Genomic DNA, 57,671 nt, shown 5'->3' on the forward strand with positions numbered 1-57,671 from the left:
ACATGTGCTATTCGGAATTTAACGATATGATAGAAAGCATCGCTGCTATGGATGCCGATGTGATCACCATAGAAACCTCCCGTTCCCATATGGAGTTACTCGATGCCTTTGTCAATTTTAAATATCCAAATGAAATAGGACCGGGTGTTTACGATATCCATTCGCCCCGCGTTCCGAATGTGGAAGAAATGGAGACCTTGTTGAATAAAGCATCAGAATTGATCCCGGTACGAAACCTTTGGGTCAACCCTGACTGCGGACTAAAAACCCGTGGTTGGAAAGAAACCGATGAAGCCCTTCGGGCAATGGTCGATGCCGCCAAAAGACTTCGAGCTAAATTTCAAGTAGAAGCTTGATTTATTTTTGAATCACTTTCAATAAAGAAGGTGTCTTCTAAAAAGTAATTCAAATTAGATATTGTCAGGTTGAGCGCAGTCGAAACCTATTGATTTTCAATAGTTATTTAGTTCTCGACTGCGCCTGTCTGCCGACAAAGGCAGGCTCGAACTGACATAAAACAGTCTTTTTAGTTTATTAATAAAGCCGTCAATTCGAGTGGTTTTTACGGAGTGATAACGCAGTAAAAAATGTATCGAGAAATCGAGGATTCAGCGTAGCTAATAGGCTTGAACGAAAACTCAGAAATCCCAAATTCCAAGTACCAAATTCCAAACTACAACTAAAAAACACCAATCCGTCTGTACATCCCTGAATAAGGTTGACCGTTGAATTTGGGATTTTGATTTAAGTACTAAATAATAATAAAAGCAAAAAACGGCTCTTCCTTTGTAACGAAACCAGTCAGTGCAGGGAAATGTTTAACCAGTAGGAAAGTATTAGAAAAACAATTTGCTCCACTCGATAGGAAAAGGAAAGGTCTGTCTTGAATATGTTTCACAAAATGGAAACGAAACACAACCCTTTTCCTCAGGATAGGGGCAGCAAAGCTCCGAGATTCAGCGGAGCTTGCGGAGCGCGGAGTTTGCAAACCGGTTCAGCCGATTGTAAAAAGGTCAAATCTGGTTTAATAGTTTAAAGGGCTGAAATCCCTTGGAAAAGGCGTCTTTTCTTTGGTTCGTTTCTTTGGACGAGCAAAGAAATGAACAGAAGCATGAAACAAAGACGAAATGCTAAAACAATAGCGAAGGAGCCAGGTGGCGTGCAGGCAAATAAAACTTATTTTCACAACAGATTTCACTCCCTTCACAACAAAAATTCTATCCTTGAGTAGAAAAAACATACTTTAGGAGGAAATAAATAGATACAAATACCCCATTTACGGAATCCCGTAAGGATTATTAAAATAGATTTGATTATTTCCAGAGAGAAAAAACATATAAAACCTGTGTATAGCCCGCCATATTTTTGGGATAAACAGTAAAAATATGGGGATATAAATAAGTTGTAGCTAATGCCAAAAAACAGAACTCAAAATTGAATGATAGCATAAATTAATAATTATCTTTGAAAAAACTTAAAACTGAATGAATAGAAGCAAATATTTTGAATACATAGATGAAAAAATTCATACACTTGCTCATCGAATTCAAACGAAAGGAAAATTAAATATTCTTAATCTTCACTTGCATTCAGAGAATTTCTATCTACATTTTTTCAATTTATTATATGGCTATGAACTAATTAATTTAAATAGTAGTGCTCAAAATGTTGAAGCTATTGATTTAATAGACCATAAAAACAAAATAATTTTCCAAGTATCAGCTACTTGCACTAAACAAAAAATTGAATCTACTTTATCAAAAGATATTTTTAAAAAATATAAAGACTATAACTTTAAGTTCATTTCAATTTCAATAGATGCCACAGATTTAAGAACAAAAACATTCTCAAATCCTCATTCAGTAAGCTTTGACCCAAAGAATGATATCTTCGATATAAAGACAATTTTGAATTATATTCTCACAAAGAACATAAAAAGTCAAAGAGAACTTTATGAATTCATAAAAGATGAACTTGGAGGAGAAGTTGACATAATAAAATTAGATAGCAATTTAGCAACAATAATAAATATTCTATCTCTTGAAAAATGGGATGATTCGCATATTGACGACAATTCTAATAGTTTTGAAATTGAAAGAAAAATTCAATTTAATGAACTTGATGATGCACGAGAAGTAATTGAAGAATTTTGCATCTATTATAAAAAAGTAGATGAAAAGTATACAGAATTTGATTTATTAGGTGCAAATAAAAGTAACTCAGTTCTGAATTCAATAAAAAAGGAATACAGAAAATTAAAAAAAACAGATAACAAAGATGATATCTTTTTTAACACTATAGAAAACATTAAAAATAAAGTTTTGATTAGCAGTAATCTAAACAATATACCTATTGACGAAATTGAATTGTGTATTGATATATTAGTTGTTGATGCATTTATCAGATGCAAAATATTTGAGAACCCTAAAGATTACAAATATGCTACTACCTGATAATATTCATCCAGAAAATAGCATATATTTTAATGCATCACTAGTTTTAGAAACTCTGCAAGAGTTTGATAAACTAGATATGCTTGATTTATATCATAAAGTAACTAAAAACAAAAAAATGTCATTTCCAGTTTATATTTTATGTCTAGATTGGCTATATATAATTAATGTGGCTGAATTAAATAAAGGAGAAGTAAAATTATGTTCTTAAAATCACTTCAAATAATAAATATTAAATATTCCTCTGTAATACGTGAAATTACATTTCGCAATGGTATTAACTTAATTGTAGACGAAAGTGAAGAAAGTATTACAGGCAATAACATTGGAAAAACAACTGTTTTAAAACTAATTGACTTCTGCTTTGGAGCTAACAAAAATAATGTATGGCAAGACCCAGAAAACCCAAAAGAAGTATATAATCTAGTAAAAGACTTTCTAATAGACAATGAAGTTTTAGTGGTGCTTACTTTATCAGAATCATTAACTTCAAAGGAAGAAAATGATGTGGTAATAGAACGTAATTTCCTTAGTTCAAGAAAAACAGTTATTAGAAGAATAAATCGTCAGCAATATACAGATGAAGAATTTGAAGATGTACTAAAAGAATTATTTTTCCCAAACCTAGTAGCAGAAAAACCAAGTTTTCGTCAAATCATTTCGCACAACATTCGCTACAAGGATTTAAGCATTAATAACACTTTAAAAACATTAGATAAATTTACTTCTGATGCTGAATATGAAACGTTATATCTATATCTACTAGGCTGTGAGTTTAACGAAGGAAATCAAAAACAAGAGATACTTCAACAGATAAGACAAGAAGATAATTTTAAAAAGCGTTTAGAGAAATTTCAAACTAAATCGGCATACGAAACTACACTTTCTCTTATTGAAAACGATATTGAGGAATTAAATGTCAAAAAATCCAATTTAAACTTAAACGAAAATTTTGATTCTGATTTAAATAAGTTAAATCAAATCAAATATGAAATCAACAAATTGAGTTCCGAAATAAGTAAAATAAATATTAGAAAGGAATTAATAATTGAGGCAAAAAATGATTTAGAAGCAAATAAGTCAGAAATAGACCTTCCACAACTAGAACAAATTTATAATCAAGCAACAGACATATTAGGAGAATTACAAAAATCTTTTGAAAATATGGTAAACTACCATAATCAAATGATAACAGAGAAAGCAAAATTTATCAATAATGAATTACCTAATTTAGAGCAAAAACTTGAGCAAAAAAACAAAGAACTTGACAGGTTGTTAAGTCAGGAATCAGAACTATCTAAGATTATAGCTAAGAGCGATTCATTTGAAGAATTAGAACTTTTAATTAGTGAATTAACTGAGAAATACAGAATAAAAGGAGAATATGAAAATACAATCCAACAACTGCAAGAAGTTGAGGACAATCTGAATTCTTTTAACAATGAACTAAAAGAAATTGATGAAGCATTATTTTCTGATGAATTCGAAGAAAAAGTAAAAACTCAATTAAACAAATTCAATAAATACTTCTCATCAGTATCTGAATACTTATATGACGAGAAATACGCATTGAAATATGAGAAAATAACCAATAGAAAAGGACAACGATTATATAAGTTTTCCGCTTTCAACACAAATTTTAGTTCAGGTAAAAAACAAGGTGAGATTTCTTGTTTTGATATTGCTTATATCCTTTTTGCGAGGAATGAAGAAATGCCAAGTATGGATTTTCTATTGAATGATAAAAAAGAGCTAATGCACGACAATCAATTAGTGAAAATAGCACAGTTTGTGAATGAAAATGATATTCAATTCGTTGCATCAATTTTAAAAGACAAGTTGCCTGTTGAATTAAATCATTCTGACAACTTTATATTGGAACTATCAGAAGACAACAAACTCTTCCGAATTGAAAATAATTAAAAGCACTAGCTACAACAACGTATCCTATGAAAAGCACTAGCCCAGTTCTCCAAAGTTAATATAGGGGATACCCCCTCCCCGATACCCCTCTGACCCCTTCCAAACATCTTTTTGACCATTAAAATCATTCTTAGAAGGATGAAAATCATTGTTGTTGGGCCTGTTATAGGTAGTTGTAAGGCCGGAAAAAGGTCTTTTTAAGGCTTATCCAAAAGGATATTTTTGATTTTTTAAGGGTGATACCCCTACCCGATAGGGGTAACAATGATCAAAAAGGTCATTCGAAATACCTTTTTCATGGTTATAAGAATGCTTTTAACGCTTGGAAAGGTGGCGGACAGGGTCGATAACCCTGAACAAGGTGCTCATAAATGTTATTTCTAAGCCTTTTAGGTCCTTTTTAAGGGCTTAGACCCCTACCGGGGAGGGGCAACAACTATCAATTTGATGATTGGAAACACCTTTTTGAGGCTTAAAAGGCTTAAGGGGATAACTATAAAGATACTGAGAAGCATATTTTTGATAAGAATGGGGAAACCTAAAACTTAAGCTAAACAGTCTTTATCCGTTTTCAACAGCTTCTTCTTCTGTTGAAGATTTATGGAACAATACTTTCATGTCCTGATAAACCGTACCTGCGCCCGGTTCGTTTTCTTCGGAAAGAAAGCGCACCATACGGTAAAAAGTAAGGGCATTGTTGTAGTTGTCGTGATCCAGCAGGGTTTTGGTGTCCACCAATTGCTGGGTCAGGTTTTCCAAAGCCTTTACGCGGTCTTCCACAGCGGTACGGGCTTCGTAGTCGCGGTCAAACTCTTTTTTGTCCACAAAACGCGGCACCCAGTCCGGATGGGTTTCCATGTACTTTTTGGCTTTGTTTACAATAAGTTTGTTCTGGTTGGCAATACGCCCGTACTGTCCCCGTTCTTCGGGGGTAAGGTTAACGGTCTTGTCTTTCAAAACCGCTTTGATCCCTTTTAAATGGTTGTCCAATTTGACAAGCTCTTCTTTGGTAAAGCTTACACTGATAAGATTGTCTAATGCCATAGGCTATAAGATTTAAATGATTAATAATAGCGACTAACATAGAGAAAATTATTATAATATAAAGGTTTGTACCACCTTAATTTCTATGAGTTGCAGTCAAAAATATGTTATAAACTATGTAGAAAAGCCCAATAGCACCATTTTTTTCACTAAAAGGAAAAAAGGTTATATTTGAAGGAGAAATATAATATGCCATTGTGCATATCCATCCGGTTTAGGGGGGATATGCGGTGTTACATTGGGTATATAAATAAGTTGGGCGTCAGCATAGGCGAACACCACGTAAAAAAATGAAACCAAAGAAATTAAAGATATGAAGACACTCTTTTTGACATTGATTTTTGCATTGACGACAATGCTAACTTTTGCTCAAACATCAGAGCATCTATCTTTCAAAGATGTTCCTATTGACGGAACACTTGACGAATACGTTTCTAAAATAAAAAAAAGTGGTTTTTCACACTTAGGGACAGAAGACGGTACCGCAATACTAAATGGAGATTTCGCAGGTTACAAAGACTGCTACGTTGGAGTTTCAACACTAAAACAAATGGATTTAGTTAGCAAAATCGTTGTTAAATTTCCTGAACCTAACAATTGGTCTTTTCTTTCGTCCAATTATTTTTCACTAAAGGAAATGCTAACTGAAAAATATGGCGAACCATCAGAAAATGTAGAGAAATTTGATTCATTTGAGCCGGAAGATGATCTTTCTAAAATGATTAAGGTCGGGCTAGGAGAATGTAAATATTATGCAATATACGAAACAGAAAAAGGGAGCATTAAGTTATCAATATTTGGTGATATATCGAATCATTCTGTGCTACTATCGTATTTTGACAAATTAAAAGGAGTTGACAAAAAAGATAGATTTAGAGCTTTGAAAGCATCAAATCCGTCTGACTTATCGTTAATGAATCTCTTTTTAATGTCCTTAAAAGATGAGGACTATGAAATTTGCGAAGTAGCCAACAGATTATTGAAAGAAAGAGGTCTTGAATTTAAATCAGACAAATGGTAAATGCCGAACGCCCAACATTGGCTACAAGCCATGGCTTCCCCTCGCCCACTCGGAAAATCCTGCGGATTTTCCTATGGTACGGTTCATTTTTGCTAAATTCGTCACAAAACCCTGCCTGCCGCAGGCAGGCACGCCACAGCCCACAGCCGTTAGGGAACATTTACAGAAACGAAATAAATGAGAAACTACATTTTATTGATTATTATCTTTTCATCACAACTGACATTTTCGCAGTCTATAGGAAGCTATAATATCAATATTAACAAATACGACAAAAACGCTAACATAACTCAAATTATAGAAAAAACAAGTTTTTATAATTCAGATGGAGTCAAAACGGAAATTGAGCATAAGAGCTTCAATAAATCAATGCAACTAACAAGTTTAAAGAGGTTTGATGACAAAAATAAATTGATTTGGTTAAACATCTACAAGTATGACAGCTTACAAAGGAGAGTTAGACTTGATAACAAAAGATGGATAAATATTATTGGGTATCAAACAAAACACACCGAGTACAAATACGATTCAATCAGTAATTTTGTTCAGGTAGATTATAATTCTAAAAAACAAATTTTAAACATTTCCCAATATTACTTTGACAAGGAAAAGAACTTAATCAGACTTGAAAATTTTACTGGAAATGGTGATTTAATTGGTTATGAAACCGCAACTTACGATTATGAAAATAATATAATGGTTGTTAATCAGTATAACAATCAGAACGAATTAGTTAACTCTAACAATAGAGCTATAAATCATTCTGGAGACAAAAAACAAAAGCCTTTAAATAAATATAATGAACAAGGTGATTTAATATTTTATGAAAGAAATTGGAATGACAATGATAATATTTGTTATACTATTGAGTATAAGTATGACAAAAGTGGAAATTGGATTTCTATAAAAAGATATAGCCATATAAAAACTGAAGGTGGAAAGCTGAAAAGGAAAAAAATTAAAATGGCTAAAACAAGAAAAATTAAATATAGAGAATAAAAAACGCACCCTAACAACGCCTCCTATGAAAAGCTCTGCCCGTAAATAAAATCGGTACTTGAAATTTTTACTTGTTCATCCCTTAAAACCCAATCAACTTTTATCAAAACTAATACTATCCCCAACTTTCAATCCCCATTGTTGATTTAGCCCACCGTTGACTTCCAGGACATATTGCGCCGGAAATTGGGAAGGGAGGGAGGCTTCATTCATGGGGTCGGCATTTTTTATGATGCTTACCACTTTCATATCGCTGTTGATGTAGATGATGTCCAATGAAATCTCCGTGTTTTTCATATAGAAATGGCGCGGTTTTTCATCTTCAAAAACAAAGAGCATTCCCTGATTGTCTTCCATGGAAGCACGGTACATGAGCCCGGTTTGCCGCTCATATTCATCATCGGAGATTTCGATATTGAGGTTTTGAACGACCAAAGAATCTCCTTGATAAACATTTAATTCCCCGTCTTTACTAAAGGAAATTTCTTCTGTTTTCACTTCTTTTTTGTTTCCGGTTTCACAACTGATGAGGGAAAGGCAGATGAAGACCAAGAAAAGTATTAATCTGACTATAAAATGAATCATTGTGTTTTAATTGATGATGGTGATGGTCTAAATATAAAATAGAATCCTACAAGGATAAACGGAATACTGAGCCATTGTCCTGTAGAAAGCAAGCCTAAAGCAGATTCAAATCCGCCTTGTGATTTTTTATAGAACTCTGCGATAAAACGAACGGCCCATAAAAGTATCAGGAAAACGCCGAAAATATAGCCGAGTTTGTCTTTTTTATCGGTTTTCCAATAGATAAACCATAGTGCAATAAAAACAAAGACATATCCAAAAGCTTCATAGAGTTGTGCCGGATGACGCGGGAAACTTTCTCCCAATTGTTTGAAAATAACGCCATAATCAGAATTTGTGGGTTTTCCTATGATTTCTGAGTTGAAGAAATTTCCCAAACGTACAAACACACCGCCAATGGTGATAGGGAGTACGATTCTGTCCAGAATCCACAGGATAGGTTTTTTGATCACTTTTTTACTATACAGATACATCGCAATAATGATTCCGATGGCCGCACCGTGACTGGCAAGCCCTCTAAAGCCTGTGAGTCTGAATTTCGGACTGAACTCAAAAGGCAGAAAGATGCTCAATGGGTCTTCCAGAAAAACATGAGGCTCGTAAAAGATAAAATGTCCGAGTCGGGCTCCGATCAAAGTTGCGAGTACAGTGTATATAAAAAGGGAGTCCAAGGCTTCATTGGATTGTCCTTCGTTTTTGTATATTTTTTTCATGATGAACCAACCCAGCAAAAAAGCGACGACGAACATCAGGCTATAATAACGCAGTTGGAAAAAGCCTAAATCTAAAAAGACCCCATCCGGATCCCAGGTAATACTCAAAAAGTGCATGTTTTGTTTATTTATCAGGTAAATATAGCCAATTGCGTTATTCTGCTAAAGATAATTTTGTGTTAAATGATAAAAGGTTGAAGTGTAAAGGAATAATGGATGAGGGAAGGTGTTTTTTTGAAAGAAGGATAAACTTATTTTATAAATAAACCGTAAATTAGCATGTAGTGTCAAAACCTAAACAGGATATTATGGTAACAACATTAAAACAAGGAGCAACAAAAAAAAGTATTAAAAGCATTCTGGAGGAATTAACCAAAGGGTTAAAGCCTAGAGGTGTTAAAGTATATGATTACTGCGGAAAGATAAGTTTAAAAAAAGATGCTTTAGCTATACAAAAAGAGCTCCGTAATGAATGGGAATAAACTGTTTTTAGATACTAATATAATTCTGTATCTGCTGAATGGGGATGAGACATTGGCAGAGTTGCTCAATGATAAACAATTATATATCTCCGTTATTACGGAACTTGAGCTTTTGGCTTTTAAAGGAATTACAAAGAAGGAAGAAAAAATTATTATTGATTTTATAGATCAATGTAAAAGAATAAATATAAATACTGCTATTAAGCAGGAAACCATAAGAATAAGAAAGGCATATAATTTAAAACTCCCGGATAGTATTATAGTTGCTACAGCCTTGTATTTGGGGTTGCCTTTGATTACTTCAGACATTGAATTTAAAAAAGTTGAAGAATTAGTAATGGTACAATATGATATTGAACTCTAAACTCAGAACTTTGAATTTTAAACCTTGAACCTTAAATCTTAAACTTTTTAACTATCAAGGCACCGGATCATAACCACTACCTCCCCATGGATTGCAACTCACAATCCTTTTTACAGCCAACCATCCACCTTTGAATAGACCGTGTTTTTTTAAAGCCTCTACCGTGTATTGAGAACAGGTAGGGGAGTATCTGCACGTAGCCGGAGTTATGGGCGATATAACGGTTTGATACACGCGTACCAAAAAGATAAAAGGCGCTATGAGTATTTTTTTAAACAAATGTTTTATTTACTGCAAACTAAAAGTCGTTCCGTCTTTTCCATCTTTGAGCTGTACACCCAATTCCGCCAGTTGATCTCTAATTTTATCAGAAGTGGCAAAATCTTTATTGGCCCTTGCTTCAGCACGCAATTTGATAAGCAATTCCACTGTTCCTGTAAGTTTATCTGATGAACTGTCTTGAACATTTCTTTCGTCTTGCAAACCGAGTACGTCAAAAATAAAATCGCTTAAACTTGTTTTGAGTTCGCTGAGGTCGTTGGCAGTGATCGTTGCTTTTTCTTCTTTAATCAGATTGATCTGCTTAACGGCTTCAAACAAATTCGCAATAAGAATCGGACTGTTGAAATCGTCGTTCATGGCGTTGTAGCAGTCTTGCTTCCATGTTTTGATATCAAAGCTTGTGGAATTACCTGTCTTTAGATCACCCAATAGGTGATAGGCATCCATCAAGCGGTTAAATCCTTTTTCAGAAGCCAATAACGCATCGTTACTAAAATCCAAAATGCTGCGGTAATGCGCCTGTAACATAAAGAATCGCGTCACTGAAGGCGTAAAAGGCTTGCTTAGGGTATCGTTATTTCCGGTGAATATTTCATGTGGTAAAATATTGTTTCCGGTCGATTTCGCCATTTTTTTACCGTTCAGCGTCAATAAATTGGCATGTAGCCAGTAATTAACAGGTGAAGTGTTTGTTGAAGCCTCTGCCTGTGCTATTTCACATTCGTGGTGTGGGAATTTCAGGTCCATTCCGCCACCGTGAATATCAAAGTGATCGCCCAGATATTTGGTGCTCATGGCAGTACATTCCAAGTGCCAACCCGGAAAACCGTCGCTCCATGGCGAAGGCCAGCGCATAATATGCTGTGGTTCGGCTTTTTTCCAAAGGGCGAAATCCTGCGGATTTTTCTTTTCTGATTGTCCGGCTGTTTCGCGGGTATTGTGGATAAGATCTTCGACTTTACGTTTACTTAATTTGCCGTATTCGTGTGTTTCGTTGAATTTAAGGACATCAAAATAAACCGATCCGTTCACGACATAGGCGAAACCTTTTTCAATAATCTCATTAATAATTTCTATCTGCTCGATAATGTGTCCGGTTGCCGTAGGTTCAATACTTGGCGGCAGGTTGTTGAACTTGTTCAAAGTATTGTGGAAATCAACGGTATAACGCTGCACTACTTCCATGGGTTCAATCTGTTCCAAGCGTGCTTTTTTAGCGATACGGTCTTCACCCTGGTCGGCATCGTTTTCCAAATGCCCGGCATCGGTGATGTTACGCACATAGCGCACTTTGTACCCCAAATGCTTTAGGTAACGAAAGACCAGATCAAAAGAAATAAAGGTTCGGCAATTACCCAAATGAACATTGCTATAAACCGTAGGACCGCATACATACATGCCTACATAGCCTTCGGTAATGGGGGTGAATACTTCTTTTTCTCCGCTAAGCGAATTGTAAATCTTAAGTTCCTGATCTTTAAACAGCATTTATAATGAGGTGTTTTTTCAAAAAAAATGAGTGATAACGGTAAAAATAATTATTACAGATGAACTAATTGTCAAGATTTTGATATTAAAAGGTGGTATCCAGTTTTATGTAGTCCAAAAATTCCCGACGGACGGCTTGATCTTTGAATTTACCACCAAATTCTGAAGTCACCGTGCTACTTTCAATATCCCTGATACCGCGGGAGTTGACGCAAAGGTGTTTGGCGTCGATCACACAGGCAACGTCTTTGGTGCCCAATACTTTTTGAAGCTCTTGAACCACTTGCATGGTCATACGTTCTTGTACTTGCGGCCTTTTGGCAAAATAATCCACAATTCGATTCATTTTGGAGAGTCCCACCACATTTCCGTTGGAAATATAGGCGATATGGGCTCTTCCTACAATGGGAAGCAAATGGTGTTCGCAGGTAGAATAAACAGTAATGTTCTTTTCGACCAGCATTTCACCGTACTTGTATTTGTTTGAAAATGTAGAGGCTTTTGGCTTTCTGTCGGGGTGTAAGCCGGAAAAAATCTCTTTTACAAACATTTTAGCCACCCTCTTTGGAGTCCCCCTCAGGCTATCATCGGTCAAGTCCAAACCAAGCGTCTCCATAATGTTGTACACCTGAGTTTGAATTTGCTCTATTTTTTCATCATCAGAAATGTCAAAAGCATCATCGCGCATTGGAGTTTCCGCGGCAGAAGATGCGTGGTCATTCCCAATCTCTTCAAAATGCTCTTCTAAAGTGTTATCTATTTTCATTTGCTTATTTTCATTTGCTTTAAACGTCTAAAAACCTTGGTTGTGGACGTTTTATCCCTCTAAGTTATAATTTTAATGGCGGAAAACCATATCTTAATCCTTTAGCGTATATAATACCAAAAGAAAATGCCGTCATTAAAAAAATTGACAGCAAAGATACATATTTATAGCCTATTACCGTTACTGACTAAGTGAGATTTTAATACTCTGAAGCAGCTCCGATGTATCGAGGGATAAGACCTACTTAGTGGAATTGTAAATTGTATCTCCGTTCTCATTAGTAGTAATTTCTACCGGGAACTTTCAAATTTTTAACAGGCTTTTTCTTAAAATAAGGGGATTGGCTGGTGATTTGGATGAATTGAGGCGGTATTTTTATCAGAAAAATAAAACCCTAAGCTGATATCGAGTGTGTTATTCTGAAGGACATCCTATATTTCCTACATAGTTAAGGGGGACTACGGACTCCCCTCCTTTGGATTTATCCTGATCATAGCATCAGGAGGGGTTACCTGCCTTCCGGTAGGCAGGGGGGAGGGTTTTGGGGAGGACTTTTTAGCTGATAAGTTAAATTTGAAAACAAAATTTTTAAATAGATGAAAGATCAGACAATTATTGTAGAGACTACTGTTGATGCCGATGTAAAAACGGTTTGGAGTGCTTTGACGAATCCTGAAAAAATGAAGGCATGGTATTTTGTGGTCAACAATTTTGAATTGAAGCATGGAAACGAATTTTATTTTTACGAACCCGGCGGAACCAATTTCAAACATGTGTGTAAAATATTGGAAATTATTCCGGAAGAACGCCTGCGCCATACGTGGAGCTACCCGGAATTATCCAAAGGGATCTCAGTGTTGAACTGGCAACTGCGTCCACACGGTAAAAAAACAAAGTTAAAACTAAAGCATAGCGGCATCGAGAATCTTGCCGACGGCGGAAGTGATTTTTCAAGGGAAAATTTCATTGCCGGATGGGAAGAAATACTAAAAAAGAACTTAAAAGATTTTCTTTTTTGGGAAAAGGGGTAGCTGAAGGAAAGGGGGTGAAAAGTAATGAAAATTGAATGTTGTCAGTTCGAGCGCAGTCGAGAACTAAACAATCTTTGCGAGTCAAACAAAATAAGTTTCGACTGCGCTCAACCTGACAAAAAATGGTCTTTTGGATGCTGTCTTATAAATTAAACGTAAGCGATAAAGTCACGTTTGTATTTTTACTATCTACGGCAGCGGTAGAAACCAATCCTGTGTCATACAACTGCGGATTGTAATCGCGTTGCGCCTGACTGAATCCGAGGTCGAGTTTGGTGGAACCAAAACTGTATCCCGCTCCTAAGGAATACCCGTTCAGGTCGCCTATGGTTGTTTCATTTTCATACGGACTTCCTTCAAAGCGATAACCGGCTCTTAAGCTCAATCTATTGATCTTCCATTCACCTCCAAGTCGCATTGTGGAAACTGCTTTGAATTCATTTTCAATTTCCTGATTTTCTTGAGCAAAAAACTCGTCAGAAGTGGGTTTTAATTTGGCATTCGACATGTCTTGATATCCGTAATCAAAGCTCAGTAAGCCATTTTGCCCAAAAACAAGAGCCATACTTCCGGTTATTTTTCCCGGAATCTGTATTTTGTAATCGGGGAATACCATCACCGTATTTGGTGCTACTTCTGCAAAGCTGGTTTCGGCATCGTCCGGATTGGCATAATAATCGGTATTGATACTTTGTGTGAGTTCGTCGGTCATATTATACCATGTTGGCGATTCATAACTCAAACCTACACGAACCATATCATTGAGTTTGGCAATTCCCCCGATATTGAACGAAAATCCATTTCCGTAGGTAAAGAGGTCGTTGTCGAATTGAACATATTGCAAGTTCGAATTTTCATCATAACCATATTCATCAAATTGGGTAATCTTTCTGCGTTCGATACCGTGGATATTCAATCCCATTCCCATATAGAAATTTTCGGTGTATTGCGAAGCAAAATTCATGGTGAATTTGCTGTCATAACCGGAAGTGATAACCAATTGTTCTTGCCCGATGGCGTTGGTGTAACTCCCATTGGAAACATAGGAGCTACCTCCTTCAGTAGTAGGGTTTATCACAAAAGTTTGATACCCCAAAAAACCTTGTTGGGCGTTGTAGCCCAAATCCTGACCGATGTTGATGTAGGCATCGGTTAATGACTCTCCTTCCAAAGTCTGGAGGTCGCTTTCAGGAAAACCATCAGCATTGTTTATAAAATACTGGGCAATAGAAGTGTTTCCATCACCTACAGCAAAATATTCGTTTTCAAAATTGTTGTTGAGTTCGTAGTTAAAAGCCATGGTGAACTTTTTCCACAGAGAATTTTGTGCGCTATTTTTAAAAACAAGCGCTCCCCCAAGCTGATTGAATTTCAATTTTGAAAGATCAGATTCACTGGTTCCATTGAAATATTGGGTGCTGTTATCGGTGTGGTAATTGGTTGCCGAAAGTGTGATCAAGGTGTTGTTGAACACTGCCGAACCGGCCGGATTGATATTGATGGCAGACATATCACCACCCAAAGCACCAAATGCTCCGCTCATACTTTGATATCGGGCCGTTCCGTTAAGATTGTTTGTGCTGTATGCAGCCACATCATTTTTGGTTTGCGCAAAACTTCCCACTGTGGCGAGAGCCGCCACGATATATAAAAATTGCTTTTTCATTTTGATTAAATGCTTATATTGTTATGAAATTTTGTTATAACAAATTATCATCCGCCTCTTCTGCCACCGCCGCTACGTGAACGCGTACCTCCGCTAGAAGATCTGGTAGAGCCGCTGGAAGACCTTGTTGTGGTTCCCTTGCTTCTGGTTGAAGAAGATCGGGAATATGTACTAGGACTACGTCTTGTTGAATTAGATTTTGAGTAAGTTGAATTACTTCTTCTGGTACTCGATGATCTTGAATATGTCGAGTTGGAATTTCTTCTCGTAGTAGTTGTTTCCCGGGAATAACCGGATGACCTCCTCGTGCGACTGTCTACACCAACTCTTGAACTGTTGGAATATCCCCTTCGGGTAACAGTACTTCGACCTCTGGTTTGTCCGGTAGCTGTAGTAGCTCGTGAATACCCTCTGGAGGTTCTGCCTACAGTATTGCTCCTTCGTGCTATTCGTTCGTTTCTGTCAGCAATAGCAGCTGTATTTCTTCCATAATATCCTCTTCGTGAGGTGGTGTATGCATAGTTGCGATTTCTATAACGGTGTCCGTAATAAGGGTAATACCCATATCCGTAGCCATACCAACCGGATCTATAATGCCATGGGTTGTAGTAGCTCCATCCCCATCCGTGTCCGTACCAGCCACCATAACCGTAGCCATAACCATACCATCCGCCGTAATAAGGGCTCCAATAAGGGTCATACCAACCGCCATAACCCCATCCGTAACCACCGTAGCCCCAACCACTGTTGTAGACATTTACAATAGTTCGGTCCGGATTTTCACCCCATCCGGGATATCCTTGGTCGTAATCGAGAACATTATAATTTTGGGATACATCAGTGCTGTCTGCCGATGTACTTGAATAGTCTTCAACATCGGTAAAAATTTCATTCTCTTCTTGATATTGGATAGCTTTATCCAACATTTTGGCCCTGTTGCCAAAATAACCCTCATAATCGGTTATAACGACATTGGCCGGAGCGGCCTCTTCCTCAGTTTCAGTATTGGGTTCTTGAGTATCTTCATAATAAGCAATATCATCACTATATATTCCATCATTATCATAATAGGAAGCTTCCTGAAAAGAACCACAGGAGGCCACAAGAATTCCAATGATTAAAACAAGTCCAGAGACTTTAAATCTTGTAAGAAAGTATTGTGTTTTCATCATTGTAAAATTTTATTGTTGAACATAGCAAAAATAGTTAGTTTTGTCAAACTATTTTTTACATTTAACTAAGGTACAAGATTTGTGCCAAACTACACGGAATGAGCAAAAAATTAACGAAGCGAAGCGAAGATTATTCAAAATGGTATAACGAGCTGGTTGTTAGGGCCGATCTTGCTGAAAATTCAGCTGTTAGAGGTTGTATGGTTATCAAACCGTATGGGTATGCAATTTGGGAAAAAATGCAGGCTGAATTGGACAGAATGTTTAAAGAGACCGGTCATCAAAATGCATATTTTCCATTGTTTATACCAAAATCATATTTGAGTAGGGAAGCCGATCACGTTGAGGGTTTTGCCAAAGAATGTGCCGTGGTGACCCACTACAGATTGAAAAATGCTGAAGATGGTAGTGGGATAGTGGTCGATCCGGATGCCAAACTTGAAGAGGAACTTATCGTAAGACCTACTTCAGAAACTATTATTTGGGATACTTATAAAAAATGGGTGCAGTCTTATCGGGATCTTCCTATTTTGGTCAACCAATGGGCCAATGTTGTGCGTTGGGAAATGCGAACCCGATTGTTTTTACGTACTGCCGAATTTTTATGGCAGGAGGGACATACTGCTCACGAAACCAAAGAAGAGGCTGTTGCTGAAGCTGAGCAAATGATGAATGTGTATGCCGATTTTGCTGAAAATTTTATGGCAGTACCCGTAGTAAAAGGAACCAAAACCGATAGCGAGCGTTTTGCCGGAGCCTTGGAAACCTATTGCATCGAAGCTTTAATGCAAGATGGAAAAGCGTTACAGGCTGGGACTTCACACTTTTTAGGGCAGAATTTTGCCAAGGCGTTTGATGTGAAATTTGCCAATAAAGAAGGAAAACAAGATTATGTTTGGGCGACTTCCTGGGGTGTTTCTACTCGTTTGATGGGAGCGCTGATCATGACACATAGCGATGATAATGGCTTGGTATTACCGCCTAAGCTGGCGCCAATTCAGGTGGTGATCGTTCCTATTTATAAAGGACAAGAGCAATTGGACGCCATTAGTGAGCGTGTAGGGCCTCTGTTGAAAACATTACGGACAAAAGGGATAAGTGTTAAGTTTGACAATCGTGATACCTATAAACCGGGTTGGAAGTTCAATGAATATGAATTGAAAGGAGTGCCTGTACGCCTTGCGATTGGAATGCGGGATATGGAGAACAATACTTTTGAAGTAGCCAGAAGAGATACTTTGTCTAAAGAAGTGGTTCCGACAGATGATGTTGTAGAGAAGATCGAAACACTTTTGGAAGAGATCCAAAACAACGTTTATCAAAAGGCCTTGGATTACAGAGAGGCTCATATCACTAAGGTGGATACTTTTGAAGCGTTTAAAGAGTTGTTGGAGTCCAAAGGCGGATTCTTGTCGGCTCACTGGGATGGGACAGCAGAAACAGAAGAAAAAATCAAGGAATTGACTAAAGCCACGATACGTTGTATTCCTTTGGAAGCTGAAGAAGAAAAAGGGGTTTGTATCTATTCAGGAAAGCCTTCAGAAGGCAGGGTACTCTTTGCAAAAGCTTATTGATATTTCCTTAATTGGCTAAAAAATTGTTCTTTTGAGCCCGCTTTTTATTTTTCCATAGCGTTGCTATGTAACTCAAAAAAAGCCTTCAATCAGACTCAAAATAGCTAATTCTCGCTTCAATTAAAAAAGTTTAAATGAGTTCGATTTTAAAAAATTAAAAAAAAGTATTCAACGTATTGCATGATTTAAAAATAGTTGTATTTTTGCATCCGCAATTGAGAAAAAAAATGGTCCGTTCGTCTAGGGGTTAGGACGCCAGGTTTTCATCCTGGTAACAGGGGTTCGATTCCCCTACGGACTACTAAAGAAGTTTAGTTCATTAAAATAAGGCGGATTAACCCGCTTTTCGAAAATCCCGGTAATTGTCGGGAAATTGGTCCGTTCGTCTAGGGGTTAGGACGCCAGGTTTTCATCCTGGTAACAGGGGTTCGATTCCCCTACGGACTACTATTTAAAAAATAACATGAAGAGTAGGATAAGGTTGTCCTGCAATTTGTAAAAATTAGGAAAGATGGCAAATCATAAGTCAGCATTAAAAAGAATCAGAAGAAACGAAGCAGTTCGTTTGAGAAACAAATACCAGCACAAAACTGTTCGTAATGCGATCAAGAAGCTGCGTAATACAGAAGATAAAAAACAAGCAGAAACTTTGTTGCCTTCAGTTGTTGGAATGATCGACAAATTAGCAAAGAGAAACATTATTCACGCTAACAAGGCAGGGAACTTGAAAGCTGGATTGACAAAAAGGGTAAATGCTCTTTAATTTTTGTTATTCATAAAGTATTATGGACGCTCCACCCTTGTGGGGCGTTTTTTTGTTAACCGTTAAAAAATATTTTTGATATGGAAAACGAGTTCGAATCAGCAGCCGGGTTTGAAAAAACCGAAAGCGGCTTGCTTTACAAAGTGATTCAAAAAGGTGATGGTCCTAAAGCAGAAAAAGGAAAAAATGTATCTGTACATTACAAGGGGCAATTGGAAAACGGACAAGTTTTTGATTCCTCTTACAGCAGAAACCAGCCGATTGATTTCACCTTGGGAATCGGTCAGGTTATTTCCGGTTGGGACGAAGGAATTTCCATGTCGCAAGTGGGTGATAAGGCCCGTTTTGTGATTCCGTCCCATTTGGCTTACGGTTCCAGAGGAGCCGGTGGGGTTATTCCTCCAAATGCAACACTGATTTTTGATGTGGAACTTGTTAAGGTAGGTTAACGATTTTTTAAATGTATTATTAATCCTGTTATGCTATGGTGTAACAGGATTTTTTTATCTTTCCTCTGTAAAAAAAAGCCGCTTTGAGTATGACCGAAAAAGAACTTGAACTATTGCGATATCCTATTGGGAAGTATGAAGCTCCGAAGAATATTTCAGCGAAAGATATTAAGAAGTGGATTAAAACCATTGATGACTTTCCGGACTTGCTGGAGAATCTGGTGGAGGATTTTGATGATGAGCAATTGGATACCCCATACCGTACGGGTGGATGGACCGTAAGACAGGTGATTCACCATTTGGCAGATAGCCATATAAACAGCTACATACGTTTTAAATGGGCACTTACCGAAGACAAACCACTTATCAAGGCTTATTTTGAAGATCGATGGGCGCTTCTTGAAGATGGAAAAAATGCAGACATCGATTTATCCTTAAACTTGATTGAATCGCTCCATAAACGCTGGACGGAAATGCTTAAAAATTTAACCGATGAGCAGTTGAAGCGAAGCTTTGTACATCCGAAAAGTGGTGCTGAAATTTCATTAGATAAACTCATTTCTTTATACGATTGGCATTGCAGGCATCATTATGCACATATCAAAGCTTTAGCCAAACGTGAAAAGTGGGTGTAGGTAGGGAAGAAAGGTAACAATTATTGTCATGCCGAGCCTGTCGAAGCAATTTTAAAGCAACACTTCAACAAGCTCAGTGTGACATGGTAATAAATTTTAATTCAAATTAGGCTGTGGTGTTAACCGTAAATAAGGTTTCACTTCCTTAAAGCCTTTGGTGAAAATGTTCTTAGCGTCTTCGTTAGAGACAGCCGGACTAATAACCACCTCGTCTCCGTGTTTCCAGTTTGCCGGAGTAGCTACTTTGTGATAGGCAGTCAACTGAAGTGAATCCAATACACGGATCAATTCATCAAAATTACGTCCGGTTGATGCCGGATAAGTAATCATCAGTTTAATGGTCTTATCGGGCGCAATCACATATACCGAGCGCACGGTAAGCGTGTCGTCGGCATTAGGGTGAATCATATCATACAGATTTGCGATCTTGCGATCTTCATCAGCAATGATGGGGAAATTTACACTGGTGTTTTGTGTTTCATTAATATCGTTGATCCATCCCTTGTGTGATTCAATACCATCAACGCTAAGCGCCATGACTTTGGCGTTTCGTTTTAAAAATTCATCTTTATACTTGGCTACAGTGCCCAATTCTGTTGTACAAACAGGGGTGTAATCTGCCGGGTGTGAGAATAAAATTCCCCATCCGTCTCCTAGGAAATCATAAAAATCGATTTCCCCTTCTGATGTTTGTGCCGTGAAGTTCGGCGCTTTGTCTCCTAATCGTAGTGTTGCCATCTTGGTTCTGGTTTTAATTATTACTCTACAAAGTTAGTAGATTAATAAATCAAAACCTTACCTTGAATGATAAAAGATTGTTAATTAAGATGTTGTAAGTACATAAAGTGTTTGGTACAATCTAACTTTCCTTCCATTTTATATTACACCCAATACTTGGTTTTTGGGTTTTATAGATGTTTTTACCCATACTGGCAGCATCAATCGCCGTCCTGATGTCCCTTCCGGTGATTGGGGTACTGTTCCCGGGACGTGAATCGTCAAATTGGCCTCTGTAAACCAGTTCTAAGTTTCTGTCGAATACATAAAAGTCGGGAGTACAAGCTGCATCATATGCTTTGGCCACTTCTTGGGTTTCGTCGTATAAATAAGGGAAGGTAAAGCTGTTTTCTTCAGCATTGATCTTCATCTTATCGGGAGCATCCTCAGGATAGTTCTCAGCATCATTACTGGAAATGGCTACAAAGCCTACATCTTTACCAGCATAATCCTTCGCAAGCTTAGCAATTTCCTTATTCAGATGTTTTACAAACGGGCAGTGGTTGCAAATAAACATGACAACCGTAGCCTTTTCTCCATAAACATCACTTAATTTCAACTTTTTCCCTGAAACTGTATCAGGGAGATTAAAGTTAGGCGCCTTGGTGCCAAGTGCCAACATATTACTTTCTGTTCTTGCCATGGTATATCATTTTCTTGAAAATTACAAATAAGAAATCGCATTCAAAAAGATCGGACTTACTTTTTACCCACTAAGTGTGATTTGTTATGTGCATACGCTAGCATGTAAATGTTTTTTGGGTTTTCCGCCTAATGTCTAATGTACTTTTCCTTAAATAATTTTCCCGGAATATTGTCATAAAAAATAAATTGAAACCTTGTGATCTACTTTTAAAGTTCGTAACTTATTATTTTTCAATTAAATAATGTGAAAAATGGAAAGATCGTACGAGAGTCTTTCACTGGCGATAAATGCGCTGAGGAAGGAAGGATATACCGAGGACTTCAATCTTTGTGATGCCGGAGTGGAGAACAAGACCAGGAAAACTTTGCACGAACCGGTTGATCTGAATATGATACGTTATTACAGGTTTGAAGGGAAAACAAATCCGGACGACAGCTCTGTGTTGTATGTGATAGAAACAACCAACGGAGAAAAAGGACTGTTGCTCGATGCTTATGGCGCATACAGTGGAAATATTTCAAAAGAAATGATTGATAGATTGAAAGTTAAATAGCATATTTGTTTTCCTAATCGGAAAGGAAAATGCTATGGCAGAAATCAATTGGAATGACTTTCAGCAAGTAGAGATGCGTGTGGGGACGGTTATCGAAGTCCGTGATTTTCCGGAAGCACGTAAACCGGCTTTTAAGTTGGTTGTCGATTTCGGGAAAGAGATAGGTGTTAAGAAAACCTCGGCACAGATTACAAAACGCTATAAAAAGGAAGACCTTTTAAACAGGCAGGTGATAGCTGTGGTCAATTTCCCCAAAAAGCAGATTGCCAATTTTATGAGCGAATGTTTGGTGATAGGTGCAGTGGGAGAGGGTAACGACGTGGTTTTGTTAAGCCCTGATTTTAAAGTGGAAAACGGATTGAGGATAAGTTAAAAAGAATAGGTGACTGTCTATTAAGGAATAGAAGCCATATTTGTCAGTTCGAGCGCAGTCGAGAATTAAATAACTTTCGACTGCGCTCAACCTGACAGTAGTATTTTTATAATCAATGATTAAATATCGTCAAAATCGATATCCGTAAACTTTTCTGTAGTGACTTCTTCATTAGAATCTTCACCATTTTGAGAGAAATTTTCTTTCTTAAAGTCTTTTTGATGACGTTCTGAAATTACTTCTTCTCCCTTTTCATCAATTATAAAGTCGATCATTTCTGTTAAGTTGTCCTTAAAAGCATTAAAATCTTCTTTATATAGATAAATTTTGTGTTTTTTGTAGTGGTAAGACCCGTCATCGTGTGTAAACTTTTTACTTTCAGTAATAGTTAGGTAATAATCACCTGCTTTTGTTGCCCTTACATCAAAGAAATAGGTTCTTCTTCCGGCTCTCAACACTTTAGAGAATATCTCATCTTTCTCTGCAAAACCTTTATCGCTCATAATTCCTCTAAATACTTTTTTTAATAGTTAACAGAACCAAAAGTGTGAAAAAAAATGAAATGAAACAACAAATTTTCTAGTTTTCTTTCTCGGATAATTGATTTAGGTATAACTCTTGATAGTGTCCTTTTTGGTTTATGAGTTGATTATGAGTGCCTTGCTGTATGATTTTCCCTTCTTCTAGAACAATGATTTTATCGGCATTTTTAACTGAAGAAATTCGATGACTAACAATAATCGTCGTGCTTTTTTCGGAAACTTTCTGTAAATTACTAAGGATTTCTTCTTCTGTTTCTGTATCCACAGCCGAAAGGCAATCGTCAAACAAATAGATCTTTGGTTTTTTGATGAGTGCTCTTGCGATAGACACCCGTTGTTTTTGTCCACCACTTAGTGTGATGCCCCTTTCCCCAAGAACGGTGTCATATTTTTTAGAGAATTCGATAATGTTTTGATGTACTGCAGCCTGTTCAGCCGCTTGCTCTATTTCTTCTTGTGTAGCGTATTTATTGCCAAATTTGATGTTGCTTTTTATGGAGTCTGAAAACAGGAATGCATCCTGAGGTACAGCACCGATTGCATTCCTCAGGTCCTCGAGGTTGATTTTGTCGATAGGGTGGTCGTCTATCAAGACACTCCCTGAAGATACGTCATAGAGTCTGCCTATCAGATCCAACACAGTCGATTTTCCCGAACCGGTTTTTCCAATGACACCCAGTGTTTCTCCTTGATCAATGGTGAACGAGACATTGTTTAGCGCCGTAATATTCGTATCGTCATAGGTAAAAGTCACATTTCTGAATTCAATTTTCCCTTTTATATCGGCAGGATCGTTAGTCGGACTTGCAATATTGGGTTTAATGCTTAGGAATTCGTTGATTCTTTTTTGGGAAGCTTCCGCACGTTGAACAATAGAAGTAACCCAGCCAACCGTAGCAACCGGCCATGTAAGCATGTTTACATAGATAATGAACTTCAGGATAACTCCTGTGGTTGCTATTTCACCACTTATATATTGAATACCTCCTATGTAGATCACAAAAATATTGCTTATACCGATAAGTAAAATCATTAGTGGGAAGAACCAGGCGTTTACTTTGGCCAGGGCCATGTTGGTGTTTTTCCCCTCTAAAGCTAGTGCATCTACTTGTGTTCCTATTCGGGGTTCAATACTGTAGGCTTTGATGACCGATATGCCTGAAAAAGACTCTTGTGTAAAGGTGGATAATTTGGAAAGGTATTGTTGTACCTTCGTACTTTTTTTATGCATCACCTTACTGATCTTGTAAATCAGTACAGATAAGATCGGTAACGGAATCAAGGTGTAAGCAGCGAGTTTTGGTGCTGTATAAAACATAAGGGGGATAACGCACAAAAACAGCGTGATGGTTTGTATACTGTAAAGAATAGCCGGTCCGGCATACATACGAGCCTGTCCAACATCTTCACTGATCCTGTTCATAAGGTCGCCTGTTCTGTTTTTTTTGTAGAAACCAAGGGAAAGCCTTTCGTATTGTTCGTACACTTCGTTTTTAAGGTCGAATTCGATGTATCTCGAAATGTTGATGATGGTTTGCCGCATCAAAAAAGTGAACAAAGCCGAGAGTGTGGCAGAACCTATGATGATCAAAATATAGTTTAAGAGTTTGGCTTTTACCTCGTCAAGACTTGATGCCTCTTCAAGAATAAAAGCTTCTACGGCGTCTACAGATTGCTGGATATATTCCGGTAGAACAAGCTTGAAAACGGTGGCAAGAATGGTGATAAACACCCCAACAACCAATTTCCATTTATATTTCTTAAAGAATTTGTTAATATATCTAAGCTCCTTCATTGTTTTTCTCTAGAATCAATTTTATTGATAAATCTTCAATTTTAGGGTTAAATTTAGCTTTCAAATTGAAATATTCGTATTTTTGCACATATATTTTAAGGATATTAAAATAATAAACGTAAAAAACAAATATATGGTATCAGAAATTACAGCTCCAACAGAACTTAAAAAAGTTGATCCGGTTTTCGGTCAACTTTCCTTCAACGATCATGAGCAAATAGTTTTCTGTCAGGACAAAGATACAGGATTAAAAGCAATAATAGGAATCCACAATACAGTTTTAGGTCCTGCTTTGGGTGGAACAAGGATGTGGAATTATGCCAACGAATGGGAGGCTTTAAATGATGTATTGCGTCTTTCCCGCGGAATGACCTACAAATCGGCTATCACAGGTTTAAACCTCGGTGGGGGGAAAGCCGTGATCATCGGGGATGCAAAAACCCAAAAAACACCCGAATTGATGAGACGTTTTGGTGAGTTTGTGGATTCATTAGGCGGAAAATATATCACCGCCGAAGATGTGGGTATGGAAACAGCAGATATGGATACCGTTCGTGGGGTAACTCCGTATGTAACCGGGATATCAGAAGAAAAAGGAGGTGCAGGAAACCCATCGCCAATCACTGCCTATGGTGTTTTTATGGGCATGAAAGCCGCTGTGAAATATCAATTTGGTGATGATACCCTTGAAGGAAAGAAAGTCTTGGTACAGGGTGTTGGCCATGTGGGAGAAACTTTGGTTGATCATTTGTATAACGAGGGGGCTCAGTTGTATATTTCAGATATTAACGAAGCCAAATTGGAGGAATTGAGCAAAAAATATAAAGCAACTGTTGTTGATGGCAATGAAGTCTTCAATCAGGCATTAGATGTATATGCTCCCTGTGCTTTAGGTGCTACCATCAACGATGCTACCATACACGAGATTAATGCCAAGGTAATCGCTGGTGCGGCCAACAATCAGCTTGCCGATGAAAAAGTGCATGGCGCTATCTTGAAAGAAAGGGGAATTGCTTATGCACCCGACTTTTTGATCAATGCCGGAGGGATCATCAATGTGTATGCCGAGTTGGAAGGCTATGGTAAAAAGGAGATTATCAAAAAGACTGAAAATATCTTCAATACAACCTTAGATATCTTCAATCATGCCGATACGCATAACTGTACGACACACGAAGCGGCTTTGAGCATTGCACAAAATAGAATTGATAACCGAAAATTAGCATTGAAAAAATAAGCAGGTTTACAAAATAATTTTATTTTTGCAGGGCGAAAGGGGAGAATACCTTTCGCCCTCATTTTTTTAATATAGGCAAGTAAGTTCTTTAGGCATGTTAACAAGAAGACACATCAGGGTTAAGGTAATGCAATCCATATATGCATTTGTTCAATCAAAAAACACTGATCTGGATAAAGAAGAAAAATTTTTATCGGCAAGTATGGAGAATATGTATAATCTGTACTTAAACTTATTGAGCTTGCTGGTGGAGGTTCAAAAAGTGGCTGAACAACAACAAAGGCTTTCCCAAAAAAAATACCTTGCCACCAAGGAAGAGAAAAATCCCGTTAGAAAATTCGTAGACCATCCTGTTTTACAAAAACTGACCAATGATAACATATTGGCTGAAAAACTGGCCAACCGAAAGTTGAGTTGGGAATTGGATGAAGAATATGTTAAAATTATATACAGGGCTATTGTTGAAAGTGAATTGTACAAGGAATACATAGCTGATGGGAATTCCGATTTCAAAGAAGATAAAAAGTTTTTGATCCGATTGTATCAGAAGGTTATTGCACCAAACGATAAGCTTTATGAATATATTGAAGATAAAAAATTGACGTGGATCGACGATCTTCCGTTGGTGAATACACTTTTGGTAAAAATGATGAAAAAGCTGAAACCTGATTCGCCGGAAGATTATTTCCATCCTTCTTTGTTTAAGGATGAAGACGACAAGGTATTTGCCAGTGAATTGTTCAAAAAAACCGTATTGAACGACGAGAAGATATTACAAGCCATAGAAGGAAAAACTCCAAACTGGGACACCGACCGTATTGCAGAATTGGATGCGATCTTGCTTAAAATGGCTATTTGCGAATTTTTGAAATTCCCATCCATTCCTGTGAAAGTGACCATTAATGAATATTTGGAGATTGCAAAAGAATACAGCACGCCAAAAAGCAGTATTTTCATCAATGGTATTTTGGATAAGTTGGTCAAGGAATATCAAGCAAACAATTCGTTAAATAAGTCGGGCAGAGGGTTGATGTAAAAAAATATTGCTACTTTTGACCTTGATTAAAAATAAGGAAAACCTCAAATTTGAATATTAACCACTTGTTTTTTTAAAACAGTAAAAACCTTTTAAAGATGAAAAAAGTTTTTTTGATACTAACTATAGCAGCGACAGTTAGTTTTACTTCATGTAAAGAAAACGCTGCGAATAAAGTTAAATCGGAAAATGTAGCAAAAGCCGAGCAACGTGATGAAGCAGCTAAAAGATTGCCGGTAATGACGTTTGAAGAAACAGAGTACGATTTTGGAAACATTATTCAGGGAACCCCGGTTGAAAAAACCTTTAAGTTTAAAAATACCGGAGAAGCGCCATTGATTATAACCAATGCTAAAAGTAGTTGTGGTTGTACAGTACCTGAATATCACAAGGATGAGGCAATTGCGCCGGGTGAAACAGGTGAAATTGTAGTGAAATACAATGGAAGCGGTAGAAACCAGGTGACAAAAACTGTTACTATTACTGCCAACACAGAAAAAAGAACCGAACAAATAAGAATTAAAGCCTTTGTAGAGCCAAAAGATGCTGCTGCAGGGCAACCTAAAGCGTAAATAAATAATTTTAATGGAATCACTTAATCAATTTGCACCTTTTATATTGATTTTAGCGGTGATGTATTTCTTTATGATACGTCCGCAAATCAAAAAGCAAAAACAGGAGAAAAAATTTGCACAAGAATTAAAAAGAGGTGACCGTGTGGTAACCAAAAGCGGGTTACACGGTAAAATAATAGATCTCAACAACAACGACAATACTTGTGTGATCGAAACAATGGCAGGGAAAATGAAGTTTGAGCGTTCTGCGCTTTCATTAGAACTTTCAAAAAAACTGAACGCCCCTGTAGAGAAAAAGAAATAGGCGTTCATAGCATAAAAATAAAAAAGCACCGTTTTTGCGGTGCTTTTTTTGTTGAAGCTTAGGTAAGACCTGACAGGTCTATCTTTTTTTATACTTATCATACAGCCCTTCTCCTTTTTTGATCAAAGGAATGATTTTTTCCAAACGCTTTTGCTTAGTGGCATCCCGTTTGGCCTCTAGGATATATTCATGAAATTCCCTTTGTTTGGCTTCCGTAAACAGTAAAAAAGCTTTTTTTAGTTCCTTGTCTTTAGGTAGCATTTTCGTTAGCAGTTCTGCGGAAACTGTCTTTTTCTTTTTCGGAATAATCACCTCTCGCCCTTCCTTTTGGTTTTGGATGGCTTCAAGCAAATAGGCTTTAATAAGTTTTGCGTCTATTTCACTTTCAGTATTAAACCGCCATTGTCGCATAGCTACTGTTTTCCCTTCCTGAGCGTTGATCAAGACCCTGGCTTCGTCTTTCAGTAAAGCACCGTTAAAAAACCAAAGTCCGGCATAGGATTTAAAAGCGCCCATGCCCACTACGTTTTTATTGTTGATGGTGTAGGCTGGAGCCCCCCACTTGATGGTTTCTTCCAGTTCGGTTTCCTTCAAAATACTTCGAAGTTGCTTCAGGATAGTATCCCATTCCGGGTGTTGTTCAATATAATGATTAACTGTCTTGCTCTTCATCTTTATAATGTCTTGCGGTGAGTTCGATAATCTTAACGATCACATCGGTTGCTCTTTTCATGCTTTCAATAGGAATATACTCATATTTTCCGTGGAAATTATGTCCCCCGGCAAAAATATTGGGGCAGGGTAGTCCCATGTATGAAAGCTGTGCCCCGTCTGTTCCCCCGCGAATGGGTTTTATGATCGGTTCTATATCCAATTCGAGCATAGCTTCCTCAGCAATATCCACGATATGCATGAGCGGCTCGATCTTTTCTTTCATGTTGTAGTATTGGTCTTTGATCTCCAGTTCGATGATATTGCCAAAGCGATCTATCAAGTCAGAGGTGATGCGTTCGATCAGTTCCTTTCGGGCATCAAAATTACCCCGGTCATGATCCCTGATGATTCCTTTGACTACGGCCAGTTCTACATTACCCTTGATGTCGTGGAAATGAAAGAAGCCTTCCCTGTGGAAAGTGTATTGTGGCATTTCTTTTTTAGGGATCATCGATAAAAACTCTGATGCGATCATCACGGCATTGATCATTTTTCCCTTGGCATAGCCGGGGTGAACGCTTCTTCCTTTTACGGTGAGCGTTACACCTGCCGCATTAAAATTCTCATATTCCAATTCCCCTATTTGGGAGCCATCCATGGTATAGGCCCAGGCGGCATTAAATTTTTTGACATCAAATTTGTGGGCACCACGACCTATTTCTTCATCCGGGGTAAAGGCTACGCGTACATCGCCGTGGTGGATATGCGGATTGTTGATGAGGTATTCCATAGCGGTTACGATCTCGGCTATGCCGGCTTTATCATCGGCACCGAGTAGGGTGGTGCCATCGGTAGTGATAAGTGCTTGACCTTTGTATTGTTTGAGATCAGTAAATTGGTCTGGTGACATCACAATATCTTTTTCGACGTTCAGGACAATATCCTTTCCGTCGTAACTTTCAATAATCTGCGGATTAACATGAGTCCCACTGTAGTCGGGAGAAGTGTCAAAATGTGAAATAAAACCAATGGTAGGTACTTTTCGTTCCATATTGGAAGGCAAAGTGGCCATGATATAGGCATTTTCGTCTATATTGACGTCCTGCATCCCGATAGCTTTGAGTTCTTCCACCAATTTATTGGCTAAGTCCCATTGTTTTTCTGTACTTGGGGTGGTTTTGCTGTTGGGGTCAGACTGTGTGTCGATCTTTACATAGCCTATAAAACGATCTACAATGTTTTGCATAGCGTAAAACTAGTTTTTCTCAAAAATAGCATTTATTAATAAGTTTCAAAGTTGAAAGTCCATAAATGCTGATTTTAGGATTTAGTACTTGTCCCTAGACTTCGATGTGGAATTTGTTTAATACCCACTATCCACAAAACACCAACCAGCATCTTAATACTCCGCACTATTTTACTATTTTTGCCCAAACAAGATCAATTCATGTACAAATTCATTATACGCCCCATACTTTTCCTTTTCGACCCTGAAAAAGTGCATCATTTTACTTTTTCTGCACTTAAGATATTCAATATAATACCTGGCGTTCCGGCTTTGATCCGTTCCCGTTATGTGGTTGATGATAAGCGACTGGAGCGTGAAGTCTTTGGCTTGAAATTCAGGAACCCTGTAGGCTTAGCAGCCGGCTTTGATAAGGATGCAAAATTGTACAATCAACTGCATAATTTTGGTTTTGGTTTTATTGAAATAGGGACATTGACGCCCAAAGGACAACCCGGGAACCCCAAAAAAAGATTGTTTAGGCTGAAAGCTGATAAAGCTATCATCAACCGAATGGGCTTTAATAATGGGGGCGTGGAAAAAGCTGTAAAACGTTTGAAAAAGAATAAAGGTGTATTGATCGGGGGAAACATTGGTAAAAACAAAGTGACACCCAATGAAAATGCCGCTGACGATTATACGGTTTGTTTTGAAGCGCTTTATCCGTATGTGGATTATTTTGTGGTGAATGTAAGTTCACCCAACACACCCAACCTTAGAGCTTTACAAGATAAGGAACCTTTGACTGCCCTTCTGAAAGAATTGCAGGCCCTGAATGCTGAAAAACCTGTTGCTAAACCTATACTTTTAAAGATTGCACCCGATCTGACTGACGAACAACTTTTGGATATTATCGATATTGTAAAAGAAACCAAAATAGCTGGAGTGATTGCCACCAACACCACTATTGGTAGGGAGGGATTGACTTCTGAAAACAAGGAAGAAACCGGAGGTTTAAGTGGAAAACCATTAACACGGCGATCTACGAAAGTGATTAAATTTCTGTCAGACAAAAGCGAAGGTGCTTTCTCAATTATTGGAGTCGGGGGTATCCACAGTGCACAAGACGCAGTCGATAAACTAAATGCCGGGGCCTCTTTGGTACAGGTCTACACCGGATTTATTTACGAAGGGCCTTCCCTTGTGAAAAAAATAAACAAAGCAATTCTAAAAGTCTGGTTTTGAATTGGGAAATCCTATACGCTTTTATCATTTCAACAGCAGTTTTGGCGGCTTCTCCCGGACCGGATAATATTTATGTGCTTATGCAAAGCATGGTACATGGAGTAAAAAACGGCTTGGCTACTGTCGCCGGATTGATGACCGGGTGTTTGATCCATGCCACTTTGGTGGCTTTTGGGGTGTCTGTCTTGATAAAGCAGATTCCGATTTTGTTTACAGTCTTAAAAACAGTCGGAGCACTATATTTGCTCTTTTTGGCATACAAAGCATATGGGAGCAGCGATGACATCCGTTTAGAGAATGGAAACCTTCCTCAAAAAACATATAAGGCACTTTTTGTACAGGGCTTTTTTATGAATGTCCTAAACCCAAAGGTGTCCATCTTTTTTCTTGCCTTTTTTCCGGGGTTTTTGTTTAGCGAAACCATGAATACCGTAGTTCAGTTTTATGTGCTGGGCGGAATTTTTATCGTGGTTTCTTTTGTAATCTTTTCTTCAGTTGCCTTGCTCGCAGGAAAAATATCCGGTTATTTAAAAGCACATAAAAATACAGGCCGTATTCTTAAATGGTTACAGATTATTGTTTTTGTAGGGATAGCCGCTCTTTTGTTCTTCGGATGATTGAATTTTGGGTTTGAGGATTGAATATTTGCCCACTGTTTACTATTTATTGAAAAATGGCATAACTTCATAACAAAAATGCTTCGACAGACTCAGGATGACATCTCGTTTTATTCCCGACAACCAGTCCCCCGATTTGCTCAATTACCCAGTTAACCAATTCTCCTTTTTGAAGTTTGAAATTAATGCTTGTGAAAGCTGTTTAGGTTGTTTACCTTTGATTTAAACGAACTAATTTTGATTAAGGATCATTTTATTTTTGATATGGATGGGGTTCTTGTGGACAGTGAGCCCGTACATCAACAAATATTAAACAAGGTTTTTGACGAACTGAATTTGGAGTTTTCCGTAGACTACCACCATACACTTGTCGGTATGGCGGCTGTGCCCATGTGGGGGAAAATAAGGAATGACTTTGGGATAAGTATCGATGCTAACGAACTCGTGTCTTTTCACAAGGAAATGTTCTTTGCGGAGACCGAAAATATAAAAGTGCCTCCGGTAAATGGAGTGTTGGACTTTCTAAAACGTTTGGAAACTTTGAACTTTAATATCTCTCTGGCCTCATCATCACCGGTAAAGCTCATCAACCGTTTTGTAGATGAATTGGCAGTAAGGTCGAGTTTCGATTATTTAGTAAGTGGAGAAGAGGTAGGACGCAGTAAACCCTTTCCGGATATTTTTTTTAAGGTATCAGAAAAGTATAATGTAGACCCTTCCCGGTTTTTGGTTATTGAAGACAGTCATAATGGTGTAAAAGCAGCAAAGGCGGCTGGAATGACTTGCATCGGTTATCAAAATCCGAATTCCGGGAACCAAGACCTTTCGGCAGCTGATTATATTGTTAATGATTTTTCTGATATGGATATTCAAAAAATCAAAGAAATAGCTTCTTGATGGAGTCCTTGAAAGTCATAGAATGCCCACGGGATGCTATGCAAGGGATAAAAACCTTTATTCCAACTGAAAAGAAGGTACAATACATCCAGGCTTTGTTACGATGTGGTTTCGACACCATAGATTTTGGAAGTTTTGTATCGCCTAAAGCCATTCCGCAGATGGTAGATACAGCAGAAGTCTTGGCAAATCTTGATCTCTCGCAAACAGAAAGCAAGCTTTTGGCAATCGTTGCCAATGTTCGCGGAGCGGTGGACGCTTGTAAACACCCGGAAATCGATTATTTGGGCTATCCTTTTTCCATTTCAGAGAATTTTCAGATGCGGAATACCCATAAAACCATAGCCGAAAGTACAGTGGTGCTTTCAGAAATCCTGGATAATGCCTTTAAGGTCAATAAAAAAGTGGTTGCCTATTTGTCCATGGGGTTTGGAAATCCTTATGGAGATCCGTGGAATGTAGATATTGTGGGCGAATGGACAGAGAAATTATCAGCGATGGGAATTGAAATATTGTCGCTTTCCGATACCGTGGGGACATCAACACCGGAAACCATTGACTATTTGTTTTCCAATTTGATTCCCAAATATCCGAAGATAGAGTTTGGGGCACATTTGCATACCACTCCCACTACGTGGTTTGAAAAGGTAGATGCAGCTTATAAAGCCGGTTGTAGGAGATTCGACGGAGCCATTCAGGGGTTTGGGGGTTGCCCAATGGCAACAGACGAACTTACGGGGAATATGCCGACTGAAAAATTACTCTCCTATGCCACTTCCGCGAAGGTTAACAGCGGTGTAAAAGCAATGGACTTTGAAAGTGCTTATAATGAATCGATTAAGATTTTTAGCAATTATTATTGATTTTCAAGTTTTCATGATTTTTATCGCGGTTTTTGGAGATATTTTGAGGGGAGGGTTAAGATATTCATAAAATGAGAAATAAGCTCATTCTAAACAAAAAAAGCAGTATATTTGCGTGCAACTAAATTAGAAGTTGCAATATGGAAGCTCACAATGCAAAGTTTGTTGGCGAAGGTTTAACTTATGACGACGTTCTTCTCGTACCAAATTATTCTGAAGTTTTACCACGCGAAGTCAACATTCAAACGAAATTCACAAGAAATATTACGATCAACGTACCAATTGTCTCTGCGGCAATGGATACGGTTACCGAAAGCCGAATGGCTATCGCAATAGCGAGAGAAGGAGGTATTGGTGTTTTACACAAAAACATGACTGCGGAAGAGCAGGCGCTTAAAGTGAGAAAGGTAAAGCGTGCCGAAAGCGGAATGATTATCGATCCGGTGACGCTTCCATTATCAGCTAAAGTAGAAGATGCAAAGGATAATATGCGCGAGCACAGCATTGGTGGAATTCCTATTGTAGATGGTAATGGTTTTTTAAAAGGAATCGTGACCAATCGTGACCTTCGTTTTGAAAAAGATAATGATCGTCCTATTGTGGAAGTGATGACAAGCGAAAATCTTGTCACTGCTGCCGAAGGGACATCGCTAAAGGATGCTGAAGAAATCCTTCAGCAACATAAAATTGAAAAACTTCCTGTGGTAGATAAGGATAACAAACTTATCGGGCTTATTACCTTCCGTGATATCACTAAACTTACCCAAAAACCTATAGCCAATAAAGATAAATTTGGACGATTAAGGGTTGCCGCAGCCATTGGAGTTACCGGCGATGCGGTAGACCGTGCTACGGCTTTGGTAAACTCGGGAGTAGATGCAGTTGTGATTGATACGGCTCACGGACATACCCGGGGTGTTGTTACCATATTGAAAGAAGTAAAAAAAGCATTTCCGAACCTTGAGGTTGTAGTTGGAAATATCGCTACGCCAGAGGCAGCAAAATATTTGGTTGAAAACGGGGCTGATGCTGTAAAAGTTGGAATCGGACCGGGATCTATTTGTACTACACGTATCGTTGCCGGAGTTGGGTTTCCACAATTTTCAGCAGTATTGGAAGTGGCTGCAGCCTTGAAAGGTTCTGGAGTTCCGGTGATTGCTGATGGCGGAATCCGATACACTGGTGATATTCCAAAAGCAATTGCAGCGGGAGCCGATTGTGTGATGCTGGGGTCGCTATTGGCAGGAACCAAAGAATCGCCCGGAGAAACCATTATTTACGACGGAAGAAAATTTAAATCCTACCGCGGAATGGGTTCTGTGGAAGCCATGAGAAAAGGAAGTAAAGATCGTTATTTCCAAGATGTGGAGGACGATATCAAGAAATTGGTACCCGAAGGAATTGTAGGACGCGTACCATACAAAGGTGAGCTTTATGAAAGTATGCATCAGTTTATTGGCGGACTAAGAGCCGGAATGGGGTATTGTGGTGCAGACAGCATTCAGAAATTAAAAGAAAACGGCCGTTTTGTTAAAATCACTTCCAGTGGAATTCACGAAAGCCACCCACATGATGTCACCATTACCAAGGAAGCGCCAAATTACAGTAGATAAGCAAGTTTTTTAAACTTTTGAATAAATTTTTAGACAGCCATTCCAAATAAAATAAAAGGAATGGCTGTGCTTTTTTCTTATAAACCCCATATCAATTTAAGCTAACGTAATGGGGCTAGGATATTTGAGTATATATCTTAAAAAAATGATATTCTTTACGTTAGCAAGTGTTAAATTAAAATTTAAATAAAATAATAAGTCATAATGTGCTGTTAAGTATCTTATAGCGCTGTTAAAAAGCTTGACTTATATGGCCTAATTGTTATTTTTGTCCGAATTAAAGCCCAGGCTTTAAGAATTAACTGAGAATGCGGAATAATATTATCATAGTTTTTGTTTTGTTCTTGTTTGTTTCCTGTGGGTTGAATTCCGGAGAGGAAGAAAACGCAGTAGCAAGAGTAGGAGAGACTTATTTATTGGAAGCTGAAGTGGGAAAATTGCTGGATGAAAAAACATCCAAGGACGATAGTATAATAATAGTAAACCATTATATTAGAAATTGGGCACAACAGCAAATACTGCTGGAAAGGGCACAAATGAATTTGCCGGAAATAAAGCAGTCTGAGTTTGAAGCGCTGGTCAGACAATATAAGGCAGACCTCTATTCCAATGCCTACAAGGAAGCCCTGGTGTCTCAGTCGATGGACACTGCTGTGTCTGATGAGGTTCTCGAGGCGTATTACGAAGAAAATAAGGTTAATTTTAAGTTGAATGAAGATTTGCTAAGATTGAGGTACATCAATGTTGCCAAAGATTATACCGAACTAAATGCCGTACGGAATGCCTTCAGAAGATATAATGAACAAGACAAAGCTTATTTGTATAATTCTACACTTAAGTTTAAGTCTTATTCTTTCGAAGATTCCACTTGGGTAAAATCATCGAATGTTATTAAGCAAATTCCGGGACTTAATACTGATAACAGTCATCGATACCTAAAAAAATCATATTTTTTTGAGCTTTCCGATTCTTTAGAAGTATATTTGGTGATTGTTAATGAAGTGCTTGGCCGTAGTGAAACGGCTCCTTTGGAATACGTAAAGCCTACGGTGAGAAAGATTATCTTGAACAAGAGAAAACTTGAATTTATCAGAAACCTTGAGAAAGACCTTTTGGATGAAGCCACTCGTAATAAAGAGTTTGAAATATTTGATGAGAAGAAAAAGCAGTAAAAATATTGAGATGAAGAAAATATTGTATATAGCGGGATGTTTGTTGATGGGTGTTGTAAGTCCGCTTATGGCACAAGAAGAAGAAACAGTCGATACATTGACAACCACCACCATAAACGAACTGGTGGTTGATGTTGATAATAATGAATCCATAGTTGATACTGCTGTTAAGGCTGTGGATACTGTCACGACCCAGACCATGCGTGAAAAAGTGGATGGGGTTTCTGCGGTAGTAGGGGATTATGTGATTCTGGAATCAGATATCGATAAGAGTTTTATCGATATGCAAACACAAGGGGTTTCCATAAAAAATATTACCCGTTGTCAGGTATTGGGAAGATTAATGGAAGATAAGCTCTATGCCCACCAAGCTGTTCAGGACAGTATCCTGATTTCAGATGCGGAGGTAAACGCAACTGTCGATCGACAGTTGAATTTCTTAGTGAGTGAAATTGGCTCTATGGAGAAAGTGTTGACGTTTTACCGCAAGGAAGATGAGCAAAGTTTTAGGGAGGAGTTATTCGATATCGTTAAAGCACAGCAATTATCGCAAAGAATGCAAGCGAAAATTGTGGAGGAGATCGAAATCACTCCGGAAGAGGTAAGACAATGGTATAACAAACTTTCAGAAGATGAATTGCCGGTATTTGGTGATGAGGTAGAGATCGCTCAAATCGTAAAAATCCCGGAACCGAGTGAGGCAGAAATTGAAAAAACGATCAATAAACTGAAAGAATACAAACGCGATGTCGAGGAGAATGGTTCGAGTTTTGCTATCAAGCAGACCTTATATTCTGATGATCCTGGAAAATCTCAAAACAATGGGATTATTAAGCTCTCCAAGAATAGTGGATTTGTTCAGGAATTCAAAGATGTTGCTTTCAGTACAAAAGAAGGAGAAATATCAGAGCCTTTTAAATCGGAGTTTGGGTATCATATCATTTACGTAGAAAGGATAAGAGGACAGGAACGCGATGTGAGACATATTTTATTGCGTCCGGAAATTTCTAATGAGGCTATTGAAGAAACCAAACAAGAATTGGATAGCATCCGTGCCAAAGTGATGGCTGGTGAATTTACCTTTGCCGAAGCGGCGAGGAATTTTTCAGATCAAAAAGAAACCCGTTTTGACGGAGGGGTGTTGCGTAATCCGGAGACATTCGATACCAAATTCGAGTTGACCAAGATGGATCCCACACTTTACAGTCAGATAAGCAATTTGCAAGGGGATGAGATATCTCAACCCTTGGAGGAGGAGACGCGTACCGGAGTTCAGTTTAAATTGTTGAAAATAATAAACCGTTATAAATCGCATAAGGCAGATTATTCGCAAGATTACGTTAAGATTAAGGAGTTGGCCCTAAGGGAAAAACAGATCGACGAAATTGCTAAATGGATGGACGAGAAGATAAAGGAAACCTACATCAATGTAGCTCCGGATAGCAGGGATTGTGACTTTGCGAATAACTGGCTAAAAAAATAAGTTTGAATGTCCGACGTTACCGCTGTAGAAAATCTGGTTAAAAAACACACTGCCCTAAAACAAGAAATTGCAAAAGTAATCATTGGACAGGAGCAGGTGATCGACGAGATCCTATTGTCGATCTACTCAGGAGGTCATGCCCTTTTGATAGGAGTCCCCGGTTTGGCAAAAACCTTGATGGTAAACACCATCGCTACAGCTTTAGGACTCAAATTTAAAAGAATTCAATTTACACCCGATTTGATGCCCAGTGATATCCTCGGGAGTGAGATACTGGATAATAACCGGGAATTTAAATTCCTGAAAGGACCGGTCTTTGCCAATATTATTTTGGCAGATGAGATCAACAGAACACCTCCCAAGACGCAATCGGCTTTGCTTGAAGCTATGCAGGAACGTGCTGTGACGGTTGCGGGGAATCACTATAAACTGGATCTGCCTTATTTTGTTTTGGCTACACAAAACCCGATCGAACAGGAAGGAACCTATCCTTTACCGGAGGCGCAATTAGACCGTTTTATGTTTGCTATCGAACTTGATTATCCTTCTTTTGAAGAAGAAGTAGAGGTGGTAAAAGCAACAACAGCAGACGAAGTACAGGGAGTAAATCCCTTGTTCACAGCAAACGAAATTATAGATATCCAACATTTGGTACGGCGCGTACCGGTAGCGGATAATGTGGTGGAATACACCGTGAAATTGGTGGGAAAAACAAGGCCGGGGAGTGAACTCGCCACCGAAATGGTAAATCATTACGTAGATTGGGGAGCGGGGCCACGTGCTTCACAAAACCTCATATTGGCAGCAAAAGCCCATGCAGCAATCAATGGGAAATACTCTCCCGATATTGAAGATATTCAAGCAGTAGCATTCGGGATTTTAAGACATCGGGTTTTAAAAAACTACAAAGCCGATGCTGAAGGCATTTCCGTAGAAAAGATCATTAGTTCGCTTTTTTAACGAATTTATGCCCATACGCCGGAAACACGGTGTTAAGAATACACTATTTTTTTAACAAAATCATACTTCTTTGACCCTCAATCAACTTGGTTTTTTGTAAAGATGTTTTTAAAAAACACTAAAATTGATTGAATCCTAAAAAACACCCTTTTTTATTGAATTAATGGGGGGCGGGCGTATGTTTTAATGATTATTTTCAAAAAAATCTTTTGTAGATGAATGTTTTCTTAAAAACTTTAATAACTCTGTGGTTTTTCGTAATTTCGCAGGACTTTCAATTTAAATAAAATACAAATATGGCTTTTGATATTGATATGATAAAGGAGGTCTATGCTTCCATGGCAGAACGGGTTGACAAAGCTCGTGAGCTTACCGGCAAGCCGTTGACCTTATCAGAAAAAATACTTTATTCCCACTTGTGGAATGGTAACCCAACCAAATCTTTTACCAGAGGAAAGGATTATGTTGATTTTGCTCCCGACAGAATTGCTTGTCAGGATGCGACTGCGCAAATGGCACTTTTACAATTTATGCATGCAGGAAAGCCAAAAGTGGCTGTACCAACTACAGTGCATTGTGACCACTTGATCCAGGCAAAAGTAGGGGCAAGTGCCGATTTGAAGCGTGCCAATGAAACAAGTAATGAAGTGTTCGATTTCCTCGAATCAGTATCAAATAAATACGGTATTGGTTTCTGGAAACCAGGAGCCGGGATTATTCACCAAGTGGTACTTGAAAATTATGCCTTCCCCGGAGGGATGATGATCGGAACTGACTCTCACACTGTGAATGCAGGTGGATTGGGAATGGTAGCCATTGGTGTTGGTGGTGCAGATGCCGTTGATGTTATGGCAGGAATGCCGTGGGAACTTAAATTCCCTAAATTGATCGGAGTAAAACTTACCGGAAAATTATCCGGATGGACTGCTCCTAAAGATGTGGTTTTGAAAGTGGCGGGAATCCTTACCGTGAAAGGTGGAACCGGAGCCATTGTTGAATATTTTGGTGAAGGAGCAACTTCAATGTCCTGTACCGGAAAAGGAACCATTTGTAATATGGGAGCTGAGGTAGGAGCTACGACTTCTACTTTTGGATATGATGAGTCGATGGACAGATACCTTAGAGCGACTGATAGGGCCGATGTAGCCGATGCCGCTAATGAAGTAAAAGAATATCTGACTGCTGATGCTGAAGTGTATGCCAACCCTGAGCAATATTTTGACGAAGTAATCGAAATTAACCTTTCAGAATTAGAGCCTCACTTAAACGGGCCGTTTACGCCGGATTTGGCTACGCCAATCTCAAAAATGAAAGAAGCTGCCAAAAAGAACGACTGGCCTCTAAAAGTGGAGTACGGACTTATAGGTTCTTGCACCAACTCTTCTTATGAAGATATTTCAAGGGCAGCTTCACTGGCAAAACAAGTGTCTGATAAAAAATTAAAGACAAAATCAAACTTTACGATCACACCGGGATCCGAGCAGGTGCGATACACTATCGAAAGAGATGGATTTATTGACACTTTCGATAAAATCGGTGCCACGGTATTTGCGAATGCTTGTGGGCCTTGTATCGGTATGTGGGATCGTTATGGTGGAAATAAAGATGATCAAGATAAAAACACTATCGTTCACTCTTTCAACAGAAACTTTGCGAAAAGAGCCGATGGAAACCCAAATACAATGGCATTTGTAGGATCTCCTGAATTGGTGACTGCAATCGCTATTTCTGGTCGATTGGATTTCAATCCGCTTACAGATAAATTGATTAATGAAGATGGAGAAGAAGTAATGCTTGACGAACCAAGAGGTTATGAATTGCCTCCTGAAGGGTTTGCTGTTGAAGATGCAGGTTATGTTGCTCCTGCTAAAGATGGTAGCGGTGTGCAAATAGCAGTTGCCGACACCTCTGAGCGTTTGCAGCTATTATCACCGTTCGCTCCTTGGGATGGTAAGAACATTACAGGGGCTAAATTGTTGATCAAAGCATTTGGCAAGTGTACCACAGACCACATTTCTATGGCCGGGCCATGGTTGCGTTTCCGTGGACACTTAGACAATATTGCCAACAACACATTAATTGGAGGTGTAAATGCTTACAACCAGAAAACCAACTTTGTTAAAAATCAGTTGACAGGGGAGTATGGAGGTGTTCCGGATGTACAACGTGAATACAAAGCTGCAGGAGTGTCTACAGTAGTAGTAGGAGACCACAACTATGGAGAAGGGTCTTCTCGTGAGCACGCGGCGATGCAACCACGTCATTTGGGAGTAAAAGTGGTATTGGTAAAATCGTTTGCTCGTATTCACGAAACAAACCTTAAAAAACAAGGGATGTTAGCTTTGACCTTTGCAAATGAAGCAGATTACGATAAAATTCAAGAAGATGATACTTTCAACTTTGTGGATTTGGAGAACTTTGCGCCTGATACGCCGATAACCATCGAATTGGTTCACGCAGACGGTTCAAAAGATACGATTATAACAAACCATACATATAATGAAGGACAAATAGCATGGTATAAAGCAGGATCTGCATTAAACCTTATTAAAGCACAAAATGCTTAAAAAACTTTGTAGGTAATTGAAAAAACTCCCGACTTATATCGGGAGTTTTTTTATGGAACAAATCGATGAAACTAAACAAAAACAAAATATTCAATCTATTACTCTTGGTAGTCATAGGTTTGATGTTTTTTCCTCCGGCCGATAGCAAATGGAATCTGAAGGTACATTTAAACAGGCTGTTTTCCTTTAGTCCATCGGTGGAAAAATTTGAAGACAGGAAAGTCTTAAGCGACTATCAATGGTCATTGATGAGCCTGGATGGGCAAAAGTATAGTTTTGAGAAGACTAAGGATAAGGTGGTTTTGGTCAACTTATGGGCTACTTGGTGTCCGCCTTGTGTAGCAGAAATGCCTTCCTTCCAGAAATTGTACAATGACTATAAGGATCGAGTAGCATTTTTGTTTGTCACCAATGAGGATCCGGAAAAAGCCCGTACCTTTCTAGAGAAGAACGCTTATGATCTCCCGGTCTATATCGCACTTGAAAAAGGTCCGGAACAAATACATTCTACTTCAATCCCCGCTAGCTATCTGATCGGTAAAAACGCTAAGATCGTGATCGATGAAAAAGGGGCGGCGGATTGGAATAGTGATAAGCTAAGGGCGATCATAGACCAACTTTTGGAAGAATGATTTGTAGTATTAAGCTGTAATTTAATCAGTTATATCCTTGGGGCAATATCTTGTAAAAAACTTTGATTTATTTTAATTTCTCTAAAAAAATTAAAGATATTTGCGAATATGAAAATTATAGGTTTTCAAAAGGCAGTTTTATTACCAATTTTTTAATCTGTTAGATGGAAAAAATATTGATTACCGGTGCGGGAGGGCAATTAGGCTCTGAGTTAACAATCGCTTTGGCAGAGGAATATGGAGCGGATGCCATCATCGCAACTGATATTAACGAAAAAGCAAAAGAAAAGTTTGATTATTGCACTTTCGAGTTGTTGGATGTGTTGGATAGTGAACGTATGACGAAACTGGTAAAAGATTATCAAGTAACGCAGATATACCATTTGGCAGCTATTTTGTCGGCTGTTGGGGAGAAAAAACCGCTTTTCACATGGAAGCTGAATATGGATAGTCTGCTTCACGTTTTGGAGTTGGCAAAAGACGGTTTGATTCAAAAGGTGTATTGGCCTTCGTCTATTGCGATATTCGGAACACATACACCGATCGAGAACACCCCGCAACATACCGTAATGGATCCCACTACGGTCTATGGAATTTCAAAATTGGCCGGAGAACGTTGGTGTGAGTACTATCATCAAAAATATGGAGTTGATGTACGCAGTTTGCGCTATCCGGGATTGATTGGTTATAAATCTGCTGCCGGAGGTGGAACTACAGATTATGCCGTAAATATCTACAGATCGGCTATAAGTGGGGAAACTTTTGAGTGTTTTTTAGAGGAAGACACATACTTACCCATGATGTACATGCCTGATGCTATTAAAGCCACACTACAATTGATGAAAGCCCCGAAAGAGGATATCAGTATCCGTTCTTCCTATAATATATCAGCTATTAGCTTTTCACCTGCTGATATTTATCAAAGTATAAAAAAACACTATCCGGATTTCAGAATCAGTTATAAACCTGATTTTAGACAAAAGATTGCAACTTCATGGCCCGATAGTATCGATGATACACAAGCGCGATTGGATTGGGATTGGCAAAATGATTTTGACCTTGATAAAATGACCGCCGATATTTTGAAGCATATTGCTTAAAAGACATGTCGGCTAATAAATAAAAAAGAGGTTGTCTAAAAAGATTGTTTTTTGTCAGTTCGAGCGCAGTCGAGAACTAAATGACTGTTGAAAGTCAGGAGGTTTCGACTGCGCTCAACCTGACATCCAGTTAAAATTACTTTTTATACAACCTCTTTTTTGTACCGGGAATGGGAATCGAACCCACACGCCCAAAGGACACATGGCCCTCAACCATGCCTGTCTACCAGTTCCAGCACCCCGGTATTTGTGTACTAAAATAGAAAAAGTTAAGCGCTTTGCTCAACTTTTTTCGATAAATCTAGTGACTCGACTGGGGCTTCCTTCGACTGCGCTCAGGACAGGCTTCTCGCCAACAGGCTTTTCACCTTTTTTATAGCCCAACAACTTTTAAGTTGCAGTCTCCTACTACTTTTTTGTGACTCGACTGGGGCTTCCTTCAACTGCGCTCAGGACAGGCTTCTCGCCAACAGGCTTTTCACCTTTTTATAACCCAACAACTTTTAAGTTGCAGTCTCCTACTTTTTCGTGACTCGACTGGGGCTCGAACCCAGGACCCTCTCCTTAAAAGGGAGATGCTCTACCAACTGAGCTATCGAGTCTAAAATAAAATAATAGCCTCGAAGGCTATTATTGGTTATGTTTTCGATTTGGTTTGTGAGGCAAAAACCTGTCCAAATATAGTGACCTAGCTGGGGCTTCTTTCGGCTACGCTCAGGATAACTTCTCGCCAACAAGGTTTTCACTTTGTTGAACTCCGCAGCTTTTAACTTACGACCTTCAACTTTTAGTGAACCCATTGGAACAAAACTCGAACTCTCTTTTGGAAGATTTAAGAAAATTATCCTCAATTAAAGGCAAATAATACTTTTCGTAAATCTTTCAATCAAAGTGTTATGCTGCTGTCCTTATCACGAGCTCACTATTTTTTTAATAGTGGTGCAAATGTATTTTGTTTTTAGTTATTTTAAAAATTTATTTACCGATTTTTTTTGTAATAAAAAAGGAATATTAAAAATAGCTTACAGTGAGTAATTTACAAAATGGGCTATCGTTGTAGGTGACGATTTAGTAATCCTGTTACTATCATCAAACATTTGTCATATAAGTCTCTTTTTCATTCACATCTACTACAAATCATATCAATGACATTTCGAGTCTTTCTTTCCATTTTTTCCAGTCTGGCATGATTGCTTCTTGCAAATCATAAAATGCTCGGGTATGATTGTGGTGAATCAAATGGCATAATTCATGAATAATAACATATTCAATACTTCCTTTAGGAGCTTTTATCAATTCAGGGTTTAAAATAACCTTGCCTTTAGGAGTACAGCTCCCCCAGCGAGTGGACATTTGTCTGATTTGAAGCTCAGGTTCATCAATCTCAAATCTCTTAAAAAGCAGAATTGTCTTTTTCAATGTTTCCTCAAAATGAACAAAAGCCTTTTCTCTATACCACTCAGATAATAGATTCTTGACGGATGCATTATGCTTTTTCAATACTAATAATCTTCCTCTAAATAACTTTACTTCATTAATTTCCGACTTTTCTATTCTAAGTTTATATTGTCTACCTAAATAGAGATGAGTTTCTCCATTAACATATTTCCGTGGTGGTGTTAATGGTTGATAAGATAGAAATCCAAGCTGCTGCTTAATGATCCAAGGTGCTTTTTCCCTGAGTTTGGCTTTCAGTTTTTCTTCCGTAGTATCATACGGAGCAATCACCTTTACTTTACAATTGGGGTACACCCGAATACCAAGGGTTTTGCGATCCTGGTAAGAGAGTTCAAAGTTGATTTTTCTCGAACCAAATTCTATAGATTGTATGTTAACCGTTTCAGACATATTTCAATTTAGCTACTTTAATTCCTTCTTCAACTAATTCATCTATTAGGTCAAAGGGTAATTCAATATCTTGCTGTGTCTTTAAATCAAACAAATAATCATCAATATCAATTTTTATCCTTCCTTCAATATCTGATTTATTAACCCAATCAATTACTGGCTTGCCATTTTCAAACACGATAGACTTAATAACTTGGTCAATACCTTCAGCCATCACCGCAGCAATATTTTGTGAGCCTTCTGAACGCTTTAAGTTTCCTTTAAAAATCTCATTCACTAGGTTATAAATGGCAATACCTGTATCATTCCCAGCAAGATTCTCTGGTACATCATCTTGTCTACCATTATGAAAGCGATCTTCGTATTCTCTCGCTTTATTTAAATAATCAGCTTCTGAAATACGATGCTGGTGATAGTCTTCAATAGTATCTCTAATAAGTTTTGAAAGCTTTTTATAATAAACAGGATCTTCATTTATCTTCACATTGATTGCTTTGATTGTCCTGCTAGCAATATGATCTGCTTTGGCTGCCTTGCTGGTTATTTTTTCAACTTCACGGTCTCTTTCTTCTTTATCGAAAATATTGACCATTTCAGTAATGCGAAGAATTTCACCTTCTGTAGTGATGTGCTTGTCAATAAGTTTCTGAACTTGTGGCTCGTATTCCTTATATTCTAGATCATCAAAGTATCTACGCTTGACAGAGATTCTTAATCCAAGAAAAAATTTGGCGTCCTGCTTGTATTTATTTATTTGCAGCTCAGGAGTTTTGCTAATAAACTCAAAACTCGATAGAGCTAGCTTTAACAAGCGAGAGAAAGCCGAAACTTTTTCATAAAAAATGTGTCGAATGGCTTCGTCCTGCAATAATTCTTCATAAGCAGGTTCGTCATACTTGTTTTTCACTTCTTTGAAGATATCCCATACTTCTGAGTGAGCCTGAGGTAATTTCTTTATTTCTTCACTGATGTTGGTTAATGTACCTTCCAAATCAGCTGCATCATAGTTATCTGCCCCTGAGTAGGTTTCTAATGCCATATCCAGGTTCTCCAGATTACCATAATAGTCAATAATCAATCCATGTTCCTTGCCCGGAGCTAAACGATTCACTCTAGCGATAGCTTGAAGCAAGGTATGTTCCTTAAGCTGTCGGGTGAGATATAAAACGTAGTTGTTTGGGGCATCAAATCCCGTAAGCAATTTGTCCACCACTATGATAATTTCAGGATGGTCTTGCTTTTTAAATGAATTTATTAGTGATTTTTCATAGTTCTCAGGACTACCATATTTGTCCATCATGGCTTTCCAAAACTTCAATATCAAATCCTCACTTTCTTCAAAAGCATCCTCATAATTCTCCCGAACATCAGGAGGAGAGATAAGAACTTCACAAGTTACTTTACCAATTTCCTTAATAAATTCTCGGTAGCGGATTGCGGTGGTTTTATTAGGAGCTACTAACTGCCCCTTTGCTTTTAAGCTACCAAAAAATATGTCTTGTACGTTTTGTTCATAGTGGTCAGAAATGTCCCAAGCACGAGCATAGATAATCTCTTCCGCTTTATTGAGTTGATTGGTTGAGCTGAATTTGCGCTTGAGTGCAGATTTACCATAAGGAGTAAGTGGTTCGGATATCCGATCAAAGTAATTATCCAAAGGCTTTTCATTAACCTCAATCAGGTTGTGGCGACCTTCATAGAGCAGTGGAACCACAGCTCCATCTTCTACCGCATCAGTGATGGAGTACACATCTATCAAACCACCAAAGCGATTCGCAGTACTTTTCTCTTTCTTCATTAAAGGTGTTCCTGTGAAGGCGATAAAACATCCTTTAGGAAATACCTTTTGCATTTTGATGTTGAATGTACCATATTGACTTCTATGTCCCTCATCTACCAAAACGAAGATATCGGGCGAGTCAAATCCTTTTTTAGCTTGGTTAACAGCAGCTTCAAACTTGTGAATTAGGGTAGTGATAACTGTGTCTCCTGTCCTTGAAAGGAGTTCTACCAAATGTTTACCTGTCTGAGCATTTTCAACAGGGATTTGACACTTCTTAAAAGTCTCTGTTATTTGGTCATCCAAATCAATACGGTCTGTGACCAATATGATTTTGGGATTCTTGATTTGAGGGTGTGTAGCAATCAGTTGAGCCAACATGGCCATAGTTAGGGACTTACCGCTTCCCTGGGTATGCCAGATCACACCACCTTTTCTTAATCCTTCATTATCCGTTTTAACGACTTTATTTAAGGTATTATGTACAGCAAAATATTGCTGATACCTTGTTATTTTTTTGATGCCGTCATCATATAGACTAAAGTTGAAGAATAGGTCTAAAAGTCTTTCGGGGCGACATAGGCTAAATAGTAACTTGTCTTGTTCGGTGATTGCCTGTTCTTCCTTTTCTAGGTTTTGGAAGTAAGCCCATATATTCTTGTACCGTTCTTGAAAAAGTGTTGTTCTTTCGTTGATAGGTAACGGCTGATTTTTCAGGTTTTGGAGTTTACCAAGCCATGCGGTTTCCTCTAATTTGGTTTTGAATAGTTCTTTCCAGAAGCTCCAAAACTCCTTTTGAGTAGCTGTAGTAGCATATTTTGCCTCATGACAAGCCAAACCAATTATTAAATTTGAGTATTGGTATAAAGAACGAATACCATCTTCTTGCTGATTTCTTAAGTGTTGTTCTATAGCCTTATCAATGGGATCTTTAATCTTTGGACTTTTGCACTCGATAACCACTACCGGAATTCCATTGATGAACAATACAATATCAGGGCGATAATGCTCACTGCTGCCACTTCTGAGTACACTAAACTCTTCTGATACGTGATAAGTGTTGTTTTCAGGATGTTTCCAATCTATGTAATGGAATGAGAAGCTTTTTTTGTCTCCTAATACAGATTGCTCAAAGCTCCTGCCTAATGTTATCAGTTCATAAAAGGCTTTATTGGCAGCAATAAAACCATCCTGAACAGGTAGGTCACGAATGGCGAGAATTGCGTTGTTTACATTGACATCAGAAAAGGGGAATTCTTTTCCCTTGTATTCAATAGCGTTGATAATTTGAAGCTGACTCTTCAAAATTGTCTCCAACAGCACATTGGATGTTCTACCTCCACGAGCTTCCAAAGCTTGTTCAGGAGAAAGGTATTTCCATCCCATATTCATAAGCAGTTTCAATGCAGGAAGCTGTGAAATATGATCTTCTTTAAATGATGGTACATTCATAATTACTGTGTATTTCGATATCCAAAAAATCTAAATATCAATTCCTTAAATTTCATTCTCCATTTTGGAATGATATTACCAAACAACCCTACACCACCGATTCCAATTAAAATTCCAACCTCGTTAATCTTTGACTTCAAATCTTCTGGAAGTGAATGTAGAATACGATAAGCCCCTATTAAAATCAGAAGTAATAAAATGTTGTAGGTTAGGTAAGTAATAACATTTATTCTTTTCTTAAATCTAGTTTCGAATTCCAATAACTTCGATATTCGGTCTGTATCTCTAGGCAGTTTAAATTGAATAATTAAATCAAAAGCTCTGTAATGAATAATACGAATGAAATCACTTTTAAAAGATTGTGTGATGTCACTCATTGAATTGTAAGCTTCCACTAATAACTCATTAGTAATTTTAGATTTATCCAATAAAAACAAAAACGTTAAGATTAAAGAATGGATGTTGGCCTTGCTTTGATAATTTTCAGTTAAAAGATTTTCAAAAGTGGTTGTGGTAGCATTTTTAGCTCGCTTGGTTATTACACCTAATAGCCAGTCTTTTTCTAATTCAAATTTTAAAACTCCAATAACTAAAGTGAATATCAAAAAATCATCATGAATAAAAGGAGCTACAGAGTTCTCTGAAACTTTACGTTTTGATATTTTGGCATATTGAGAATTGAATTCTTCTCTTGAATTCTTTTTAATGGCTTGAATAGAAGAATAATAAATTGAATCAGTTTCTGAAAAGTTACCTTGTGGTAATTGTAAAATCTCATCAGAAACTAATGCATATAGAGCGCTTTGCTTAGGTTGATTGGCCAAACTGCTCAGATAACTATGTTTTTCTTCTATAAAAACCATTTTTTATGCTTTAATGTATAGTTCAATTTATCTGCATCCCATTCTGGTATATTTCTCATTTTCCCAAGTAATCTTGAAATAAGGTTAGAATACAACATGGTGGCAGGTTCTTCTCTCGGTAAAAAGCCCCTCCATGATAAATATGTGAATGAATAAATCTGTTGAGTGATGTAATTCAAATCATAAAACATCAAGTCTTTTAATTCCGGATTATCATAATTCCCCTGAGGCTTTCTTATTTTTATTTGAATAGGTGTACTCATACCATGCTTAGCCGTTTTTAATTCTCTTGCTCCTAGCATCTGTACTAAACATGTTTCATCGTCTATAAAGACATTACTTCCTCGCTGTGGAATATATTTCCCTATTATTTGATTCGAACCATATTTTGATTCTCCCTGTTGACCAGTATCAAATAGAATACTTGGATGGCTTTTGCTTATGGTTACGAAAGCAAACTTGATATTAAACTGGCTTATTTCTTTAACCAACTGACTAATAACTTCAAACTCCACATTTTTGATGGGTTTAAATATGTGAAAGATCAATCTTACAGTATCTCCTTCTTGCCATGCGTATTCATCTGAAAGACGGCTAATAGAACTTTTTAGACTTTTGAGCAATTCTTCAAAATAACTTTCGTACGGAACTTCCTTTACCTTATCTCCCAAAAGATATTGCCCATCACTTGACATGAAGGTGGTTATCCCTACAACACGACTACTTTCAGCACCCTTGTAAATAGTACTTCTTAACCAACTATGACCTATTCCAATTACGATTTCTCTATCAACCGACCTTTGAGCGGGCAATACCCACGGTGTTCCTCCAAGCTTTGCATAGATTTGAAGAGCTAATGGGTTTAATATATATTCTGTATATTTAGATATGGTAGATGACCTTACAAATTGTACCGGTATTTCTAAAGAAAGTAGCTTCGCTTTAATCTTATAATATGGATTATCCCTATCTGAAAGAGCTCTAAATCTATCAGGTATCTCGATTATAGCAAGATGTGGCTTTTCATCATCATAATTACTTATTATACCAAAATAATCCTTTAGGTCGTAATCAGAAATTTCCTGTATATCATAATTTATCTCCTGAAGTTCATATTTTTTAAGTAATCCTTTTTGGAAGTATCGGGAGTTTGCTATACCATCCTTTAAATGGGATAAGAATCTTGTAAAATCACCTCGTTTGGCTCTATGGCAAATACTAATTATTCTTGGATTTTTTATATCAAAACTAATGCTGTCATAAGGGCCATAGTTAGACAATCCCATATCAGCATTTATATTGTTCATTTTTGTACCAGCATGATCATAAATAAATGTTGGTGTTTGCAAATACATGCTATTTTGCACTTGTAATGGTGATGCATCCACTTTAAAACAAAATCCATCTCTGTTTTGAAATAAAATTGGATTAACACCATCCGAAAAAAGATGCTTTGCTATTTTATTTATTTCATTAAACTGATTTACTGGATTTTGTTTCTTAATACGTTCTTGTTTTACAGCTTCTAATATTTGATCACATTTTTGCTCATTAATAGCAAAGTTCAAATAGGATTGAATATTCCTCTTCGTTTTACGAATGAAGAGTTCATTTAGTGGATAGCTTTCTTCACCTTCATTTGTGGTAACTATAGCCATATTGCCACTAATAGATTTTATAACCCCTACAAAATCTTCGTTAGGAGCAAGTATATTATCTAACCCCGGGAGAGTTTCGGTATGCAATACTTCAAAATCAACTAAATCAAAACCTTCCTGATATAGCTCCAAACATGAGATATTAAATACCCAGTTTCTGCGAATATTAACTAAAAATGCAAATCCTTTAGAGTCATTGATATTTGTTTCTCGGAGTTGTACTTCAATGAGTTTTTTGAACGCTATTTTATGTTTTAATCTTTCTGGTAGAAAATTTAAAATTAAATCATCCCTTTCTTGGCGTGAGTAAAAACGAAAAGGATAAAAATCAACAGGTATAAACCCCTGAAAGCGGTCTTTAAAGGTTCTAAAAAAGATATGCTTAACCAATGATGCGGTAACTTTTGAATCATCAAATACCGAACGCTTTTCTACCTTTCCGGTAAGTTGGTTTTCTTCATCTTCCTTATTAGATATTACAATTAAGTTACCATCTCTAAAAAAAGAATATGAAGTATTATACACCTGCCTCAACTCTTGTAAACGTTCATCAGAATAAGGCTCTGTGATTACTTGGTAATCTGAAAAATCAAATTGTATGGGAAAGTAATTTAACTGCATATATCTTAAATGTTTTTATACTCTTCCTTTAGTTGATTCAATTTGTTTATTTCTTCTTCTAGAAGGTCAGAGTTAATTTCTTGATTACTATAACTATCAGAAGGAAGGTGCCCTTCTTTCAAATCACACACATTGCCGTAGTGCTGCACGAACTTCTCAGAAAAGTTATCATCTAATTTGATTTCCTTGATTTTAGACAGCTTTATATGCTTATCAAATGGACTTATAATACTTCTAAGCATATTGTTTTTAACAAAATATTCGTAGCAGGTTGCTAAGGAAGCGAAGCCATGAGCTAAAATCAAAGCACGTTCCTCTGGCAAAGCTGTTCGACTACGCCTTAAATGACTATACGGTATTTCTGTATTCTTATATTTTGACTCAATTCTTGGTGAATTATCTAAATACACCTTACCAACACTTTCTATCATGTGGTTTTTAAAACTCAAATCCAATTGCTCAACAGCATTACTTACATGATGGAAGAAGGGCTTATCATGTGTAAAAACGATTACTTGCTTAGTTGTACATTCTTTGGCAATACACTTCGCTATAATCTCTTTTCTATCATCATCCAAAGAGTTTACTGGATCATCAAAAATTAAGCCCTGATTAATTTCTGACATTTTCATTTCAGCCAAAAAGTCTGCAATGGCAATAACCTTTTGCTCGCCCTCACTTAAAATTGCAGAAGGTGAATTTCCTTTTAATTCTAGTTGTCTGAACGATGTACCTCCTGAACCAGTATGATTGATGGTGATGCCAAAATTTCCATTCAGCTCTTCACAGATTTCATTAAAAGCCAACACATACTCATCATTGAAGTATTTATTGGAAAGCAGCTTCTCGGTATCGGTAACTTTTCGTTTCTTATATTTGACTTTATTTACCTTGTCAACCCATTTTAGGTTTGCTACTAGGTCTTGTACTTTAGATAAATGCTGATTGTACTTCTGTTTGTGGAGTAGGAAGGTCTTTTCCTTTTTCAATTTCGATAGCTTTGTAACCAGCTCATCACTTTTAAGCTGCGTAACAGAATTTGCAATATCAGTCTCTAAAGTCGTCAGTTGATCTGTTTTGACTTCAATGGAAGTGGTTTGAAATGTTTCTCGTTTATCGAGAGCGGAAGTAATGTTCTCACACAATGTATTTAACTTATCCAACTGAGTTGTAATGTTGGTATAAGTGGATACATGATTTGTTTTTATCCACGCTCCCAATACACTATCTTCTTTTAAAAGGTCAAAATTCAACCCTTTGAGAACATTGATTTTAGAAGTTAGTGTTTGAATATGAGTATTCAGATTTTGTTCGGCTTCACTTTTTATAAACGTCCAGTACTTTAATATCAAATCTTTTGCATTCTCACCTAATGGTTGATGACACAGCAGACAAGATTCATCATTTGCAGGGTAGTTAGGATTTTGTTTCTTGGCAAAAGCATCCGCAGAAGAAATAAACGACTTCCATTCAGTAGAGCCAATATCTTTTAATTTATCCGTACTAAAATTACTTACACCTTCACTTTTCGCTTGTATTTCAAAAGCTTTAAGGTCAGTGATTAACTTATTATACTCGTTTAGTTTTTCAGTTGTAAAATGAGTGTTTAAGGTTGTTAATTCATTTATTTTAGGAGGAATGAGTGCCTTTACCTTTTCAAGAGCTTCAATTTCCTTTTTACTCGAATTAACCTTTACGCTCAACTCATCATATTCTTTTTCAACCTGTTCTTGCTTTTGCTTGTCTTCGTCTGAAAAAGGAGTGTATTGAGCAATTTGCTCCTCTGTTGTATTTTTAGAAACAGTTTGTACAAAGGCTTTAATAGCTGATTCACCTTCAAATAATGCTTCTAGGTTGTTTTCGGTATCTTTTTGTTCAATATGTGATTTGAGTTTAGCCTCTAGTTTATTTATTGCAACATTGTATTTTCCGAAGAAGTTTAAACCGGATGGTCTGAAATTAAATCGATTTTTTTCTTTGAGATACTTTTGAGCACTATCGCCATCAAATACAGCAAATTGTTCAAATACGCTGTTAATTTCATCTGTTGGGTAAGACAAAGGCAATGCAATATTATCTTTCTTAAACGTAAAGCTCGCTTTTACGTCTTTTGGATTTTCTTCATTTATATTGGGCTTTATGGTTTCCCTAGAGCGAGAATGAAAAACTTGTTTCAGAAGTCTTACATAACCCGATTTACCTGCTCCATTTGCACCAAAAATCAAAGTAAATTTATCATCAAACAGAACTTGCTGCCCTTCACACAATGCGTTTACACCTTCAATGTTCTCCAGTTTTTCAAAAACAACCTGTGTACCATAAGAGCCTTCTGTAAAATCAGGATTCTCAAAAGTAATATCATCATGCCCTTGACTTTCTTTTATACCTAACTCTTCCAAAAGCAATTCGTAGGCTTCATCAATTACTCCGTCATCAATATCCTCATTTTCAAAAATTTTAGCAGCTAAAAACCTTCCCCAATAGGGTAGCCCATTAGCAAAATGTTTGATTTCAGAAACCAATGTTTCTGATTGTTCAGTAGCTATTTCGTTTACTTCACTCATATCAATCAATTTTAACCCTCACTTCACCAGTCAATAGCTTTTGCATTAAGCCCTTCTTTTGCTCTTTCAGGGTATATATTTGTTGTTGTAATAGCTCTATTTCTTTATCCGCCTCGGAAAGCACCGATACAATCTTTTTTTGTTCTTCTAGAGAGGGTACAGGGATTTTTAGCTTGGCAAACTCTCCCTGACCCAAGGTTTTGTTTCGTCCTGCTCCTCCAGGAGAGGCTAAACCTAAAAGGTGTTTCCCTCTGGCTGTTTTGAAGTAGTATAAAAGGTAGTCCAAATCAAGAACGCCTTTTTTAGGCTTGTACATTGGGAAACGATGAGAGGCTATCATACCAGCTTCTGCTTTTGTGGTTTTAGCAATGGCATGTTCCCATGCAAATACAATATTGACCACAAAACAATCTGGTTGAATCCAGAAAACAGACTTATTGCCAAGACTTGCTCCAGTGACTTTTTCTTTATGAAAAATTCCCTTGCAATGAGAACGTATGCCAATTTCCCGATACAATTTTTCATGTTCAGGCTTAAATGGTTTTCTAACACGCTGAACAATATCCGATATATGCTTTAGTCCCCAATCTTCAGGTAATTCACCCGCGGGTGTTTTAACAGATGACTTGTCTTTTGCAAATTCACTAAACCTTACTTTACCAGATAATAACTGCTGCTTTAGCCCTTTCTTTCTTCTTTCACATTCGCTTAGTAGTCGTTCTGTATCTACAATGGCCTTATTCCATAATGACAGAATAGCTGCAAGTTTCGATTGAAATTCAAGAGGCGGGAAGTTAAGCTTTAATAATGCTAAGTCCTTTTTTTGAATATTGGGAAGACCTGAACCAACCCTAAGTCGCATAATTTTCTTTTCATTGAATTTGAGTTGATGAAACAAGAATTGTTTGTCAACTTGATGATCCTTTAAATCTACCACATAACAATGACCTCCAGCCCAAAACTTCTGTGTTATAAAATTGACGTATCCACATGAATTTCCTCCTTCACTAATAATAATGGTATTCTCATCAGTATTCCATTCATTAGTATATCCTGAAGGAGTAATTCCTCCACTGTATGAAGGGTATATTCCAGATTCATCAAGAAGCTTCTTGTTTAATTGTTCTCCTTTACTCAAATTGCAGACTTCAAACAGAGGTCTTTCAACCCAATGAAAAGTGCTTGAATCAGTTTCTATGTTTAAATTTTTACTCATTTAAAATCCCAGTTCATTTAGATATTTACTCATCTGTCCTTCAACTATTGCAAGCTTCTTTTTCAATTCTGTGATATTGCTTTGTGTTGCAGCAACATCAATCTCCTCATCCTCCTCAAATGTATCTACATAGCGAGGTATGTTGAGATTGTATTCGTTTTCTTCCACTTCTTGAATAGTGGCTCGATACGCATATTTTTCTTCCAACACTTTACTTTCACCCCCAGTCAAAGGAATAGCTTCTTGAAATGCGCGGTATGTATTGACAATCTTATCTATGTCCGTATCTTGCAGACGATTCTGATTTGTGCTGGATTCATAACCCTCACTGGCATCTATAAAAAGGATATCTTTATTCTTTCCCTTTGCTCTATTAAAAATGAGGATAGCAGCAGGAATACTTGTTCCATAAAACAAGTTAGCTGGCAATCCAACCACCGCTTCCAGCAAGTTTTCTTCAATTAATTGCTTTCTTATTTTACTTTCACTGCTTCCCCTGAAAAGCACTCCATGAGGTAGAATAACCCCAACCCGACCTGTGTCGTGATACGTAGACTCAATCATGTGAGAAACAAAAGCATAATCCCCCTTGCTCTTTGGTGGAGTTCCTCTATGGAAACGATTAAACTGATCAGAAATAGCATTGTCAGCTCCCCATTTATCTAATGAGAATGGAGGATTTGCTCCCACTATATTTCCTTTAAGCAGGCTATCCTCTTCCAGCAACTTAGGATTGTTCAAAGTATCTCCCCATTCAATAGTAGCATCATCTATCTCATGTAAAAACATGTTCATACGAGCAAGCGCCCAGGTGCTTCCATTGATTTCCTGACCATAGAGAGAATAGTTTTTATTTCCAACCTCTTTAGCTAGCTTAATTAACAATGAACCTGAACCACAGGTAGGATCAATGATACGGTCTCCCGGCTGGGGATTGAGCAGCTTAGCTAATAGTTTCGAAACCTGGGCAGGAGTATAAAATTCCCCCGCTTTCTTTCCGGCATCACTGGCAAACTTTTCAATAAGATATTCATAAGCATCACCAATAACATCATTATCCTCTAAATGTGAAGGCTGTAAATCTAGTGCAGAAAAGTCAACCAATAGATTTTTAAGCCTTCTGTTTCTATCTTTAGTCTGACCAAGGTTTGCTTCTGAATTGAAGTCAATATTTCGAAATACACGTTCCAGTTTACTTCGGTTGGCATCCTCCATACTTTCCAGAGCAGTATTGATTAATTCACCAATATTTGCAGCATTTCTGTTTTCAAATAAATAGTCGAAAGTACAAGTATCGGGTAACTGGAAACGCTCATTCTTTAATGCTCTTTGTACTCTTATTTCATCACCACTATACTTCTCTGCATAGAAATTCTTTTTATCTTTCCATACATCTGAAACATATTTTACAAAAAGCATAGTCAGGATATAATCCTTGTACTGGGATGGATCAATAACACCTCTAAATGTGTCACATGCCTTCCAAACAATATTGTTAATCTCGTTCTGTGTAATCGGTTTTTTAATCATGCTTTTTGATAAATTATATTTTTAATGATGGCTTGATATACTTTTTGTTTTTCTGAAATAATCTGCTTTGATATTTCCATATCCTTATAATGCAAAGATTTAATAGCAATTGCTTTTTGTTGTAATTCCAAGGAAGGAAGCTTTACTGTAAAAGCTTCCAATTCAGATTTACGAATGGAAGGAATAGAGCTCCCTACACCAAGAGTCTGAAAATAAGCCTGTGTTTGAGGCATATTAAATAATGTAGTCAGAAATTCAGGTATCACCTTTAATGGATCAGGTTTGATAACAAAAAATATTGAAGACGCTATTGCCGGGCCAAATTCCCTGTTGTAAGTCCAAGCAAAGTTCCTCATTCCTTTTCCAACTAGTAAAATATCCCCATCTTCAAGAAGGTGAGCTTTCTTTTTTTGGTCTATCTCAACGAAAGTATCAACTTCATCTATTTGATTGCCCCAATCATCAAAATGCTTGGCTTGCAAATAGACCGCATCTCCAACATTCTTAGGTTTTACATATAAACCAAATTGCAATTGAGCAATGTCCCCTAATTTTACCTTCATTTAATTTGTAGATTATTTCAAATTCACTACAAAGGTATGAAAAATTTCATTATTTAAATAAAATTATTTTGTAGAGATTTTCAAATTTAAAATATTAAATAAAAAAATCCTCTTGTCATTAAATACAAAAAGGAATACCCATTTACTTTTTCACCACCAAATGACTTCCCCTAGAGGCATTCAGCAGACATCCTGCTGTTTTATCTGTCAACAGATTGTTTTTTGTAGTTTGAATTAGTAACAATCTATGTCTATCCTTTTACTAATTGCTGCATTGTATAGAGAAATTCTTTTGAATAATTTCAAATTATACGGTCGGATAGATTCATTTCGTTATTTATTGATTGTCAGTATTTTGAAATTCAATAAGAAGTACTAACCTTAAACCTCAAACAATTACATTAATTCAAATGAAAACAGCTTACTTATATGTCCTTGTCAGCACGGACGAACAAAAGAGAAAGGGATACTCCTTACCCGAACAGGAAGACCGCTTACTGAAATATTGCAGGTACAACAATATCGAAGTCAAAGGCATTTACTGTGAAGACTACTCTGCCAAGAATTTTAACCGACCTGAATGGAAAAAACTTATTTGGTTTTTTTTCAAAAAAAGATGAGAAACGCTAAAAATAGTTTGCAAGTTGGGTAATCATTGCAGTTAAGGGTTTAGTAATGTTGTTTACTGCCTTCTTTTGATAACTACTAAAATCACAAAATTTAATACACAACCATCCTATTTCTTCATTTTCTCTTCTTATATAGACACACAATCTATAAAATTAAAAAGCAAGGTTGAATCCTTATTCTTTCAATTAAAGCTCAAAAACTTAATAGTTTAAAAGAGCCTCAAAAATTAATGAAATATTTTTTATGTGCTTTTGTTAGCTATAAACATATAGATTTATTTAATTAATTCTCTAATTGGAGAATAAAATTTTTAAGTTGAATGTTTCAAGCATTATTCACTTAAAATTTAAATTAATTATGACAAATTCTATTTACCAAGAAGCACTAGAACGCATCAAATCAAAAGAAAAAAATGTGAGCTTTTACAGTGACAACATTATTGATGAAACGTACAAAATGATAATTTTCACCAAGGATTTACTTAATGAACTGAAAACCCACGTATTAAGGCAAGGATTCTCAGACATGCGAGAAGAAATTAGTTTTTTCAAGCAGATAAAACCAAAAATCCTGGGTAAGCTCGTTTATTACAACAAGCTTTCGCGAATAGAAACAACCCGTCCCGTGAGCAATGGAAAGCTGTACAACACCTACTATTCCAACCATATGA

At 37.4% G+C, this 57,671-nt stretch carries 53 protein-coding genes, 4 tRNA genes and 1 pseudogene (2 of these 58 only partly in view); 34 read left to right on the top strand and 24 right to left on the bottom strand.

Annotated features, from left to right (window positions below; genetic code table 11):
- The 4 genes from metE to OOZ15_RS06435 all read left to right on the top strand — a co-directional run.
- Nucleotides 1-356: the final stretch of a 5-methyltetrahydropteroyltriglutamate--homocysteine S-methyltransferase gene (metE, locus tag OOZ15_RS06420; RefSeq protein ID WP_265955121.1), read on the top strand. It extends 1,960 nt beyond the left edge of the window; only the last 356 of its 2,316 coding nucleotides appear in the window; the start codon falls outside the window, past its left edge; the stop codon is at nucleotides 354-356.
- Nucleotides 357-1,484: 1,128 nt separating this feature from the next.
- Nucleotides 1,485-2,453: an ABC-three component system protein gene (locus OOZ15_RS06425; protein ID WP_265955122.1), complete on the top strand. Its 969-nt coding sequence runs from the start codon at nucleotides 1,485-1,487 to the stop codon at nucleotides 2,451-2,453.
- Entirely contained in the window at nucleotides 2,440-2,664 is a 225-nt protein-coding gene (locus tag OOZ15_RS06430) for an ABC-three component system middle component 6 (RefSeq protein ID WP_265955123.1), read from the top strand. The genes OOZ15_RS06425 and OOZ15_RS06430 overlap by 14 nt, the downstream gene beginning before the upstream one ends.
- Nucleotides 2,655-4,376, top strand: coding sequence for a DUF2326 domain-containing protein (locus OOZ15_RS06435; protein ID WP_265955124.1), 1,722 nt, complete (start codon nucleotides 2,655-2,657; stop codon nucleotides 4,374-4,376). The genes OOZ15_RS06430 and OOZ15_RS06435 overlap by 10 nt, the downstream gene beginning before the upstream one ends.
- A gap of 561 nt (nucleotides 4,377-4,937) precedes the next feature.
- Here OOZ15_RS06435 and OOZ15_RS06440 read toward each other — a convergent pair.
- Nucleotides 4,938-5,420 (bottom strand): hypothetical protein, encoded by a 483-nt coding sequence (locus tag OOZ15_RS06440; RefSeq protein WP_265955125.1) that lies wholly within the window; start codon nucleotides 5,418-5,420, stop codon nucleotides 4,938-4,940.
- A 313-nt stretch (nucleotides 5,421-5,733) separates the two neighbouring features.
- Here OOZ15_RS06440 and OOZ15_RS06445 point away from each other — a divergent pair, with 313 nt between their 5' ends.
- Together OOZ15_RS06445 and OOZ15_RS06450 are read left to right on the top strand one after the other, a co-directional pair.
- Nucleotides 5,734-6,441, top strand: coding sequence for a hypothetical protein (locus OOZ15_RS06445; protein WP_265955127.1), 708 nt, complete (start codon nucleotides 5,734-5,736; stop codon nucleotides 6,439-6,441).
- Nucleotides 6,442-6,618: 177 nt separating this feature from the next.
- Nucleotides 6,619-7,440 carry a hypothetical protein gene (locus OOZ15_RS06450; protein WP_265955129.1) on the top strand — a complete coding sequence of 274 codons (822 nt, stop codon included), beginning with the start codon at nucleotides 6,619-6,621 and terminating at the stop codon, nucleotides 7,438-7,440.
- 93 nt (nucleotides 7,441-7,533) lie between these two features.
- Here OOZ15_RS06450 and OOZ15_RS06455 read toward each other — a convergent pair whose 3' ends face one another.
- Entirely contained in the window at nucleotides 7,534-8,025 is a 492-nt protein-coding gene (locus OOZ15_RS06455; protein ID WP_265955131.1) for a DUF192 domain-containing protein, read from the bottom strand.
- Entirely contained in the window at nucleotides 8,022-8,855 is an 834-nt protein-coding gene (gene lgt / locus OOZ15_RS06460; protein WP_265955132.1) for a prolipoprotein diacylglyceryl transferase, read from the bottom strand. Before lgt ends, OOZ15_RS06455 begins: the two co-directional genes overlap by 4 nt.
- 191 nt (nucleotides 8,856-9,046) lie before the next feature.
- On the opposite strand from lgt, the gene OOZ15_RS06465 reads away from it, so the two are divergent.
- A complete protein-coding gene (locus tag OOZ15_RS06465; protein WP_265955134.1) occupies nucleotides 9,047-9,220 on the top strand; it encodes a hypothetical protein in 174 nt (57 codons plus the stop codon).
- Nucleotides 9,207-9,584: a type II toxin-antitoxin system VapC family toxin gene (locus OOZ15_RS06470; RefSeq protein WP_265955136.1), complete on the top strand. Its 378-nt coding sequence runs from the start codon at nucleotides 9,207-9,209 to the stop codon at nucleotides 9,582-9,584. The genes OOZ15_RS06465 and OOZ15_RS06470 overlap by 14 nt, the downstream gene beginning before the upstream one ends.
- A gap of 54 nt (nucleotides 9,585-9,638) precedes the next feature.
- Here OOZ15_RS06470 and yidD read toward each other — a convergent pair whose 3' ends face one another.
- The 3 genes from yidD to folE form a co-directional block, all read right to left on the bottom strand.
- Nucleotides 9,639-9,863: a membrane protein insertion efficiency factor YidD gene (gene yidD, locus OOZ15_RS06475; RefSeq protein ID WP_265955138.1), complete on the bottom strand. Its 225-nt coding sequence runs from the start codon at nucleotides 9,861-9,863 to the stop codon at nucleotides 9,639-9,641.
- A 9-nt stretch (nucleotides 9,864-9,872) separates the two neighbouring features.
- Nucleotides 9,873-11,354: a cysteine--tRNA ligase gene (gene cysS / locus OOZ15_RS06480; RefSeq protein WP_265955140.1), complete on the bottom strand. Its 1,482-nt coding sequence runs from the start codon at nucleotides 11,352-11,354 to the stop codon at nucleotides 9,873-9,875.
- Nucleotides 11,355-11,439: 85 nt separating this feature from the next.
- On the bottom strand, nucleotides 11,440-12,120 hold the full coding sequence (gene folE / locus OOZ15_RS06485) for a GTP cyclohydrolase I FolE (RefSeq protein WP_265955142.1): 681 nt from the start codon (nucleotides 12,118-12,120) through the stop codon (nucleotides 11,440-11,442).
- A 596-nt stretch (nucleotides 12,121-12,716) separates the two neighbouring features.
- Between folE and OOZ15_RS06490 the strand changes: the two genes are divergently transcribed.
- On the top strand, nucleotides 12,717-13,151 hold the full coding sequence (locus OOZ15_RS06490) for an SRPBCC family protein (protein ID WP_265955143.1): 435 nt from the start codon (nucleotides 12,717-12,719) through the stop codon (nucleotides 13,149-13,151).
- A 142-nt stretch (nucleotides 13,152-13,293) separates the two neighbouring features.
- On the opposite strand, the gene OOZ15_RS06495 is transcribed toward OOZ15_RS06490, so the two are convergent.
- Together OOZ15_RS06495 and OOZ15_RS06500 are read right to left on the bottom strand one after the other, a co-directional pair.
- Complete coding sequence (locus OOZ15_RS06495; RefSeq protein ID WP_265955144.1) at nucleotides 13,294-14,817, bottom strand: OmpP1/FadL family transporter; 1,524 nt, start codon at nucleotides 14,815-14,817, stop codon at nucleotides 13,294-13,296.
- A 47-nt stretch (nucleotides 14,818-14,864) separates the two neighbouring features.
- Nucleotides 14,865-15,989 (bottom strand): hypothetical protein, encoded by a 1,125-nt coding sequence (locus OOZ15_RS06500; protein ID WP_265955145.1) that lies wholly within the window; start codon nucleotides 15,987-15,989, stop codon nucleotides 14,865-14,867.
- Between the two features lie 98 nt (nucleotides 15,990-16,087).
- Between OOZ15_RS06500 and proS the strand changes: the two genes are divergently transcribed.
- From proS to OOZ15_RS06530, 6 genes and pseudogenes are all read left to right on the top strand, one after another.
- Entirely contained in the window at nucleotides 16,088-17,563 is a 1,476-nt protein-coding gene (proS, locus tag OOZ15_RS06505; protein WP_265955146.1) for a proline--tRNA ligase, read from the top strand.
- A gap of 229 nt (nucleotides 17,564-17,792) precedes the next feature.
- A tRNA-Glu gene (locus OOZ15_RS06510) sits at nucleotides 17,793-17,864 on the top strand.
- A gap of 74 nt (nucleotides 17,865-17,938) precedes the next feature.
- A tRNA-Glu gene (locus OOZ15_RS06515) sits at nucleotides 17,939-18,010 on the top strand.
- A gap of 64 nt (nucleotides 18,011-18,074) precedes the next feature.
- Nucleotides 18,075-18,326, top strand: coding sequence for a 30S ribosomal protein S20 (gene rpsT / locus OOZ15_RS06520; protein ID WP_265955147.1), 252 nt, complete (start codon nucleotides 18,075-18,077; stop codon nucleotides 18,324-18,326).
- Nucleotides 18,327-18,427: 101 nt separating this feature from the next.
- A pseudogene (locus OOZ15_RS06525) lies at nucleotides 18,428-18,775 on the top strand (FKBP-type peptidyl-prolyl cis-trans isomerase); the annotation flags it as partial.
- Between the two features lie 89 nt (nucleotides 18,776-18,864).
- Nucleotides 18,865-19,410: a YfiT family bacillithiol transferase gene (locus tag OOZ15_RS06530; RefSeq protein ID WP_265955148.1), complete on the top strand. Its 546-nt coding sequence runs from the start codon at nucleotides 18,865-18,867 to the stop codon at nucleotides 19,408-19,410.
- Between the two features lie 96 nt (nucleotides 19,411-19,506).
- Here OOZ15_RS06530 and OOZ15_RS06535 read toward each other — a convergent pair whose 3' ends face one another.
- Nucleotides 19,507-20,148, bottom strand: coding sequence for a peroxiredoxin (locus tag OOZ15_RS06535; protein ID WP_265955149.1), 642 nt, complete (start codon nucleotides 20,146-20,148; stop codon nucleotides 19,507-19,509).
- A 121-nt stretch (nucleotides 20,149-20,269) separates the two neighbouring features.
- Nucleotides 20,270-20,830, bottom strand: coding sequence for a thioredoxin family protein (locus OOZ15_RS06540; protein ID WP_265955151.1), 561 nt, complete (start codon nucleotides 20,828-20,830; stop codon nucleotides 20,270-20,272).
- A 253-nt stretch (nucleotides 20,831-21,083) separates the two neighbouring features.
- Here OOZ15_RS06540 and OOZ15_RS06545 point away from each other — a divergent pair, with 253 nt between their 5' ends.
- Nucleotides 21,084-21,386 (top strand): phosphoribosylpyrophosphate synthetase, encoded by a 303-nt coding sequence (locus OOZ15_RS06545; RefSeq protein ID WP_265955153.1) that lies wholly within the window; start codon nucleotides 21,084-21,086, stop codon nucleotides 21,384-21,386.
- A gap of 34 nt (nucleotides 21,387-21,420) precedes the next feature.
- Nucleotides 21,421-21,759 carry a tRNA-binding protein gene (locus OOZ15_RS06550; RefSeq protein ID WP_265955155.1) on the top strand — a complete coding sequence of 113 codons (339 nt, stop codon included), beginning with the start codon at nucleotides 21,421-21,423 and terminating at the stop codon, nucleotides 21,757-21,759.
- Between the two features lie 119 nt (nucleotides 21,760-21,878).
- Here the strand turns inward: OOZ15_RS06550 and OOZ15_RS06555 are convergent, their stop codons facing one another.
- Together OOZ15_RS06555 and OOZ15_RS06560 are read right to left on the bottom strand one after the other, a co-directional pair.
- The gene (locus OOZ15_RS06555; protein ID WP_265955156.1) at nucleotides 21,879-22,262 is read right to left on the bottom strand and encodes a PUR family DNA/RNA-binding protein; all 384 of its coding nucleotides are present in this window, start codon (nucleotides 22,260-22,262) and stop codon (nucleotides 21,879-21,881) included.
- Nucleotides 22,263-22,338: 76 nt separating this feature from the next.
- Nucleotides 22,339-24,096, bottom strand: a complete 1,758-nt coding sequence (locus OOZ15_RS06560; protein WP_265955158.1) for an ABC transporter ATP-binding protein — start codon at nucleotides 24,094-24,096, stop codon at nucleotides 22,339-22,341.
- Between the two features lie 133 nt (nucleotides 24,097-24,229).
- On the opposite strand from OOZ15_RS06560, the gene OOZ15_RS06565 reads away from it, so the two are divergent.
- The 4 genes from OOZ15_RS06565 to yajC all read left to right on the top strand — a co-directional run bounded on the left by OOZ15_RS06565 (nucleotide 24,230) and on the right by yajC (nucleotide 27,248).
- Entirely contained in the window at nucleotides 24,230-25,333 is a 1,104-nt protein-coding gene (locus OOZ15_RS06565) for a Glu/Leu/Phe/Val family dehydrogenase (protein ID WP_265955160.1), read from the top strand.
- A gap of 94 nt (nucleotides 25,334-25,427) precedes the next feature.
- Nucleotides 25,428-26,369, top strand: coding sequence for a transcription antitermination factor NusB (gene nusB, locus OOZ15_RS06570; RefSeq protein WP_265955162.1), 942 nt, complete (start codon nucleotides 25,428-25,430; stop codon nucleotides 26,367-26,369).
- Nucleotides 26,370-26,467: 98 nt separating this feature from the next.
- Entirely contained in the window at nucleotides 26,468-26,941 is a 474-nt protein-coding gene (locus OOZ15_RS06575) for a DUF1573 domain-containing protein (protein ID WP_265955164.1), read from the top strand.
- 13 nt (nucleotides 26,942-26,954) lie between these two features.
- A complete protein-coding gene (gene yajC, locus OOZ15_RS06580) occupies nucleotides 26,955-27,248 on the top strand; it encodes a preprotein translocase subunit YajC (RefSeq protein ID WP_265955166.1) in 294 nt (97 codons plus the stop codon).
- A 78-nt stretch (nucleotides 27,249-27,326) separates the two neighbouring features.
- Here yajC and OOZ15_RS06585 read toward each other — a convergent pair whose 3' ends face one another.
- A complete protein-coding gene (locus tag OOZ15_RS06585) occupies nucleotides 27,327-27,920 on the bottom strand; it encodes a YdeI/OmpD-associated family protein (RefSeq protein WP_265955167.1) in 594 nt (197 codons plus the stop codon).
- Nucleotides 27,901-29,148, bottom strand: a complete 1,248-nt coding sequence (gene pepT / locus OOZ15_RS06590; protein WP_265955169.1) for a peptidase T — start codon at nucleotides 29,146-29,148, stop codon at nucleotides 27,901-27,903. Before pepT ends, OOZ15_RS06585 begins: the two co-directional genes overlap by 20 nt.
- A 201-nt stretch (nucleotides 29,149-29,349) precedes the next feature.
- Here pepT and OOZ15_RS06595 point away from each other — a divergent pair, with 201 nt between their 5' ends.
- From OOZ15_RS06595 to OOZ15_RS06645, 11 genes are all read left to right on the top strand, one after another.
- A complete protein-coding gene (locus OOZ15_RS06595; RefSeq protein ID WP_265955171.1) occupies nucleotides 29,350-30,372 on the top strand; it encodes a quinone-dependent dihydroorotate dehydrogenase in 1,023 nt (340 codons plus the stop codon).
- Nucleotides 30,369-30,989: a LysE family translocator gene (locus OOZ15_RS06600; RefSeq protein ID WP_265955173.1), complete on the top strand. Its 621-nt coding sequence runs from the start codon at nucleotides 30,369-30,371 to the stop codon at nucleotides 30,987-30,989. The genes OOZ15_RS06595 and OOZ15_RS06600 overlap by 4 nt, the downstream gene beginning before the upstream one ends.
- A 237-nt stretch (nucleotides 30,990-31,226) precedes the next feature.
- Complete coding sequence (locus tag OOZ15_RS06605) at nucleotides 31,227-31,886, top strand: HAD family hydrolase (protein WP_265955175.1); 660 nt, start codon at nucleotides 31,227-31,229, stop codon at nucleotides 31,884-31,886.
- The gene (locus tag OOZ15_RS06610) at nucleotides 31,886-32,749 is read left to right on the top strand and encodes a hydroxymethylglutaryl-CoA lyase (protein WP_265955177.1); all 864 of its coding nucleotides are present in this window, start codon (nucleotides 31,886-31,888) and stop codon (nucleotides 32,747-32,749) included. Before OOZ15_RS06605 ends, OOZ15_RS06610 begins: the two co-directional genes overlap by 1 nt.
- A gap of 140 nt (nucleotides 32,750-32,889) precedes the next feature.
- Entirely contained in the window at nucleotides 32,890-34,362 is a 1,473-nt protein-coding gene (gene guaB, locus OOZ15_RS06615) for an IMP dehydrogenase (RefSeq protein ID WP_265955178.1), read from the top strand.
- A gap of 308 nt (nucleotides 34,363-34,670) precedes the next feature.
- Nucleotides 34,671-35,534: a peptidyl-prolyl cis-trans isomerase gene (locus tag OOZ15_RS06620; RefSeq protein ID WP_265955179.1), complete on the top strand. Its 864-nt coding sequence runs from the start codon at nucleotides 34,671-34,673 to the stop codon at nucleotides 35,532-35,534.
- Between the two features lie 10 nt (nucleotides 35,535-35,544).
- Nucleotides 35,545-37,017, top strand: a complete 1,473-nt coding sequence (locus tag OOZ15_RS06625; RefSeq protein WP_265955180.1) for a peptidylprolyl isomerase — start codon at nucleotides 35,545-35,547, stop codon at nucleotides 37,015-37,017.
- 6 nt (nucleotides 37,018-37,023) lie between these two features.
- Nucleotides 37,024-37,977 (top strand): AAA family ATPase, encoded by a 954-nt coding sequence (locus tag OOZ15_RS06630; RefSeq protein ID WP_265955182.1) that lies wholly within the window; start codon nucleotides 37,024-37,026, stop codon nucleotides 37,975-37,977.
- A 296-nt stretch (nucleotides 37,978-38,273) separates the two neighbouring features.
- Nucleotides 38,274-40,544, top strand: a complete 2,271-nt coding sequence (locus OOZ15_RS06635) for an aconitate hydratase (protein ID WP_265955183.1) — start codon at nucleotides 38,274-38,276, stop codon at nucleotides 40,542-40,544.
- Between the two features lie 65 nt (nucleotides 40,545-40,609).
- Nucleotides 40,610-41,176, top strand: a complete 567-nt coding sequence (locus tag OOZ15_RS06640; RefSeq protein ID WP_265955185.1) for a TlpA family protein disulfide reductase — start codon at nucleotides 40,610-40,612, stop codon at nucleotides 41,174-41,176.
- Nucleotides 41,177-41,340: 164 nt separating this feature from the next.
- Nucleotides 41,341-42,276, top strand: a complete 936-nt coding sequence (locus OOZ15_RS06645; RefSeq protein WP_265955187.1) for an NAD-dependent epimerase/dehydratase family protein — start codon at nucleotides 41,341-41,343, stop codon at nucleotides 42,274-42,276.
- 162 nt (nucleotides 42,277-42,438) lie between these two features.
- Here the strand turns inward: OOZ15_RS06645 and OOZ15_RS06650 are convergent.
- The 10 genes from OOZ15_RS06650 to OOZ15_RS06695 all read right to left on the bottom strand — a co-directional run bounded on the left by OOZ15_RS06650 (nucleotide 42,439) and on the right by OOZ15_RS06695 (nucleotide 56,371).
- Nucleotides 42,439-42,521: transfer RNA gene (locus tag OOZ15_RS06650), tRNA-Leu, on the bottom strand.
- 284 nt (nucleotides 42,522-42,805) lie between these two features.
- Nucleotides 42,806-42,878, bottom strand: a tRNA-Lys gene (locus OOZ15_RS06655).
- A 535-nt stretch (nucleotides 42,879-43,413) separates the two neighbouring features.
- On the bottom strand, nucleotides 43,414-44,124 hold the full coding sequence (locus tag OOZ15_RS06660) for a M48 family metallopeptidase (RefSeq protein ID WP_265955189.1): 711 nt from the start codon (nucleotides 44,122-44,124) through the stop codon (nucleotides 43,414-43,416).
- Nucleotides 44,117-47,356, bottom strand: a complete 3,240-nt coding sequence (locus OOZ15_RS06665; RefSeq protein ID WP_265955190.1) for a type I restriction endonuclease subunit R — start codon at nucleotides 47,354-47,356, stop codon at nucleotides 44,117-44,119. Before OOZ15_RS06665 ends, OOZ15_RS06660 begins: the two co-directional genes overlap by 8 nt.
- A gap of 2 nt (nucleotides 47,357-47,358) precedes the next feature.
- Nucleotides 47,359-48,219 carry a hypothetical protein gene (locus OOZ15_RS06670; RefSeq protein ID WP_265955192.1) on the bottom strand — a complete coding sequence of 287 codons (861 nt, stop codon included), beginning with the start codon at nucleotides 48,217-48,219 and terminating at the stop codon, nucleotides 47,359-47,361.
- On the bottom strand, nucleotides 48,207-50,498 hold the full coding sequence (locus tag OOZ15_RS06675) for an argonaute/piwi family protein (RefSeq protein WP_265955194.1): 2,292 nt from the start codon (nucleotides 50,496-50,498) through the stop codon (nucleotides 48,207-48,209). The genes OOZ15_RS06670 and OOZ15_RS06675 overlap by 13 nt, the downstream gene beginning before the upstream one ends.
- A 5-nt stretch (nucleotides 50,499-50,503) precedes the next feature.
- Nucleotides 50,504-53,062 (bottom strand): AAA family ATPase, encoded by a 2,559-nt coding sequence (locus tag OOZ15_RS06680; RefSeq protein ID WP_265955196.1) that lies wholly within the window; start codon nucleotides 53,060-53,062, stop codon nucleotides 50,504-50,506.
- Nucleotide 53,063: 1 nt separating this feature from the next.
- Complete coding sequence (locus OOZ15_RS06685) at nucleotides 53,064-54,278, bottom strand: restriction endonuclease subunit S (protein ID WP_265955198.1); 1,215 nt, start codon at nucleotides 54,276-54,278, stop codon at nucleotides 53,064-53,066.
- Entirely contained in the window at nucleotides 54,279-55,808 is a 1,530-nt protein-coding gene (locus OOZ15_RS06690; protein ID WP_265955200.1) for a type I restriction-modification system subunit M, read from the bottom strand.
- Entirely contained in the window at nucleotides 55,805-56,371 is a 567-nt protein-coding gene (locus OOZ15_RS06695) for a restriction endonuclease subunit S (protein WP_265955202.1), read from the bottom strand. Before OOZ15_RS06695 ends, OOZ15_RS06690 begins: the two co-directional genes overlap by 4 nt.
- 410 nt (nucleotides 56,372-56,781) lie before the next feature.
- On the opposite strand from OOZ15_RS06695, the gene OOZ15_RS06700 reads away from it, so the two are divergent.
- Both OOZ15_RS06700 and OOZ15_RS06705 read left to right on the top strand, forming a co-directional pair.
- Nucleotides 56,782-56,991 carry a recombinase family protein gene (locus tag OOZ15_RS06700; protein WP_265955205.1) on the top strand — a complete coding sequence of 70 codons (210 nt, stop codon included), beginning with the start codon at nucleotides 56,782-56,784 and terminating at the stop codon, nucleotides 56,989-56,991.
- Between the two features lie 367 nt (nucleotides 56,992-57,358).
- On the top strand, nucleotides 57,359-57,671 hold the 5' end (the start) of the coding sequence (locus OOZ15_RS06705) for an RteC domain-containing protein (RefSeq protein ID WP_265955207.1). The gene runs 539 nt beyond the window's last position; only the first 313 of its 852 coding nucleotides appear in the window; it begins with the start codon at nucleotides 57,359-57,361; its stop codon lies off the right edge, out of view.

The sequence above is a fragment of the Galbibacter kalidii genome, from assembly GCF_026241135.1.
In the GTDB taxonomy this organism is placed as follows: Bacteria; Bacteroidota; Bacteroidia; order Flavobacteriales; family Flavobacteriaceae; genus Galbibacter.

Coding starts and splice junctions, on each gene's coding strand:
- OOZ15_RS06425 (WP_265955122.1), top strand. CDS start 1,485: ATGAATAGAAGCAAATATTTTGAATACATAGATGAAAAAATTCATACA.
- OOZ15_RS06430 (WP_265955123.1), top strand. CDS start 2,440: ATGCTACTACCTGATAATATTCATCCAGAAAATAGCATATATTTTAAT.
- OOZ15_RS06435 (WP_265955124.1), top strand. CDS start 2,655: ATGTTCTTAAAATCACTTCAAATAATAAATATTAAATATTCCTCTGTA.
- OOZ15_RS06440 (WP_265955125.1), bottom strand. CDS start 5,420: ATGGCATTAGACAATCTTATCAGTGTAAGCTTTACCAAAGAAGAGCTT.
- OOZ15_RS06445 (WP_265955127.1), top strand. CDS start 5,734: ATGAAGACACTCTTTTTGACATTGATTTTTGCATTGACGACAATGCTA.
- OOZ15_RS06450 (WP_265955129.1), top strand. CDS start 6,619: ATGAGAAACTACATTTTATTGATTATTATCTTTTCATCACAACTGACA.
- OOZ15_RS06455 (WP_265955131.1), bottom strand. CDS start 8,025: ATGATTCATTTTATAGTCAGATTAATACTTTTCTTGGTCTTCATCTGC.
- lgt (WP_265955132.1), bottom strand. CDS start 8,855: ATGCACTTTTTGAGTATTACCTGGGATCCGGATGGGGTCTTTTTAGAT.
- OOZ15_RS06465 (WP_265955134.1), top strand. CDS start 9,047: ATGGTAACAACATTAAAACAAGGAGCAACAAAAAAAAGTATTAAAAGC.
- OOZ15_RS06470 (WP_265955136.1), top strand. CDS start 9,207: ATGAATGGGAATAAACTGTTTTTAGATACTAATATAATTCTGTATCTG.
- cysS (WP_265955140.1), bottom strand. CDS start 11,354: ATGCTGTTTAAAGATCAGGAACTTAAGATTTACAATTCGCTTAGCGGA.
- folE (WP_265955142.1), bottom strand. CDS start 12,120: ATGAAAATAGATAACACTTTAGAAGAGCATTTTGAAGAGATTGGGAAT.
- OOZ15_RS06490 (WP_265955143.1), top strand. CDS start 12,717: ATGAAAGATCAGACAATTATTGTAGAGACTACTGTTGATGCCGATGTA.
- OOZ15_RS06495 (WP_265955144.1), bottom strand. CDS start 14,817: ATGAAAAAGCAATTTTTATATATCGTGGCGGCTCTCGCCACAGTGGGA.
- OOZ15_RS06500 (WP_265955145.1), bottom strand. CDS start 15,989: ATGATGAAAACACAATACTTTCTTACAAGATTTAAAGTCTCTGGACTT.
- proS (WP_265955146.1), top strand. CDS start 16,088: ATGAGCAAAAAATTAACGAAGCGAAGCGAAGATTATTCAAAATGGTAT.
- rpsT (WP_265955147.1), top strand. CDS start 18,075: ATGGCAAATCATAAGTCAGCATTAAAAAGAATCAGAAGAAACGAAGCA.
- OOZ15_RS06530 (WP_265955148.1), top strand. CDS start 18,865: ATGACCGAAAAAGAACTTGAACTATTGCGATATCCTATTGGGAAGTAT.
- OOZ15_RS06535 (WP_265955149.1), bottom strand. CDS start 20,148: ATGGCAACACTACGATTAGGAGACAAAGCGCCGAACTTCACGGCACAA.
- OOZ15_RS06540 (WP_265955151.1), bottom strand. CDS start 20,830: ATGGCAAGAACAGAAAGTAATATGTTGGCACTTGGCACCAAGGCGCCT.
- OOZ15_RS06545 (WP_265955153.1), top strand. CDS start 21,084: ATGGAAAGATCGTACGAGAGTCTTTCACTGGCGATAAATGCGCTGAGG.
- OOZ15_RS06550 (WP_265955155.1), top strand. CDS start 21,421: ATGGCAGAAATCAATTGGAATGACTTTCAGCAAGTAGAGATGCGTGTG.
- OOZ15_RS06555 (WP_265955156.1), bottom strand. CDS start 22,262: ATGAGCGATAAAGGTTTTGCAGAGAAAGATGAGATATTCTCTAAAGTG.
- OOZ15_RS06560 (WP_265955158.1), bottom strand. CDS start 24,096: ATGAAGGAGCTTAGATATATTAACAAATTCTTTAAGAAATATAAATGG.
- OOZ15_RS06565 (WP_265955160.1), top strand. CDS start 24,230: ATGGTATCAGAAATTACAGCTCCAACAGAACTTAAAAAAGTTGATCCG.
- nusB (WP_265955162.1), top strand. CDS start 25,428: ATGTTAACAAGAAGACACATCAGGGTTAAGGTAATGCAATCCATATAT.
- OOZ15_RS06575 (WP_265955164.1), top strand. CDS start 26,468: ATGAAAAAAGTTTTTTTGATACTAACTATAGCAGCGACAGTTAGTTTT.
- yajC (WP_265955166.1), top strand. CDS start 26,955: ATGGAATCACTTAATCAATTTGCACCTTTTATATTGATTTTAGCGGTG.
- OOZ15_RS06585 (WP_265955167.1), bottom strand. CDS start 27,920: ATGAAGAGCAAGACAGTTAATCATTATATTGAACAACACCCGGAATGG.
- pepT (WP_265955169.1), bottom strand. CDS start 29,148: ATGCAAAACATTGTAGATCGTTTTATAGGCTATGTAAAGATCGACACA.
- OOZ15_RS06595 (WP_265955171.1), top strand. CDS start 29,350: ATGTACAAATTCATTATACGCCCCATACTTTTCCTTTTCGACCCTGAA.
- OOZ15_RS06610 (WP_265955177.1), top strand. CDS start 31,886: ATGGAGTCCTTGAAAGTCATAGAATGCCCACGGGATGCTATGCAAGGG.
- guaB (WP_265955178.1), top strand. CDS start 32,890: ATGGAAGCTCACAATGCAAAGTTTGTTGGCGAAGGTTTAACTTATGAC.
- OOZ15_RS06620 (WP_265955179.1), top strand. CDS start 34,671: ATGCGGAATAATATTATCATAGTTTTTGTTTTGTTCTTGTTTGTTTCC.
- OOZ15_RS06625 (WP_265955180.1), top strand. CDS start 35,545: ATGAAGAAAATATTGTATATAGCGGGATGTTTGTTGATGGGTGTTGTA.
- OOZ15_RS06630 (WP_265955182.1), top strand. CDS start 37,024: ATGTCCGACGTTACCGCTGTAGAAAATCTGGTTAAAAAACACACTGCC.
- OOZ15_RS06635 (WP_265955183.1), top strand. CDS start 38,274: ATGGCTTTTGATATTGATATGATAAAGGAGGTCTATGCTTCCATGGCA.
- OOZ15_RS06640 (WP_265955185.1), top strand. CDS start 40,610: ATGAAACTAAACAAAAACAAAATATTCAATCTATTACTCTTGGTAGTC.
- OOZ15_RS06645 (WP_265955187.1), top strand. CDS start 41,341: ATGGAAAAAATATTGATTACCGGTGCGGGAGGGCAATTAGGCTCTGAG.
- OOZ15_RS06660 (WP_265955189.1), bottom strand. CDS start 44,124: ATGTCTGAAACGGTTAACATACAATCTATAGAATTTGGTTCGAGAAAA.
- OOZ15_RS06665 (WP_265955190.1), bottom strand. CDS start 47,356: ATGAATGTACCATCATTTAAAGAAGATCATATTTCACAGCTTCCTGCA.
- OOZ15_RS06670 (WP_265955192.1), bottom strand. CDS start 48,219: ATGGTTTTTATAGAAGAAAAACATAGTTATCTGAGCAGTTTGGCCAAT.
- OOZ15_RS06675 (WP_265955194.1), bottom strand. CDS start 50,498: ATGCAGTTAAATTACTTTCCCATACAATTTGATTTTTCAGATTACCAA.
- OOZ15_RS06680 (WP_265955196.1), bottom strand. CDS start 53,062: ATGAGTGAAGTAAACGAAATAGCTACTGAACAATCAGAAACATTGGTT.
- OOZ15_RS06685 (WP_265955198.1), bottom strand. CDS start 54,278: ATGAGTAAAAATTTAAACATAGAAACTGATTCAAGCACTTTTCATTGG.
- OOZ15_RS06690 (WP_265955200.1), bottom strand. CDS start 55,808: ATGATTAAAAAACCGATTACACAGAACGAGATTAACAATATTGTTTGG.
- OOZ15_RS06695 (WP_265955202.1), bottom strand. CDS start 56,371: ATGAAGGTAAAATTAGGGGACATTGCTCAATTGCAATTTGGTTTATAT.
- OOZ15_RS06700 (WP_265955205.1), top strand. CDS start 56,782: ATGAAAACAGCTTACTTATATGTCCTTGTCAGCACGGACGAACAAAAG.